Source organism: Aminobacter sp. GW821-FHT11F06 (assembly GCF_058808215.1).
The window spans coordinates 599,490-657,160 of the sequence record NZ_JBXARL010000002.1; the positions used below are offsets into that span (position 1 = coordinate 599,490).

45 protein-coding genes (1 of these 45 only partly in view) are annotated in these 57,671 nt (G+C 63.5%); 27 read left to right on the plus strand and 18 right to left on the minus strand.

Annotation, left to right across the window (positions count from 1 at the left end):
* Positions 1–74 precede the first annotated feature (74 nt).
* Positions 75–749: a hypothetical protein gene (locus AC1RTB_RS07435; RefSeq protein WP_492876136.1), complete on the minus strand. Its 675-nt coding sequence runs from the start codon at positions 747–749 to the stop codon at positions 75–77.
* A gap of 308 nt (positions 750–1,057) precedes the next feature.
* Here AC1RTB_RS07435 and AC1RTB_RS07440 point away from each other — a divergent pair, with 308 nt between their 5' ends.
* Both AC1RTB_RS07440 and AC1RTB_RS07445 read left to right on the plus strand, forming a co-directional pair.
* Positions 1,058–1,186: a hypothetical protein gene (locus AC1RTB_RS07440; RefSeq protein ID WP_492876137.1), complete on the plus strand. Its 129-nt coding sequence runs from the start codon at positions 1,058–1,060 to the stop codon at positions 1,184–1,186.
* Positions 1,187–1,375: 189 nt separating this feature from the next.
* Positions 1,376–1,765 (plus strand): SRPBCC domain-containing protein, encoded by a 390-nt coding sequence (locus AC1RTB_RS07445; RefSeq protein ID WP_492876139.1) that lies wholly within the window; start codon positions 1,376–1,378, stop codon positions 1,763–1,765.
* 6 nt (positions 1,766–1,771) lie between these two features.
* Here AC1RTB_RS07445 and AC1RTB_RS07450 read toward each other — a convergent pair whose 3' ends face one another.
* Complete coding sequence (locus AC1RTB_RS07450; RefSeq protein ID WP_492876141.1) at positions 1,772–2,566, minus strand: class II glutamine amidotransferase; 795 nt, start codon at positions 2,564–2,566, stop codon at positions 1,772–1,774.
* Positions 2,567–2,791: 225 nt separating this feature from the next.
* Between AC1RTB_RS07450 and dut the strand changes: the two genes are divergently transcribed.
* The 3 genes from dut (at position 2,792) to AC1RTB_RS07465 (ending at position 4,806) form a co-directional block, all read left to right on the plus strand.
* Positions 2,792–3,271 (plus strand): dUTP diphosphatase, encoded by a 480-nt coding sequence (dut, locus tag AC1RTB_RS07455; protein ID WP_492876142.1) that lies wholly within the window; start codon positions 2,792–2,794, stop codon positions 3,269–3,271.
* On the plus strand, positions 3,268–3,924 hold the full coding sequence (locus AC1RTB_RS07460) for an HAD family hydrolase (protein ID WP_492876144.1): 657 nt from the start codon (positions 3,268–3,270) through the stop codon (positions 3,922–3,924). Before dut ends, AC1RTB_RS07460 begins: the two co-directional genes overlap by 4 nt.
* 72 nt (positions 3,925–3,996) lie before the next feature.
* On the plus strand, positions 3,997–4,806 hold the full coding sequence (locus AC1RTB_RS07465; protein ID WP_492876363.1) for an isocitrate lyase/PEP mutase family protein: 810 nt from the start codon (positions 3,997–3,999) through the stop codon (positions 4,804–4,806).
* Here AC1RTB_RS07465 and AC1RTB_RS07470 read toward each other — a convergent pair.
* Positions 4,803–5,525: a sulfate transporter family protein gene (locus tag AC1RTB_RS07470; RefSeq protein WP_492876146.1), complete on the minus strand. Its 723-nt coding sequence runs from the start codon at positions 5,523–5,525 to the stop codon at positions 4,803–4,805. The two genes, AC1RTB_RS07465 and AC1RTB_RS07470, sit on opposite strands and share 4 nt — an antisense overlap.
* A gap of 156 nt (positions 5,526–5,681) precedes the next feature.
* On the opposite strand from AC1RTB_RS07470, the gene AC1RTB_RS07475 reads away from it, so the two are divergent.
* Positions 5,682–6,674, plus strand: coding sequence for an adenosine kinase (locus AC1RTB_RS07475; protein WP_492876148.1), 993 nt, complete (start codon positions 5,682–5,684; stop codon positions 6,672–6,674).
* 730 nt (positions 6,675–7,404) lie between these two features.
* Here AC1RTB_RS07475 and AC1RTB_RS07480 read toward each other — a convergent pair.
* Entirely contained in the window at positions 7,405–9,684 is a 2,280-nt protein-coding gene (locus AC1RTB_RS07480; RefSeq protein ID WP_492876150.1) for a KAP family P-loop NTPase fold protein, read from the minus strand.
* Positions 9,685–10,131: 447 nt separating this feature from the next.
* The gene (locus tag AC1RTB_RS07485; RefSeq protein ID WP_492876152.1) at positions 10,132–12,420 is read right to left on the minus strand and encodes an NADP-dependent malic enzyme; all 2,289 of its coding nucleotides are present in this window, start codon (positions 12,418–12,420) and stop codon (positions 10,132–10,134) included.
* 138 nt (positions 12,421–12,558) lie between these two features.
* Between AC1RTB_RS07485 and mutS the strand changes: the two genes are divergently transcribed.
* The gene (gene mutS / locus AC1RTB_RS07490; protein WP_492876365.1) at positions 12,559–15,246 is read left to right on the plus strand and encodes a DNA mismatch repair protein MutS; all 2,688 of its coding nucleotides are present in this window, start codon (positions 12,559–12,561) and stop codon (positions 15,244–15,246) included.
* A 70-nt stretch (positions 15,247–15,316) separates the two neighbouring features.
* Here mutS and AC1RTB_RS07495 read toward each other — a convergent pair whose 3' ends face one another.
* Complete coding sequence (locus AC1RTB_RS07495; protein WP_492876153.1) at positions 15,317–16,186, minus strand: hypothetical protein; 870 nt, start codon at positions 16,184–16,186, stop codon at positions 15,317–15,319.
* Positions 16,187–16,479: 293 nt separating this feature from the next.
* Between AC1RTB_RS07495 and AC1RTB_RS07500 the strand changes: the two genes are divergently transcribed.
* Complete coding sequence (locus AC1RTB_RS07500; protein WP_492876156.1) at positions 16,480–16,785, plus strand: hypothetical protein; 306 nt, start codon at positions 16,480–16,482, stop codon at positions 16,783–16,785.
* A 15-nt stretch (positions 16,786–16,800) separates the two neighbouring features.
* Here the strand turns inward: AC1RTB_RS07500 and AC1RTB_RS07505 are convergent, their stop codons facing one another.
* From AC1RTB_RS07505 to AC1RTB_RS07520, 4 genes are all read right to left on the minus strand, one after another.
* Positions 16,801–20,373 (minus strand): autotransporter outer membrane beta-barrel domain-containing protein, encoded by a 3,573-nt coding sequence (locus AC1RTB_RS07505; protein WP_492876158.1) that lies wholly within the window; start codon positions 20,371–20,373, stop codon positions 16,801–16,803.
* 225 nt (positions 20,374–20,598) lie between these two features.
* A complete protein-coding gene (locus tag AC1RTB_RS07510; protein ID WP_492876160.1) occupies positions 20,599–21,462 on the minus strand; it encodes an aldo/keto reductase in 864 nt (287 codons plus the stop codon).
* 31 nt (positions 21,463–21,493) lie between these two features.
* A complete protein-coding gene (gene copM, locus AC1RTB_RS07515) occupies positions 21,494–21,880 on the minus strand; it encodes a CopM family metallochaperone (RefSeq protein WP_492876162.1) in 387 nt (128 codons plus the stop codon).
* A gap of 28 nt (positions 21,881–21,908) precedes the next feature.
* Positions 21,909–24,392, minus strand: a complete 2,484-nt coding sequence (locus AC1RTB_RS07520; RefSeq protein WP_492876164.1) for a heavy metal translocating P-type ATPase — start codon at positions 24,390–24,392, stop codon at positions 21,909–21,911.
* 162 nt (positions 24,393–24,554) lie between these two features.
* Between AC1RTB_RS07520 and AC1RTB_RS07525 the strand changes: the two genes are divergently transcribed.
* The 9 genes from AC1RTB_RS07525 (at position 24,555) to AC1RTB_RS07565 (ending at position 35,191) form a co-directional block, all read left to right on the plus strand.
* Positions 24,555–27,356, plus strand: a complete 2,802-nt coding sequence (locus tag AC1RTB_RS07525) for a [protein-PII] uridylyltransferase (protein ID WP_492876166.1) — start codon at positions 24,555–24,557, stop codon at positions 27,354–27,356.
* 46 nt (positions 27,357–27,402) lie between these two features.
* On the plus strand, positions 27,403–29,001 hold the full coding sequence (gene murJ, locus AC1RTB_RS07530) for a murein biosynthesis integral membrane protein MurJ (protein WP_492876168.1): 1,599 nt from the start codon (positions 27,403–27,405) through the stop codon (positions 28,999–29,001).
* Positions 29,002–29,135: 134 nt separating this feature from the next.
* Positions 29,136–30,317 (plus strand): acyltransferase family protein, encoded by a 1,182-nt coding sequence (locus AC1RTB_RS07535; RefSeq protein ID WP_492876170.1) that lies wholly within the window; start codon positions 29,136–29,138, stop codon positions 30,315–30,317.
* Positions 30,318–30,461: 144 nt separating this feature from the next.
* A complete protein-coding gene (locus AC1RTB_RS07540; RefSeq protein ID WP_492876171.1) occupies positions 30,462–31,004 on the plus strand; it encodes a dTDP-4-dehydrorhamnose 3,5-epimerase family protein in 543 nt (180 codons plus the stop codon).
* A complete protein-coding gene (locus tag AC1RTB_RS07545) occupies positions 30,997–31,920 on the plus strand; it encodes a Gfo/Idh/MocA family protein (protein ID WP_492876173.1) in 924 nt (307 codons plus the stop codon). Before AC1RTB_RS07540 ends, AC1RTB_RS07545 begins: the two co-directional genes overlap by 8 nt.
* A 26-nt stretch (positions 31,921–31,946) precedes the next feature.
* Positions 31,947–32,777 (plus strand): glycosyltransferase family 2 protein, encoded by an 831-nt coding sequence (locus AC1RTB_RS07550; RefSeq protein ID WP_492876175.1) that lies wholly within the window; start codon positions 31,947–31,949, stop codon positions 32,775–32,777.
* Positions 32,778–32,858: 81 nt separating this feature from the next.
* Complete coding sequence (gene trpS / locus AC1RTB_RS07555; RefSeq protein WP_492876176.1) at positions 32,859–33,926, plus strand: tryptophan--tRNA ligase; 1,068 nt, start codon at positions 32,859–32,861, stop codon at positions 33,924–33,926.
* An 82-nt stretch (positions 33,927–34,008) separates the two neighbouring features.
* Positions 34,009–34,500, plus strand: a complete 492-nt coding sequence (locus tag AC1RTB_RS07560; RefSeq protein WP_492876178.1) for a universal stress protein — start codon at positions 34,009–34,011, stop codon at positions 34,498–34,500.
* A gap of 118 nt (positions 34,501–34,618) precedes the next feature.
* A complete protein-coding gene (locus AC1RTB_RS07565; protein ID WP_109578126.1) occupies positions 34,619–35,191 on the plus strand; it encodes a NifU family protein in 573 nt (190 codons plus the stop codon).
* Between the two features lie 111 nt (positions 35,192–35,302).
* Here AC1RTB_RS07565 and AC1RTB_RS07570 read toward each other — a convergent pair whose 3' ends face one another.
* On the minus strand, positions 35,303–35,923 hold the full coding sequence (locus AC1RTB_RS07570) for a L,D-transpeptidase (RefSeq protein WP_492876180.1): 621 nt from the start codon (positions 35,921–35,923) through the stop codon (positions 35,303–35,305).
* Positions 35,924–36,194: 271 nt separating this feature from the next.
* Here AC1RTB_RS07570 and AC1RTB_RS07575 point away from each other — a divergent pair, with 271 nt between their 5' ends.
* Entirely contained in the window at positions 36,195–36,695 is a 501-nt protein-coding gene (locus tag AC1RTB_RS07575; RefSeq protein ID WP_492876182.1) for an MmcB family DNA repair protein, read from the plus strand.
* Positions 36,696–36,834: 139 nt separating this feature from the next.
* Here AC1RTB_RS07575 and AC1RTB_RS07580 read toward each other — a convergent pair whose 3' ends face one another.
* The 3 genes from AC1RTB_RS07580 to hrpB all read right to left on the minus strand — a co-directional run bounded on the left by AC1RTB_RS07580 (position 36,835) and on the right by hrpB (position 41,462).
* Positions 36,835–37,395: an ActR/PrrA/RegA family redox response regulator transcription factor gene (locus AC1RTB_RS07580; RefSeq protein ID WP_492876184.1), complete on the minus strand. Its 561-nt coding sequence runs from the start codon at positions 37,393–37,395 to the stop codon at positions 36,835–36,837.
* A 113-nt stretch (positions 37,396–37,508) separates the two neighbouring features.
* Positions 37,509–38,834 carry an ActS/PrrB/RegB family redox-sensitive histidine kinase gene (locus AC1RTB_RS07585; protein ID WP_492876186.1) on the minus strand — a complete coding sequence of 442 codons (1,326 nt, stop codon included), beginning with the start codon at positions 38,832–38,834 and terminating at the stop codon, positions 37,509–37,511.
* Between the two features lie 39 nt (positions 38,835–38,873).
* On the minus strand, positions 38,874–41,462 hold the full coding sequence (gene hrpB, locus AC1RTB_RS07590; RefSeq protein WP_492876187.1) for an ATP-dependent helicase HrpB: 2,589 nt from the start codon (positions 41,460–41,462) through the stop codon (positions 38,874–38,876).
* Positions 41,463–41,692: 230 nt separating this feature from the next.
* On the opposite strand from hrpB, the gene AC1RTB_RS07595 reads away from it, so the two are divergent.
* The gene (locus AC1RTB_RS07595; RefSeq protein ID WP_492876188.1) at positions 41,693–42,406 is read left to right on the plus strand and encodes a hypothetical protein; all 714 of its coding nucleotides are present in this window, start codon (positions 41,693–41,695) and stop codon (positions 42,404–42,406) included.
* A gap of 11 nt (positions 42,407–42,417) precedes the next feature.
* On the opposite strand, the gene AC1RTB_RS07600 is transcribed toward AC1RTB_RS07595, so the two are convergent.
* Entirely contained in the window at positions 42,418–43,080 is a 663-nt protein-coding gene (locus tag AC1RTB_RS07600) for a hypothetical protein (RefSeq protein WP_492876190.1), read from the minus strand.
* A gap of 85 nt (positions 43,081–43,165) precedes the next feature.
* On the minus strand, positions 43,166–44,275 hold the full coding sequence (locus tag AC1RTB_RS07605) for a Gfo/Idh/MocA family protein (protein WP_492876191.1): 1,110 nt from the start codon (positions 44,273–44,275) through the stop codon (positions 43,166–43,168).
* A gap of 160 nt (positions 44,276–44,435) precedes the next feature.
* Between AC1RTB_RS07605 and AC1RTB_RS07610 the strand changes: the two genes are divergently transcribed.
* The 4 genes from AC1RTB_RS07610 (at position 44,436) to AC1RTB_RS07625 (ending at position 50,231) form a co-directional block, all read left to right on the plus strand.
* A complete protein-coding gene (locus AC1RTB_RS07610) occupies positions 44,436–45,293 on the plus strand; it encodes a MurR/RpiR family transcriptional regulator (RefSeq protein WP_492876367.1) in 858 nt (285 codons plus the stop codon).
* A gap of 141 nt (positions 45,294–45,434) precedes the next feature.
* On the plus strand, positions 45,435–47,276 hold the full coding sequence (gene ilvD, locus AC1RTB_RS07615) for a dihydroxy-acid dehydratase (protein ID WP_492876193.1): 1,842 nt from the start codon (positions 45,435–45,437) through the stop codon (positions 47,274–47,276).
* A gap of 403 nt (positions 47,277–47,679) precedes the next feature.
* Complete coding sequence (locus AC1RTB_RS07620; protein WP_492876197.1) at positions 47,680–49,068, plus strand: pyridoxal-phosphate dependent enzyme; 1,389 nt, start codon at positions 47,680–47,682, stop codon at positions 49,066–49,068.
* Positions 49,065–50,231 carry a trans-sulfuration enzyme family protein gene (locus tag AC1RTB_RS07625; protein WP_492876199.1) on the plus strand — a complete coding sequence of 389 codons (1,167 nt, stop codon included), beginning with the start codon at positions 49,065–49,067 and terminating at the stop codon, positions 50,229–50,231. Before AC1RTB_RS07620 ends, AC1RTB_RS07625 begins: the two co-directional genes overlap by 4 nt.
* Before the next feature lie 220 nt (positions 50,232–50,451).
* On the opposite strand, the gene AC1RTB_RS07630 is transcribed toward AC1RTB_RS07625, so the two are convergent.
* Positions 50,452–50,940, minus strand: a complete 489-nt coding sequence (locus tag AC1RTB_RS07630; protein ID WP_492876201.1) for a MarR family winged helix-turn-helix transcriptional regulator — start codon at positions 50,938–50,940, stop codon at positions 50,452–50,454.
* An 89-nt stretch (positions 50,941–51,029) separates the two neighbouring features.
* On the opposite strand from AC1RTB_RS07630, the gene AC1RTB_RS07635 reads away from it, so the two are divergent.
* Complete coding sequence (locus AC1RTB_RS07635; RefSeq protein WP_492876203.1) at positions 51,030–51,911, plus strand: EamA family transporter; 882 nt, start codon at positions 51,030–51,032, stop codon at positions 51,909–51,911.
* Between the two features lie 64 nt (positions 51,912–51,975).
* Here AC1RTB_RS07635 and AC1RTB_RS07640 read toward each other — a convergent pair whose 3' ends face one another.
* Entirely contained in the window at positions 51,976–52,221 is a 246-nt protein-coding gene (locus AC1RTB_RS07640; protein ID WP_492876205.1) for a DUF982 domain-containing protein, read from the minus strand.
* A 262-nt stretch (positions 52,222–52,483) separates the two neighbouring features.
* On the opposite strand from AC1RTB_RS07640, the gene AC1RTB_RS07645 reads away from it, so the two are divergent.
* The 3 genes in view from AC1RTB_RS07645 to AC1RTB_RS07655 are tightly spaced (at most 1 nt apart) and all read left to right on the plus strand, a layout consistent with a single transcriptional unit that may run on beyond the window.
* The gene (locus AC1RTB_RS07645) at positions 52,484–53,608 is read left to right on the plus strand and encodes an efflux RND transporter periplasmic adaptor subunit (protein ID WP_492876207.1); all 1,125 of its coding nucleotides are present in this window, start codon (positions 52,484–52,486) and stop codon (positions 53,606–53,608) included.
* On the plus strand, positions 53,605–54,669 hold the full coding sequence (locus tag AC1RTB_RS07650) for an efflux RND transporter periplasmic adaptor subunit (RefSeq protein WP_492876209.1): 1,065 nt from the start codon (positions 53,605–53,607) through the stop codon (positions 54,667–54,669). Before AC1RTB_RS07645 ends, AC1RTB_RS07650 begins: the two co-directional genes overlap by 4 nt.
* A 1-nt stretch (position 54,670) precedes the next feature.
* Positions 54,671–57,671: the 5' portion of an efflux RND transporter permease subunit gene (locus tag AC1RTB_RS07655; RefSeq protein ID WP_492876211.1), read on the plus strand. It continues 83 nt past the right edge of the window; 3,001 of the gene's 3,084 nt are visible here — the first part of the coding sequence; it begins with the start codon at positions 54,671–54,673; the stop codon falls past the right edge of the window.

The window sequence follows — 57,671 nt, forward strand, 5'->3', positions numbered from 1 at the left end:
ATGCCAGAACGGCATTCGAAGCGGCAGCCAAGGACGCCTGGCTCTTGCGACATATCAAGCAGCGCGAGCCATACCTAGAAACGCATATCGACCAGATGGCGCCGTAGGCGGCGCATTTGCCCCACAAGCAGATCGAACGTCGGCAAGGTCAGCTTTCGGCGCGTGGTCGTGAACTCAAACCCCTTGAGCGCAGCGTCCCAAACCGGCCAATTCTCTGGCCATTCCGCGTCACTGCTCTTTGCTGGCGCGTCGACGGCGAGAATTTCATAGTTGGCGACGCCAAATCGCTTCAGGTGTTCTCGAAGCTCGCGCTCGACCTCCTGGTCCAGTCGCGTGGACGTGAGAAAAAGCGTCTTTACTGGCTCGGCCAGCAGGGCTTTGAATTTCAAGCAAAGGTAGTCGTGCCGGCTTCGGGCTTCCGCATATCGACGACGAAGAACAATCTCATCGGAGTCCATCGGAAATTCATGGGGGTGCCGCGTCCCAGTTTGGGAGTTCCACACGACGCCGTTTGCGATTGCCAAGTCAGCCTCATCCAAGAGACCAACAAAATCTCGACGAAAACATTCCAAAAGTGCGGCTGGTGGAGTGATCTGCCAGTCAAAAAGGCCGCTCGGCGCCTGCGGCGGGTGTATTTGAACGCGATCTGCCCGACTGAAATTGCCCGAGCGCTCCCGGAGAATGCGAATAGCGTTGAGCTTGGTTTCACAATTCGGCCCAATACTCAAAACCCGATTGAAAGTTTTCACCACGCCACCTGCAAGTTCCCCGTAAGGGGAATTGCCAGAAATCGCAGTGTTTCACCAGAGTTTAAATGACCATTTTACTGGTTTACATCACGCTTCTCTCTCGGATTATGGCGGCGATCTGCGCATGTGATGCCACATCGAAGTTCATCTCTTCGCAGCATACAGCCCAAGGGCCGGCATAGACGCACGACCGGCACAAAGCGGGTCCTCCAGCGCCTTCCATCAGGAAGTCCATTTCAAAGGCACGCTGACGGGCGCCTACGTGCCGCTCAACTCCTCCCGCTTTCCAGGCGATGACGGGGGGACAAATGGCACAACACCGGCTGCTCGAGAATATGGGCCCGAAGGCCGAGGAAACGGCCGTGATGCTCGATTCCGAAGGCGGCTGGGGCGGCATTCTCCAAGGCTTCGGCTCGACGCTGGACGCTGCGGGCTGACCCGAAACCGAACCCTCGCGACATGCGGCCCGACATCGTGCTCGGGCTGCATGTTGTCGTTGACTGCTAGATCAGGCGGGCGGAAAATATCGGCGAAAGCGTCGATATGCGATGCACGTCGTGCATGATCCTTTTTCGAAAATCGATTCCGACTTTCCGGGTCATGCGCTAGCGATCCAGGAGGTCGCCATGACCATCCATCAGGAAGTCCATTTCAAAGGCACGCCGAAGGACATCTACGACCTGCTGCTCAACTCCTCCCGTTTCCAGGCAATGACGGGAGGACGGGCGGCCCATATCTCGCCGCATGAGGGCGGCGAGGCGTCGATGTTCGGCGGCGACATCGAAGCCCGCAACGTCGAATTGGTGCCCAACCGCCGCATCGTCCAGACATGGCGCTCACGCGCCTGGCCCGAAGGCATCTTTTCGATCGTCCGCTTCGAATTACAGGCCGACGGCACCGGCACCAGACTTGTCTTCGACCAGAACGGCTATCCCCGGTCGACGCACCACATGCTCGAAGACGGCTGGCAGAAAATGTACTGGGAGCCGATGAACCACGCGCTGACGCATCATTAAGGTGGTCTACTCCGCTGCGCGCAAGCCCGCAGCCGCCGGCTCAAACGGGCGGATCGACATGCCGTCCCGCGACATGGTGACGAAGCTCGACGGCGGAACCGCCTGCCAGCTCTGGCCGTCGCGGTCGAACGGCTCCGAGACGATGCAGCGGCCATCGCGGTGGTCGCTGGTGTAAAGCGTCGGCGCATACGCGTCGGTGGAGTAGCGCACGGCAAACAGGCTTTTCCCGTCGCTGAAGGCGGCGGTCAGCTTCAGCTGCGGATCGATGCCGGCACTGCGCGCCGCCGCAACGACACGGCCGGTGGCGCGTGCGACGGCACCTTGCGGATCGGCATCCAGCCCCTCCTCCAGCATCAGCAGGAAAAACAGTTCGGAATCGGTCGTGCCCTGGCGCTGGTCGTAAAACGTGTCACCAATACTGGCTTCCAGCCGGCGGCGGATCTTTTCGAAGCCAGAAATCTGGCCATTATGCATGAAGCTCCAGCGGCCAGAGGTGAAGGGATGACAATTGGATCGGCTGGTGGCACCGTCTGTCGCAGCCCTGACATGGGCGAGGAACAGGCCGGATTTGATCTGCCGGCACAGGCTCTTGAGGTTGGTATCCGACCACGCCGGCAAGATGTCGCGGTACAGGCCCGGTTCCGGCCGGTCGCCATACCAGGCGAGCCCGAAACCGTCGCCATTGGTCGGCGACTTCGCTTCCTGGGCATGGTGGCTCTGGGCGATCAGCGAATGATAGGGCGCTGTCACGATGTCTTCCAGGAAGACCTCATCACCGAGATAAGCTGCCCATCGGCACATGGCTCATCGACCTCAATCGTCTCAGCACATGATGGGCGGAGATACCCGGCCAGACTCAACCAGCATGGCTAACAAAGCGTAAACGGCGTGCGTTTGTTTAGCTGATCCACGTTGCAGTTGAGTGTCACCGGGCATGGCGAAAACCACACAGTTGTGTCATCGAAAACACCGAGCGCAGATATCGGGATTGACGTTCTGCGAGCACCGTCCCATAGGATCGCCGCCATGAAATCCGCCCTTGAAAACGCTTCCGCCCCCGTCATCGGGATCGTCCGCTTGCCGCATGCCGGCGAGCTTCCCCTGCCGTCCTACGAGACATCGGGTGCCGCCGGCATGGACCTGCGCGCTGCCGTGCCCGACGACCGTCCCTTGCTGATCCTGCCCGGCAAGCGCGCCTTGGTGCCGACAGGCCTGGTGTTTGAAATCCCAGAGGGTTTCGAAGGCCAGATCCGTCCGCGCTCCGGCCTCGCCTTCAAGCACGGCATTACCTGCCTCAACACACCAGGTACCATCGACAGCGACTATCGCGGCGAGGTCAAGGTGCTGCTGATCAACCACGGCGACGAGGACTTCTACGTCGAGCGCGGCATGCGCATCGCCCAGATGGTGATCGCGCCGGTGACCCGCGCTGCGGTCGAGGAACGCAGCCTTGCCGGCGAAACCTCGCGCGGCAATGGCGGCTTCGGCTCGACCGGAACCGCATGAAGGCGCCCAAGCTCGTCATCTTCGACTGCGACGGCGTGCTCGTCGACACCGAGCCGCTGGCCAACAAGCGGCTGTCGTCGTGGCTGACCGAGGCCGGTTATCCCGTGAGCTACGAAGATTGCCGCCGGCAGTTCGTCGGGCGCAGCCTGGTGTCGGTGCAAAAGGAAGTCGAAGCGACGGGCGTAAGCCTCGGGCCGGATTTTGTCGAACGCTGGTATCGCGAGTTGCCTGACCTGTTTGGCAGCGGCGTACAGGCGATCCCGCACATCGAGGCCTTCATCGGCGCTGTCAAAACCGCCGGCATCGGCTATTGCGTGGCGTCCTCGGCGCGTGTCGACAAGATGCACATGACGCTCGGCCAGACCGGGCTGCTTGAGCATTTCCGCGACGTGCTGTTCTCCGCCACCATGGTCGAACGCGGCAAGCCGTTCCCTGACCTCTTCCTGCATGCTGCAGGCAAGATGGGCTTTGAGCCTGCCGACTGCATCGTCATTGAAGACAGCGTCGCGGGCGCACAGGCCGGTGCTGCCGCCGGCATGCGGGTGTTTGCCTATCACGGCGACCCGCACTCCGACCGAAACGGCCTTGCCGCCGCAGGCGGTGTCTTGTTCGACGACATGCGCGCCCTGGCAGGATTGATCCCCATCCACTGAAAAGGGGATTTGTGAGGTCCGGACGTCCGGGCTAATATCCCCTCGATGCGGTTCAGTCTTGAGGGCCAGGCGATGGACAAGGGCGCGGTTTTCCGGAAACTTCACGAGGCGCCCGGCGCCTTCATCATTCCCAATCCATGGGATGTCGGCACGGCCAAGCTTTTGGCCTCCTTCGGCTTCGAAGCGCTGGCAACGACGAGTGCCGGATTTGCCTTTTCGCGCGGCCTGCCCGACGGCGGCGTCGGCTTTGAGACGATGATCCACCATTGCCGCGACATGGCGCATGCCACCGGCCTGCCGGTGTCGGCCGACCTCGAAAAAGGCAAGGGCGACAGCCCCGAAAGTGCCGCCGAGACGATCTTTGCTGCCGAAGCCGCTGGCCTTGCCGGCTGTTCGATCGAGGACCACACCGGCGAGGCCGACAAGCCGATCTACGAATTTTCGCACGCCGTCGAGCGGGTGGCCGCTGCGGCCGAGGCCGCACGGGCGCTGAAGAACGACTTCGTCTTGACCGCGCGCTCAGAAAACTTCCTCTGGGACCGGCCCGATCTCGACGACACGATTAGGCGGCTGCAGGCGTTCGAAAAGGCCGGCGCCGATGTGCTCTACGCGCCGGGCATCACCGATATCGGCATGATCCGCACGCTGTGCGGTTCCCTCAGCAAGCCGGTCAACGTGCTGGCGGTGCCGGGATTTTCGGTCGCCGTGCTTGCCGAGGCAGGCGCCAAGCGCATCTCGCTCGGCTCGAAGCTGACCAGCTATGCCTTCGGCATGATGGAGCGGGCGTCGCGCGAGATGCTGGGCCAGGGCACCTTCGAGTTCTCCCGCGACGGCATGCCCTATGGCAAATTGCAGACGCTGTTTGCCGCCGACGAGCGTTAGGCGCGGACACCTGCTGGCCTCAGCTCCGCCGCCGACACCGCCTTGTGCAGGTGCACCATCATCGCGGCAGCGAAGAGCGGGGTGAGCAAATTGAGGATCGGCACGGCGAGGAAGGCTGCGATGACGAGGCCGGCAATAAACACCGTGCCGCCATTGCGGCGGCGCAAATCCTTGGCCTCCTCTTCCGAACGAAAGCGCATCGCGGCGAATTCGAAGAACTCGCGGCCGAGCAAATAGCCGTTGACCAGGAAGAAGGCGCCGATGTTGACGACGGGGATGAACATCAAAAACAGCGCCAGCAGATTGCCCAAAATGACGATGCCGAAGAACTTGATCGCCAAAATGAGCGAGCGCAGCGCCGGCACCGGGCGGCCCGGCGCATCCCTGGGATAGTCGGTCTTTTCGACGACCTCGGCGACATCGTCGAGGAACAGGCCGGCGACGATCGCCGTCACCGGCGCGATGAGCAAGGCCAAGCCCAGCGCAAGGCCGACGCCAGCGATCACAGCGGCGATCAGCCCGAGCCAGCCGGTCCATGCCGGCAGGCCGGGCAGCATGGCGTCGATCCACGGCCAGGCCAACCAGTCGAAGACCTCGCGGATGCCGAACCACAAGGCGACCAGCGCCAGGATCGTGAGGCCCAGCGTCTTCAGGAACACCTGCCGGAACTCGGCCGAGAAAAGCTGGCTTGCGGCAGCGCGGGCGGCGTCGAGTATCATTCTTTGGTCATCCCCTGTTCGCTGCAAGAGATAAGCAGCCTCGACTGCGGCCTCAAGCAGCGCCGCGACAAATTCGCGGGGTTTGCAAATGGCTCGCGAGCCGTTATTGCGGAGCGGTTTTGTCCACCCCAACGGCACAGTGCCGCGGAGACCCTGATGAGCCAATATGACGTGCTGTGCATCGGCAACGCCATCGTCGACATCATCGCGCAATGCGATGAAGCCTTTTTGGCCGACAACGGCATCATCAAGGGCGCGATGAACCTGATCGACGCCGAGCGCGCCGAGCTGTTGTATTCGCGCATGGGCCCGGCGATCGAGGCCTCGGGCGGCTCGGCCGGCAACACGGCGGCCGGCATCGCCAGCTTCGGCGGCCGTGCCGCCTATTTCGGCAAGGTCAGCCGCGACCATCTCGGCGAGATCTTCACCCACGACATTCATGCCCAGGGCGTCGCCTTCGACACGCAACCGCTTGCCGGCACCCCGCCGACGGCGCGCTCGATGATCTTCGTCACCCCCGACGGCGAACGCTCGATGAACACCTATCTCGGCGCCTGCGTCGAGCTCGGGCCCAACGACGTCGAGGCCGACAAGGCGAGCGGGGCCAAGGTCACCTATTTCGAGGGTTACCTGTGGGACCCGCCGCTGGCCAAGGAAGCGATCCGCATGACCGCAGCGCATGCGCATGCGGCGGGCCGCGAGGTGTCGATGACGCTGTCGGATTCGTTTTGCGTCGACCGCTATCGCGGAGAGTTTTTGGAGCTGATGCGCTCGGGCACCGTCGACATCGTCTTTGCCAATTCCCACGAGATCAAGTCGCTCTACGAAACCTCGTCCTTCGATGAGGCGCTCGCCCAGATCCGCAAGGACTGCAAGATCGCCGCCGTCACCCGCTCGGAGAAGGGGTCTGTGATCGTGCGCGGCGATGAAACTGTTGTCATCAAGGCGACCGAAATCCGCGAGCTTGTCGACACCACGGGTGCCGGCGACCTCTATGCCGCAGGTTTCCTCTATGGCTACACGCAAGGGCGCAGCCTCAAGGATTGCGGCGACCTCGGCTCGCTCGCCGCCGGCCTGGTGATCCAGCAGATCGGCCCGCGCCCCAGGCAAAACTTGAAGCGCGAAGCCGAACAGGCGGGGTTGCTCTGAGTTCTTCCTTCTCCCCGCTCGCGGGGAGAAGGTGCCCGAAGGGCGGATGAGGGGCAGCGCAAGCGTTGCGTCCTTATGCCTTCGGAGCAAGGGCAAGATCGCGTACAGGCATCGCCCTACGTCGCCCCCCTCTGGCCTGCCGGCCATCTCCCCCTCAGGTGGGGAGATCACGCCGTCATCACGACCTTCGCCAATCTTCAAACGTTGCAAGGTGATCGAGACGGGCGACGCTGCCAATCTCCCCACCTGAGGGGGAGATGGCCGGCAGGCCAGAGGGGGGCGCGAAGGAATGCAACTTTCCAACATTTCGCACCTTCCCCCGCCACGCCCCGTTTCCGGTCTGGCCATTGCCTGGAAAAGTTCGGGAAGCGGGGCGCGAGGCCGAGCCTTCCTATTGTAAGTTAGTGGCGCGAACCTCGCGCCCCGCCCGGTGTTCTTGCCCCGCTCAGTCGCCTCAACGCTTTCGCGCCGCCAGCCGCCGCAAGGCCCGGGCTTGGGGGCTCATCACCCAGTGGGAGAACCGACCTCCCACCAGCCCGGCACCGGCGCTTCCCCCCGATGCCCGGTGCGCACCGGGGTCCCGTGGAAGAACGCGAGGAGAATGATACGGCAGGTTTTCAGGGCGTGGAAAAACGGGGGCCGTCTATCCACGCGGATTGCTGACAGATGGTGACAGGAACGACAGCCCTATCAATGCTGCGCGAAACAACAAGCCACCTCCTGCCGATATTTAAGCCTTGACTTCAGACCAGAAGCGGCCGGGATCGCGTTCCGGCGTGGCCTGAAACTGTGTCAAGATAGACAGATGGGGCCGCTTTGTTTCCGTCGCTTTAAGCATAGCTTCAACCCTGCCACGGAAGCGGGTCAAATCCAGCAGCGGGTCAAGCGGCTCCAAATGCACATAAGTCGTTCTCTTAGAAACTCGGTCACCCATCCCACTGAGACCAGCCCCACTGGACCAAATCTCGGCGATGACATCACCGGCAATAGCTGCAACAAATTCGTCTCGCTCAAGTTGGGAATCCGTCCACTTTCGCACCTCTTCAGCTCCGGCGCGCTCACTCCATAGATACAGCAATGCTACTAAGCCTTGCTCGCGTATCAAGGTGTCATCTTCCGCTGCGGCGCGGATGCGATCTAGAGAAAGACCATAGAGCCACTCGGCAGCCTCATCGTCGACTAGCTTCTCGGAACCTTCATCTTCAGACGTTCCCCGCTTTTCCTTTAGCGACTTGCATCGGTCCGAAATGCTCACAAGCCACATGAGCGACGCACTTTCGGCAGCTTTTCTAATGAATTCGGTACGCATTGGGAGATCGAAACGATCCATCAAAAGGTTATTTAGCAACCAGTGCAGCCTCAACTGATTAGAACCAATATCAAATCCGCGTTTCTTGTCGGATTTGATATCTAGCTGATCCGCGACTGCAAAAATATCTTTCAAGAACTGGCCAACGTCAGCGCCCACGATGTCGCCTGCTCGTATATTGAGTTCCTGCAACGCAAGAGAAGCCCGAGTTCCTCCCTTCCGGCGACTTTGCACGAGAAATGCCAACAATGCTGCCGCCGTAGCACCTTCGACGCCGGCCTTGGCGACCAATTCGTCACTTTCAATAGCAGTGATGCCATCGTTGGCGACTCCAAACGCGAAATACGTCCGGAAATGCTCCTCAGCACAAATAAGCCTATCACGTTGCCAATGGTTAGGTTTTCCATGCCATGTGTTGCTCCAGATGGCATCTAATCTAGGAAACAAACGGCGCAGAGCCCGCTTCGCCACCTCACGTTGACGCTGTGGGAGATTGTCCAAGAAAACTGAATTGTACTCCGCCTCCAAGACCTCTCGATTATGGCCATGCTCTCGCTGGCTCCCAGTAAGCATTTCAGGATGAGAGCGAACCGTCTGATGCACAGGCGGCAAGAAAAGGCGAATTGCCTCAATTGCTAGGAAGTCCGCTCGGTCCACATCTTCTGCAACTGCTGGCCAACTTACTTTGATGGCGTTACTCAATCTCACGGTATCGCGCGGAGTTGTGAGAAGGGGCGCGACTGCATCGTAGAAGAGATTCAAGAAACGCTGCATCTTCCTCTCTGACGGAGCGCCCATGATTTCCTCGACAGTCCGCAGAAGCTGATTTTTCAAATCATCCGCATCAGGAATAGGAAGATCGAATGCACCTTGGATGACCTTCTCAAGGTAGCTAGCTCCTTCCGCCGGGAAGCGTTGGGCGACCATCTTTTCGGCCAAATGCCTATCAAACGCCATGAGGTAAACTACGTTTGGCAGCCGACCTACAGACTTCACCAGTTTGAAAACTTGCAGAGCATCATCAGTATTCAAACGGTCAATGTCATCGATCACTATAAGAAATTTCTTGTTTTGACTGTCTAATGCTGCGGCGAGCTTTCGATGTTCCCCTTCGACTGTAGTTTCATATTTCGTAAGTTTCTCCAAAAGAGTCGCGCCACCCGTCACTGCCGTCCCAACCGCTGGCGTAGCAAGCAGCGACACCAGCCCGCCAAGGAGAGGACCTGCAGATGATAAGCGACTGCCGAGGCTTGCCATCGCCTCTCTCGCCTTTTCGTCGAGAGATTTCCCAATTGTTGCGCGCATCTCTTGGAAAAACGAGATTGTGAGCGCTTCGGCTCCAGCAAACCACCAAGGATTGAACGCGATAGGGACTATTCGTCCCGATGCAACCTCTTCCGAAAGGTGATGTAGTACGAGATTGGTTGCGCTGCTTTTTCCGGAGCCCCATGCCCCGTTGATTGCATAAACGAGCCCATCACTCGCATTTGCTAACGAAATACTTTTCGCAATAGCCTTCGCAAATGGATCGATGCCGAAGGCGTCATGCTCGGGTAGGCGGATCGGTGAATCACCCTGCACGCCGTGCGTAGTTGATCTAATGTCTCCCACATCTGGCCTTTCGGCCGCTTCCGAACTTTCAGCGTCTGGAACGCCTTTTTGAGGGGGAGCTTTTCGAAAAGACCCAAGCCAATTTGGCAACGCAATCCTCCCATTTGTCGCAAGAACAATTCTGAATATACTATGCCAATTTCAAGATATATCTTGCTGATTTATCGGTGTATGGTGGCAATTTTCACATTAAGTATCACACTCTACTGATGGCGCATGAGAAGGTGTTTACGGAAGAGCTACCAGCGAAGTTCGCAAATGAGGCCGTCCTCGCCGCCTTACGATACGAGACGCCTCTCCCCACTGGCGTTAGCGGCGAGGAACAGCAGAAACGCCTCATTCCTTCCCACCCCCCCCCCTTCTGCCCTGCCGGGCATCTCCCCCTCAGGTGGGGAGATCAGCAGCTTCGGCGCCTCGCGCAACCATCTACCTGAGGCGAGGAATGGCGGCAGCGCAGCGATCCTTCGCGCCCCCCTCTGTCCTGCCGGACATCTCCCCCACGAGGGGGGAGATCAGCGGTTGGTGCGTCTTCGCTCCTCAAGTCCCAGCGTTATACGCAGCAATCGCCGCCATGTTGACGATGTCGGAGTCCTTGGCGTTGAGGGAGACGATCTGCACGGGCTTGTTGAGGCCGACGAGAAGCGGGCCGATGACGGTGGAGCCGCCGAGTTCCTGCAGCATCTTGGTCGAGATGGCGGCGGAGTGGAACGCCGGCATGACCAGCACGTTGGCGGCGCCCGAGAGGCGGCAGAAGGGGTATTGCTGCTGCATCAGGCGGTGGTTGAGGGCGACGTCGGCGGCCATTTCGCCGTCATATTCGAAATCGACGCGGCGCTTGTCGAGAATCTTGACCGCTTCCTGGACACGCTCGGAACGCTCGCCGGGCGGGTTGCCGAAGGTCGAGTAGGCAAGCAAGGCGACGCGGGGTTCGTAGCCCATGCGGCGGGCGAAGTGCGCGGCTTCCTCGGCGATGTCGGCGATCTGCTCGGCATTGGGCATGTCGTGGACGGCGGTGTCGGCGACGATGACGGTGCGGCCGCGCGCCAGCACGATCGACGCGCCGATGACGCGGTGGCCGGGTTTGGCGTCGATGACGCGGCGGACGTCTTCGAGCACGGTCGAATAGTTGCGGGTGACGCCTGTGACCACGCCGTCGGCATCGCCAAGGGCGACCATGCAGGCGGCGAAGTGGTTGCGGTCGTTGTTGATCAGGCGCTGGCAGTCGCGCAGAAGGTAGCCCTTGCGCTGCATGCGCTCGTAGAGGAAGTCGGCATAGATGGCGTTGCGGCGCGACAGGCGCGCATTGATGATCTCAAGGCCCGGTTTGTTGAGGTCGATGCCGGCGTGGCGGGCGTTTTCCTTGATGACGTCGTCGCGGCCCAGAAGAATGGCGGTGCCGAGCTTCTGGTTCACGTAGGAGACGGCGGCGCGCATGACCTGCTCCTCCTCGCCCTCGGCGAAGACGATGCGCTTGGGCTGGCGCCGGACGCGGTCGTAGATGCGCTGCAAGGTCGAGGCGATGGGGTCGCGGCGGGCGGAGAGCTCGTTGGCGTATTTGTCGAGATCGAGGATCGGCCGGCCGGCGACACCCGATTCCATGGCGGCCTTAGCAACAGCGATCGGGATCGCCGAAATCAGGCGCGGGTCGAACGGCACCGGGATGATGTAGTTGGGGCCGAATTTCGGCCGGTTACCCTGATAGGCGGCGGCAACGTCGTCGGGCACGTCCTGGCGGGCGAGATCGGCGAGCGCGTTGGCGGCGGCGACCTTCATGGCGTCGTTGATGGTTGTGGCACGCACGTCGAGCGCGCCGCGGAAGATGTAGGGGAAGCCGAGCACGTTGTTGACCTGGTTCGGATAGTCCGAACGGCCGGTCGCCATGATGGCGTCGGTGCGTATCTCGGCGACCTCCTCGGGGGTGATCTCCGGATCGGGATTGGCCATGGCGAAGATGATCGGGTTCTTGGCCATGGACTGGATCATGGCGGGCGTGAGCGCGCCCTTGGCGGAGAGGCCGAAGACGATGTCGGCGCCGTCCATGGCGTCGGCAAGCGTCCGCGCCTCGGTCTTGACCGCATGCGCCGACTTCCACTGGTTCATGCCTTCGGTGCGGCCCTGGTAGACCACGCCCTTGGTGTCGCACAAGATGACGTTGTCAGGGGTGAAGCCCATCGACTTGATGAGCTCGATGCAGGCGATGCCGGCGGAGCCAGCGCCATTGCAGACGAGCTTCGACGTCTTCATGTCGCGGCCGGTGATGGCAAGCGCGTTGATGAGGCCGGCGGCAGCGATGATGGCGGTGCCGTGCTGGTCGTCGTGGAAGACGGGGATGTCCATCAGCTCGCGCAGGCGCTGCTCGATGATGAAGCACTCGGGTGCCTTGATGTCTTCGAGGTTGATGCCGCCGAAGGAGGGACCCAAGAACCGCACGCAGTTGATGAACTCCTCGGCGTCTTCGGTGTCGACCTCGAGGTCGATGGAATCGACGTCAGCGAAGCGCTTGAACAGCACCGCCTTGCCTTCCATGACGGGCTTGGAGGCAAGCGCGCCGAGATTGCCGAGACCCAGGATCGCGGTACCGTTGGAGATGACGGCGACCATGTTGCCCCTGGCGGTGTAGTCATAGGCGCGGGAGGGGTCCTCGGCGATGGCGAGCACGGGCACGGCGACGCCGGGCGAATAAGCGAGGCTGAGATCGCGCTGGGTGGCCATCGGCTTGGTCGGCACGATCTCCAGCTTGCCGGGGCGGCCCATGGCGTGGAATTCGAGCGCCTCCTCAGCGGAAACGGAGGGGCCGGAATTGTCGGTTTTCTTGTTCGAGGCCATGGTGCGAAACGATCCTACCCTTGAAATATTCTTTTTGTGGAGCGTTTTGGATTAAGGCTACACATCGGCGCTGTAAACCGCCAAGCAGAGCGGTGGATTTCCTTTTTTGAAAGCTCAGGCGTGAACGATCGACCGACGATGTCAGCGGAAATGCCGGTGCATGCGCCGCCGACGCCGATGATGGAGCAGTATATCGAGATCAAGGCGGCGAATCCGGATTCGCTGCTGTTTTACCGCATGGGCGATTTCTACGAGCTGTTCTTCGACGACGCGGAGAAGGCATCCCGCGCGCTCGGCATCGTCTTGACCAAGCGCGGCAAGCATCAGGGCCAGGACATCCCGATGTGCGGGGTGCCGATCCATGCGGCCGACGACTATCTGCAAAAGCTGATCGGCCAGGGTTTCCGCGTCGCCGTGTGCGAGCAGATCGAGGACCCGGCGGAGGCCAAGAAGCGCGGCTCGAAATCGGTGGTCAAGCGCGATGTGGTGCGCCTGGTGACGCCTGGCACGATCACCGAAGACAAGCTGCTTGCGCCGCAGGAATCGAGTTTCCTGATGGCGCTGGGGCGAGTGAAGGGTGCGGGCGAATCCGCCCTTGCGCTCGCCTGGATCGAAATCTCGACGGGTGTGTTTCGGGTCGCGGAGACGACGCCCGACCGGCTCGCCGCCGACATCTTCCGCATCGACCCGCGCGAGCTGATCGTCGCCGAGCCGGCGTTCCATGACGAAGACCTCAAGCCGACGTTCGACCTGATCGGCCGCATCGTCAACCCGCAGCCGCCTTCCCTGTTCGACTCGACCTCGGCGCCGGGGCGTATCGCGCGCTTCTACGAGGTGGCGACGCCTGACAGTTTCGGTGCGTTTTCGCGCGCGGAGCTTTCGGCGATCTCGGGCGCGATCGCCTATGTCGAAAAGACCCAGAAGGCCGAGCGGCCGCCGCTGTCGCATCCCGAGCGCGAGCAGGAAGGCTCGACGCTGTTCATCGACCCGGCGACGCGCGCCAATCTCGAACTGCTGCGCACGCTGTCGGGCGGCCGCGACGGTTCGCTGTTTCGGGCGGTGGATCGCACGGTGACGGGCGGCGGGGCGCGGCTTTTGGCCGACCGGCTGATGTCGCCGCTGACCGATCCCGACGCGATCAATAGCAGGCTCGACGCTGTGTCGTTCTTCCTGTCCGAAACCAGGCTGACCGAGGCGCTCAGGCTCAGCCTCAAGGGCGTCGCCGACATGCCGCGCGCGCTGTCCAGGCTTGCGCTCAACCGTGGCGGCCCGCGCGATCTCGGCGCGCTGCGCTCGGGCTTTGCCGCCGCACGCACAATTGCCGGGCTGTTTGGGACAGCACCGCTGCCTGAGGAGCTGCAAAGGGCGATGGCAGCCATTGCTGCGCTGCCATTGGACTTTGCCGAGCACATCGACGCGGCACTGGGCGACGAGCTGCCGCTGCTCAAGCGCGACGGCGGGTTCGTGCGGCAGGGCTATCACGGCGAACTCGACGAGATGCGGGCGCTGCGCGACCAGTCACGGCGGGTGATCGCCGGCATGGAGCGCGACCTGATCGAAGAGACCGGCATCCGGTCGCTGAAGATCCGCCACAACAACGTGCTCGGCTACTACATCGAGGTGACGGCCAACAACCAGACGGCACTCAACGGCACGGACGAGGCCAAGGCGCGCTTCATCCACCGCCAGACCATGGCAAGCGCGATGCGCTTCACCACCACCGAGCTTGCCGGGCTGGAAACCAAGATCGCCAACGCCGCCGACCGGGCGCTGACCATCGAACTCGCCGCCTTCGACCAACTTGTGGTGGAGGCCGTCACCAATGCGGACGCAATCCGCGCCGGGGCCAATGCGCTGTCGGTGCTCGACGTTTCGGCCGCGCTTGCCGTGCTTGCCTCCGGCGAAGCCTGGTGCCGGCCGCAGGTCGACCTGAGCCTTGCCTTCGAGGTGACGGGTGGACGCCATCCTGTCGTCGAACAGTCGCTCCGGCGCACGGCTTCAGCACCCTTCGTTGCCAATGACTGCGACCTGTCGCCGGCCGAGAATGGCCGCAACGGCGCGATCTGGCTGCTCACCGGCCCCAACATGGGCGGTAAGTCGACCTTCCTGCGCCAGAACGCGCTGATCGCCATCCTTGCACAGATGGGCTCGTTCGTGCCGGCGGAAAGTGCCCATGTCGGTGTCGTCGACCGGCTGTTTTCGCGTGTCGGCGCCTCCGATGATCTGGCGCGCGGGCGCTCGACCTTCATGGTCGAGATGGTCGAGACCGCCGCCATCCTCAACCAGGCGAGCGAGCGGTCACTTGTCATCCTCGACGAGATCGGGCGCGGTACCGCGACCTTCGACGGCCTGTCGATCGCCTGGGCGGCTGTCGAATATCTGCACGAGAAAAACCGCTGCCGCGCGGTCTTCGCCACCCATTTCCATGAGCTGACCGCACTCTCGGGCAAGCTCGAACGCCTGCACAATGTGACGATGCGGGTGAAGGAATGGGAAGGCGAAGTGGTGTTCCTGCACGAGGTCGGCAAGGGTGCCGCCGACCGCTCCTACGGCGTACAGGTGGCGCGTCTCGCCGGCCTGCCGGACGCTGTGGTGGCGCGCGCCAAGGAGGTGCTGCACCAGCTCGAGGAAAGCGAAACCTCGGGGAAGGCCAACCGGCTTGTCGACGATCTGCCGCTGTTTTCGGTCGCGGTGAAACGCGAGGCGGCCAAGCCCGTCGCCAATGACGCGCTGACCAAGGCGCTCGAAGGGCTCAGCCCCGACGAGATGACACCGCGCGAGGCGCTCGATGCGCTTTACAAGCTCAAGGGGCTTTCGGGCCGCTGAGCGAGCGCGCCAGCCGCACCGTGCGGCTGGCCAAGACCTCGACGCCGACCGCTCGCGATCGGCGGGAAAGTCACTTCTTCAGGAACTTTTCCAGCGAGTAGGAGAAATTGAGGCCGGCGAAAATTCGCCAATCCGGCGCCGGGCCGTTGTGGGCAACGGTGTATTGCGGCTCGATGAAAGCGTTCATCTTGACGTCGTCAGTCAACTGGAAAAGCTTGCCGACGCCGAGGCCGACGGGGATCATCCAGTTGTCATTCTCAAGGTTGAAGGTCCACGCCGCCGTGGACTGAAGGTAGAAGCCGTTGGGCAGATTGTAGAATACGAACGGCTCCAGATCGAGCGACTTCACATCCTTGCGATCTTCGTCCCCGGCAAATGATTGCTGATAGGTCGCAAGACCACCGACAAGCCCCCAATCCTGCGGCACCACGAAGGCAGCGGCCGCACCGGCCGTCCACTTGCCGTTGCCGAAGCGTTTTTCGCTGGCAATCGGAGCGCCAAGGACGGGGCCGATACCGAACGCCCAGCCCTTCTGCTCGAAGACGGCGACGTCGAACACCACAAGGTCGCCCCAGCCCGAAAGCTGCCCTTGTTCAAACGACGGCTCGGTGATCACCGGCAAGGAAAAGCGCATGAGGTTCGGCGTGTCGAACAGCATCATCGGCACGAGCCCGCGCAGCAGAAACACGTTGGCGTCCTCGCCAAGCGGACCGCCGAGATCGGGGATGTAGAAATTATGCAGGTTGAGCGTGATCGCCGGATTGAGGGGATTGTTCGAGTTGTTCATATCCTCGGACGATACGCCCTTCTTTTCCTGTGCCATCGCACCGGACGAGCCGGCCAGAATGCAGGCAAGAAGTGCCGATATCCATTTGGTCGGCGTCGAACCCTGTCCTGAAGGCGCGGATCGGCCCGTTTGTTCGGCGAGGTATGAAATCATGCCTTATCCCCGTTCTGGCAAGGCTGAGTGCAACCCTCAACCGGTTTTGCGCCTCCTTCCGAAGGCTGGCTCCAGAGGTAACAGCCTGAAGCCGGAACATTCAACCTAGACCATGTCGTTATGCCGTGAGTTTTTCCCCGAGCGTCCCTTGTATGTCCGAAAGGCCGCTCTGAATGCTTGAACCTGTGCGTCGGCATGAAGTTGGATTCGCATGCCTGCGCTGCCTTGTTGCAGGCGCCATCATGTTGCGCGAATGTGAAGCCAGTATAACGCAAGCTTTGGGAGCGTTCGAAATGCGAATAACTTTCGCTGGCGCAGCCGTTTTCGCCACAGCCACCTCATTTGCGTGGGCGGCCAGCGCGTCGATCCCGTTGGTCAATGCCACCTGCCCCGGCAAGATCGAAGTTCACGCCGACAAGGGTGGCCCGATCTACATCAATGGCAAGGAAGGCAAGCTGAAGAAATTCAGCGAAAACTACTACGAGGCCAAGGGAAGCGGCGTGACGATCTCGCTCAGCATCAACCCGGATGGCTCTGCTGCCGTATCCTACACCGGCAAGCACGGAGCGAACGGCATCTGCACGGTCAAGAAGAACTGAGCGTTTGTCGTTCCTTCACCACTTGACCTTCAAGCCGGCCTTGCCTTCCCAGGCATGGGCATCGCCGTTGAAGGCGGCCTCGTAATTGACGTTGCCATAAAGTGTGGTGGCGTCGGTGAGCTGCATGGCGGCCCCCAGGCCGAGCTTGCCCCAGGTGCCGCCAAGGTCGGCGGTGAAGGGGATCGGGCCAGTCGCCGACGAGAACTCGGTCGTCGGATCGCCGAGGAACTCGTGCCAGACATCGGCACGGCCCCATAAGGTCAGCTTGCGCGGCGGCGCGCTGCCGTTGCTCGTGGCAGGTTCCTGGCCTCCCAGGTCCCAGCTGTGCGACAGCCGCGCCCCGATCCGCCCGGCCAGTGAATTGGTGTCGGAATAGCTGACATTGGCGGCCCCGTCGTTGAAGCCGGAGACATTGATCAGCTGGTAGACAAGCTGCGCCTGCGGTTCGAGCAGCCAGTTGTTGCCGAGGTCGAAGGGATAACCGCCTTCGAGTGACGCAGCCAGGCCGAAGGCGTCGGTGTTGCCTGCCCGCAGGCCGCGATCGGCACTCATTTCCATATCGTACCAGGTCGCCTGGACAACGCCGTCGAGATAGGCGTTGTTCTCCCAAAACCGCGTCCAGTAGCCGCCGACGCTGAAGGCGGTGAAGTCGTCGCTGCCGCCAGCGAAGCTGCGGCCGAGCAGGCTGTGCTCGACATCGGCGCTGGCGCGGCCAAGCGCAAAATAGACACCGGCATTGTCGCGCTTGCCGTCTGCATATTCCTTGCGGTGCAGGTCGAGCCCGAACTGCAAGGCGCCGTAGGAATAGTCAAAGGCCGGACCTTCGCTGCCATAGATGCCGACCGGATCGCCGTCGCGGTGGCCCCATTGGCCGATCACCCGGCCCCAGGCACCGTCAGGCTGGTTGTCGCGGCCGGGGCTGAGCAGCTGGGCATCGCCGCCCATGCGTTCATGCAAGGTGCTGATGAGCCCACGGCCATAGATCGCGGCGGCAACCGGCATCGCTGCATAAAGCGAGACCTCCTGGCGGTAATGTGGCTCCAGCGGCTGACACGCTGAAGCGGCTGGGGCCAAGGTGCAATCGAGTTCGGAGCGCAGATACCAGTTTTCCGGCCCCGAGCCGTCGACGCTTGCGCGGTAGAGCGTGTATTCGTAAGGGCCGGCGACGGCCGGCCGGCCGAGCGCGAAGGCACCTGATGCGGTGGTTCCGCCATTGACAGTATCGACCACCAGGATGCCATTGGCGACGGTGAGGTCGCCAAGACCGCCGGCATTGGTGATCACCAGCTTGCTTGTGCCGCTCGCGCTGCCACCGTCGATCACCAGCCTGTCGGACGGCGAGCCGTCGGCGTTGAGATGGGTGTTGAGCCCGATCGCGCCACCCTCGCCGACATAGTTGACGACCGTCAGCGTCTTGTAGCTCGCAAGCTGCGCCAGGTCGCCGGTGGGTGTTGAAAACTGGATCAGGCTTGGGTCGTTGACCAGATTGGTCAGATTGGACGATCCCGTCATGTTCCAGGTGCTGTCGACCAGCGTCAGGTTCGAGGTGCTGCCAGGATCGGTCAACGCCGCCCCCGTCAGGGTCGAGTTGGTGGCCACGATGTTGGCGACAGCGGGATCGGTGCCAGCATAAACGGTAGAGGCTCGCGGCGAGATTCCCAGTTCGCCGATCCCATCGGGCGAGCCGAGCACAGGGGTGGCGAGCAGGCCGCGACGTGCGGTGGCGGCGAAGTCATCCGCAGCCCCTACCCGCAGCCAAAGGTTGCCGCCCGAAACGGTGCTGTTGGTGAGGCCGATGTTGGCACCACCGCCGGCCACGGCAATCGTCGGCGCCGCAGTGCTGGTGAGCGCGCTGCCGGCATAGGTGGCCGTGGCCGTGCTGCCTGCTGCCGCCGTAGTGAAAAGCGCGGACGCGTCGGCCGCCCCAGGCGATACGGTTGCGCCACTCGCCACAAGCGTGCCGTCGCCGGTCAACAGCGTTCCATGGGCGCCGCCGCCTGACGTCACGACGCGGACGCCGGTCAGCGAGATGACGCTTCCCGCACCATCGGCCTCCGATCCGTGCGCGGAAAGGCCCTGGGTCGTGATGCTGCCGTTCGACAACGAGACGAGACCGCCGCCAAAGGCATGGGCGCCGACGGCATCGGCACCAGCGGTCGAGACGGTGAGGTTGCTCGCCGTGGTTTGCCCCCCGACGCCACTCGCGCCCAGGCCGAGCGCGCCCGCGCCCAGGGTCGAGACGCTGCCGCCATTGTATTCGATTGTCCCCAGGGCGGCGTAGGCGCCATATCCGCTATCGCCGGTGGTCGTGATCACGACACCGGTGCCGCTCACAAACGAACCTGCGCCGCTGCTGAAGATGCCGAGAGCCACCGCGCCCGACGTGTCGACAGTGACATTGTTGGCGATGATGGCTCCGCCGGTGCCCGTCTGCAGACCGTAGCCGTTGGCACCGCTGGTGGTGACCTTGGTATTGGTCGCTGTCGTCCGTGACCCCGCCGAGCTGGCCCGCACGGCAACGCCGAAGCCACCCTCGGTCACGATCTCGCTGTTGGTGACGGTCAATTGGCCGGTGAGGAACGAGCTCACGCCATAGGCGCCATAGGACGAGCCGCCAACAACGAGAGGCGCCGCTGTTGTGTGGATCCGCACATTGTCGAGACCGATGACGCCACCTTGGTAGGCGTAGGCGCCAAGGCCAACTTGCCCGGACGTGGTGATAGCGCCGTTGCTGAAGGTGATGCTGGTGCCGGTGCCGTTGGCGAGGAGACCATAGGCGCCGCCCACAATCGTTCCGGAAACGCTCGCTCCACCTGTTGTGGTCACGGTCGCGCCAACCGCTGTGATCAGGCTGCCGTTGCCTTCGCTGCGTAGTCCGTTGGCATCCACACCGGCCGTCGTCACCGAGGTTCCCGTCTGAAGGTCGACCTTGCCGCCATTGAGGGCATAGGCGCCGTAGGCGTTGGCGAGACTTGTGGACATCACCGTGCCTTTGACGGTGACCAGCGAGCCTGTGCCGGTCGCCTGCACACCGTAGCCGCCCTGGCCAAGGGTGGTGACGCTGCCGCCGTTGAGGGTGATGAAACCGCCTGCGGAGGCGACCCCGCCAGCACTATTGGGGCCACGCGCAGTGATGTTGCTGCCGGTCAAGGTGACGCTGCTGCCATTCGCGGAGGCGATGCCGTGTGACTGGGAGCCGCGCGTTTCGATGGTGAGATTGGTGCCGGTGATTGTGCCGACATCGGCTGACAGTGCATTGGCGAGAGAGCCAGTGGTCCTCATCAAGGCGATGTTGCTCAGCGACATCGTGCCGCCGCCCTCGACGCGGGCGACGAAAGCACGGTCGCCCGCCGTGGTCAGGCTCGTGAAGCCGCTGGCGGTCAGCAGGCTGGGGGTGCCACCGCTCGATCCTTGCGAGAGCAGGATGTAGCCGTTACCGCCGAAGAAGGTCGTCGAATAGGTCGGCCCGGGATAGGTGCCGTTCGGGACAGTCACCTGGGCGCCACCCGAAGCGGTGATCGGCAACGTTTGCGCAGATGCAGCACCCGTCCCGACCAGGAGCACCGCTGCGCCCGTTGTGGCGAGCAAGGCAAGTGCGGTTGTTTTGGAGAGCCGGTCGGCTGCTCGCCAAGAGGCGGAACATGCAGGCAAAAGATCCAGGCTCACGACTCACCTCTATCGCTTCACCCATTCCCCTAGGTAATGATGGACGCTAAGCTTGGGTTTCCGCAAGGTAATTTCTACCTGGACGGGTGATGGACCTGGCCAAGTGTTGCATTAAACCCGCAATACAGGCGAGCCGGCCTCGTGCTGTCAGATCATTTCCAGCGGGCGCTTGCGGGCCGGCGGCGGGAAGAGACGGTCGAGCTCGGCCAGATCGGCCGCAGTCAGTTCGATGTCGCGCGCGGCGGCGTTCTGCCTGACATGATCGAGCCGCGTTGCCTTGGGGATGGCGATCACGCCCGGCTGCGCCATGACCCAGGCAAGGGCGATCTGCGCGGCAGTGGCATCGTGGCGGGCGGCGATGGCGGCAAGGCCCTTGTTGTCGGCCAGCGCACCCTGCTCCACCGGCGAATAGGCCATGATCGGCATACCACCGGCGCGGCACAAGGGCATGAGGTCGAACTCGATGCCGCGACGCGTCAGATTGTAGAGCACCTGATTGGTCTGGGCGTTGTTGCCCGCAGACAGGCGGCCGATTTCCTCCATGTCGTCGGTGTCGAAATTGCTGACGCCCCAATGGCGGATCTTGCCCGACTGGCGCAGCTCCTCGAACACGGCGATGGTTTCCGACAACGGCACGCCGCCGCGCCAGTGCAGCAAATAGAGGTCGATGCGGTCGGTGCGCAGGCGCTTGAGGCTCGCCTCGCAAGCCCTGACGACGCCATTGCGCGAGGCGTTGGACGGCAGCACCTTGGAAACGAGGAACACCTCGTCGCGGCGCCCGGTGATGGCCTCGCCCACCAGTTTTTCGGCACCGCCGCTGCCATACATCTCGGCGGTGTCGATCAGCGTGACGCCGAGATCGAGCCCGAGCCGGAGGGCAGCGATTTCGTCGGCCGCACGGTTGCGGTCCTCGCCCATCATCCAGGTGCCCTGGCCGAGCACGGGAACGACTTCACCTGAGGCAAGTGTCGTGGTTCTGGACGGTGAAGAGGCTTTGGATGATGAAGGCATGGCGGGCTCCGATCCGGTTTCCGCCCTTATCTCACTTCGCCGGGTTCGCGGCCAGCCAGGCTTCCATCTGCTTGATCTCGGCCTCCTGGGCGGAGACGACCTCTTCGGCGAGCTTGCGCATCTCGGGGTTCTTGCCGTGTTCGAGCAGGACCTTGGCCATGTCGATGGCCGCCTGGTGATGCGGGATCATGCCACGGGCGAAGTCGACATCGGCATCGCCGGAATATTCGACGGCCATCATCGCCGTGTGCATCTTGTCCATCGCCGCCTTGTAGGCCTCGGTGGCAGCGCTGTTGGCGGCAGGTGCCGCCATATGGGCGCTATGGTCCATGGTCTGGGCCGGTGCTGTTTCAAGCAGAACCGCAACCAGCATGCCGGCCGCCATCAGGCCGAGCACGATCTTCTTCATCCAGTTCATCCAAAATTCCTTGTTCTTGTAACGAGGTTCAGAGCTTGAGGGCTCTGAGCCGCAGCGCGTTGGCAATGACCGACACCGACGACAGGCTCATCGCGGCGGCGGCAATCATCGGCGACAAAAGCGTGCCGAGGACCGGATATAGGACACCGGCGGCCACGGGAACACCCAGGACGTTGTAGATGAAGGCGAAGAACAGGTTCTGCTTGATGTTGCCGATGGTCGCCTGGGCCAGCCTGCGGGCGCGAACGATGCCGCCCAAATCGCCCTTGAGCAGCGTGATGCCGGCACTTTCCATCGCCACGTCAGCCCCCGTGCCCATGGCGATGCCGACATCGGCAGCGGCCAAAGCGGGCGCATCGTTGACGCCGTCGCCGGCCATGGCAACGCTCTCGCCCTTGGCACGCAGCTCGTCGACCAGCGCCTTCTTGCTCTCGGGCAACATGTCGGCGCGGACTTCGTCGATGCCAAGCTTCTGGGCCACCGCCTTGGCGGTGCGTCCGTTATCGCCGGTCGCCATGATGATCTTGAGGCCGAGACCGTGCAGGGTGCGGATCGCCTCGGCCGCCGTCGCCTTGATCGGATCGGCGACAGCAACGATACCGGCCGGCTTGCCATCGACGGCGACGAACATGGCGGTCTTGCCATCGCCGCGCAGGGCATCGGCGCTGGCTGCAAGCTCCGCCGTGCCGAGGCCGAGGTCGGCCATCATCGCGGCATTGCCGAGCGCGACCTTGCGGCCGGAGACGGTGCCTGACACACCCTTGCCGGTGATGGATTCAAAGTCCTTCGCGTCGGGCACGGCCACACCGCGCTTGGCCGCACCGTCGACGATGGCTTCGGCGAGCGGGTGTTCGGAGCCCTTTTCGAGGCCGGCGGCGAGCGACAACAGTTCGTCCTCCGCGATGCCCTTGGCGGCGACCACGTCGGTCAATTGCGGCCGGCCCTCGGTCAGCGTGCCGGTCTTGTCGACAATGAGGGTGGTGACCTTGGAGAAACGCTCAAGTGCTTCGGCATCCTTGATCAAAACGCCAGCCTGGGCACCTCGGCCGGTGGCCGTCATCACCGACATCGGCGTGGCGAGGCCGAGCGCGCAAGGACAGGCGATGATCAGCACCGAGACCGCCGAAACGATGGCGAAGACCATGCTCGGCTCGGGGCCGATCAGCGCCCAGACGATGAAGGCGGCGATGGCGATCAGCACCACCGCCGGCACGAAGTAGAACGAGACGCGGTCAGCGAGGCCCTGGATGGGCGCGCGGCTGCGCTGGGCCTTGGCGACCATCTCGACGATCTGCGACAGCACCGTGTCGGCACCGACCTTGTCGGCGCGCATGATCAGCGAGCCGTTCTTGTTGAGCGTGCCGCCGGTCAGCCTTTCGCCCTCGACCTTTTCGACCGGGACCGGCTCGCCTGATATCATCGATTCGTTGACCGAAGAGCGGCCTTCCAGCACGATGCCGTCGACCGGGATGGCATCGCCGGGCCGGATACGCAGGCGGTCGCCGCTGACGACTTGTTCCAGTGGCACTTCGCTTTCCGAACCGTCATCGGCGATACGGCGCGCGGTCTTGGGGGCGAGGTCGAGCAAGGCACGAATGGCCGAGCCGGTGCGCTCGCGGGCCCTGAGCTCCAGCACCTGGCCCAAGAAGACCAGCGCGACGATGACAGCAGCCGCCTCGAAATAGACCGGCACCGAGCCGCCATGGCCACGGAACTGGTGCGGGAACAGATCGGGGAAGAGCGTGGCGACAACGCTGTAGATGTAGGCAGCGCCGACACCGAGCGAGATCAGCGTCCACATGTTGGGGCTGCGGTTGAGGACAGACTCCCAGCCGCGATGGAAAAACGGCAACGCTGCCCACAGCACGACAGGCGTCGCGAGCACAAGCTCGAGCCAGACGGCAGTCCGTTCGCCGATCCACTCGCGCACCGGCAGGCCGACCATCGGCCCCATGGTGATGATCAGAAGCGGGATCGACAGGACCGCGCTGACCCAGAAACGGCGCGTGAAATCGACGAGCTCGGGGCTCGGCCCCTCGTCGCCGGTCGGCATGACAGGTTCCAGCGCCATGCCGCAGATCGGGCAGGAGCCGGGCTTGTCGCGGATGATCTCGGGATGCATCGGGCAGGTGTATTGCGAGCCCTTTGGCGCCGGTGCTGCGGCCGGCTTGTCGCCCAGGTATTTTGCCGGCTCGGCGGTGAACTTGCCCTCGCAGCTTGAGGAGCAGAAATAGTAGCCCGCTCCCTCATGCTTGAGGAAATGCCTGGCGCTGTCGCGGGCGACATCCATGCCGCAGACCGGATCGGTGGCGCTGATGAACTTTTCCGGATCCTTGGCGAATTTGTCGCGGCAAGAAGCACTGCAGAAATGAAACAGGTGGCCCTTATGTTCGAGCGTCGGCTTGCCGGCGGCCGGATCGACAATCATGCCGCAGACGGGGTCGCGAACCACTGTTTCGGGCGCGGCGGGCGTCTTTTCCGGATGATGATGGTGGGCGTGCTTATCATTCATTGGTCAAAATCCACGCTTCTTGAAAGAATCAGACATAGAGGTTCCACTAGGTGGAAGGTCAATGCGAAATGCCCCTGGAGGCGTGGCTGTTCTCACCACCATACCCATGGCAAAAAATTCGCGCTATAGACGCCGCCACAAGGGCAAGGCCAGCCGAGGCAGATGACGAAAATCCCGCTTAAGCTCGAACAGCTGATCGACGCTGACGAACTGCGCCGCCAACTGACGGCGTTGACCAGCGCCACGGGTGGCGACGGCGCCGATCCCGCCTTGCGCGCCAAGGCCTTGCTGCTGTTCAAGGAACAGGTCGCTGCCGGCAAGGCCGTCGCCGAAAAGATGCTGATGGAAGACAGCGGCGGCACCGCCTGCGCGACGCGCATCTCGCACCTGATGGATGAGATCATCCGCGTCCTCTACGATTTCGCCGTCACCCATGTTTACCGGGCCCAAAACCCGTCTTCGGCCGAACGCATGGCGGTGGTGGCGGTCGGCGGCTATGGCCGGGGCACGCTTGCGCCGGGATCCGACATCGACCTTTTGTTCCTGCTTCCCTACAAGCAGACGCCGTGGGGCGAGCAGATTGTCGAATACATGCTCTACATGCTGTGGGACATGGGGCTGAAGGTCGGCCACGCCACCCGCAACATTGATGAATGCCTGAGGCTTGCGCGCGGCGACATCACCATCCGTACGGCGATCCTCGAAGCGCGTTTCGTGTGGGGCGAAGAGGCGCTTTGCGACGAGCTGATCGAGCGCTTCGACAAGGAACTGGTGAAGGACACCGGCGCCGAGTTCGTCCAGGCCAAGCTCGCCGAGCGCGACGCCCGCCACGCCAAGGCTGGCGAAAGCCGCTATCTTGTCGAGCCCAACATCAAGGATGGCAAGGGCGGCCAGCGCGACCTGCAGACGCTGTTTTGGATCGGCAAATATTACTACCGCGTGCGCACCGGCGCCGAGCTGATCGACAAGGGCGTGTTCACCGAAGGCGAATATGGCCAGTTCGTCGAGGCCGAGGATTTCTTGTGGGCGGTGCGCTGCCACATGCATTTCCTGACCGGCAAGCCGGAAGAGCGGCTGCATTTCGACATCCAGCGCGAGATCGCCGAGCGACTGGGCTACACCAATCAGCCAGGGCTGTCGGCCGTCGAGCGCTTCATGAAGGACTACTTCCTCGTCGCCAAGGAAGTCGGCGACCTGACCCGCATCTTCTGTGCTGCGCTCGAAGAAGAGCAGGTCAAGGACGTGCCGGGCTTCAACCGGTTCCTGCAGGGCTTTTCCAGGCGTCGGCGCAAGCTTGCCGGCACCAGCGATTTCATCATCGACAACCACCGTATCACGGTTGCCGACGACAAGGTGTTCGAGCGCGACCCGGTCAACATGGTGCGTTTCTTCTGGTTCGCCGACCGGCACGGGCTGGAGCTGCATCCCAACGCGCTGAAGCTTCTGACCCGCTCGCTCGGGCTTGTCGACCGCAGCCTCAGGCGCAATGCCGAGGCCAACCGGCTGTTCCTCGACGTGCTGACCTCGGACCGCAACCCCGAGCTCAACCTCAGGCGGATGAACGAGGCCGGGCTGCTCGGGCGGCTGATCCCCGATTTCGGCAAGATCGTCGCGATGATGCAGTTTTCGATGTATCACCACTATACGGTGGACGAGCATCTGCTGCGCTGCATCGGCGTGTTGTCGGAGATCGAGCATGGCGACGGCGCCAAGATCCACCCGCTCAGCCACTCGCTGATCGGCGGCATCAAGAAGCAGCGCGAGGCGCTTTATGTCGCCGTGCTTTTGCACGACATCGCCAAGGGCCGGCCGGAAGACCATTCGGAAGCCGGCGCCAGGATCGCGCGGCGGGTCTGCCCGCATATGGGCCTGTCGCCCACCGACACCGAGACGGTCGCCTGGCTGGTCGAGAACCATCTGGTCATGTCGATGACGGCACAGACGCGCGACCTCAACGACCGCAAGACGATCGACGATTTCGCAACCGTCGTGCAGTCGGTCGAGCGGCTGAAGCTGCTGCTGATCCTGACCGTCTGCGACATTCGCGGCGTCGGCCCCGGCGTGTGGAACGGCTGGAAGGGCCAGCTCTTGCGCACGCTCTATTACGAGACCGAGCTTTTGCTGACCGGCGGTTTTTCCGAGCTGTCGCGGGCCGAGCGGACGGCTGCGGCGCGCGAGACACTGGCGGCAGCCCTTGCCGACTGGCCGGACGAGCTGCGCCAGAAATACGTCAAGCTGCACTATGACGCCTATCTGCTGACCGTCGATTTCGAAGACCAGAAGCGTCACGCCGAATTCATTCGCGCCGCCGACGAGGCCGGCAAGCAGCTGTCGACCATGGTCAGGACGCACGAATTCGAGGCGGTGACCGAGATCACCGTGCTGGCGCAGGACCATCCCCGCCTGCTGTCGGTGATCGCCGGTGCCTGTGCCGCAGCCGGCGGCAACATCGTCGACGCGCAGATCTTCACCACCGTCGACGGGCGCGCGCTCGACATCATCCTGATCAGCCGCGAATTCGACCGCGACGAAGACGAGCGGCGCCGAGCCGAGCGCGTCGGCCAGCTGATCGAGGATGTGCTGTCGGGCCGCGCCTGGCTGCCGGAGATGATCGCCAAGCGCGCCAAGCCCAAGCGCGGCCAAAAGACCTTCCGCATCCAGCCGCGCGCCGAGATCCGCAACGCTTTGTCGAACCGATTTTCGGTGATCGAGGTCGAGGGCCTCGACCGCCCCGGCTTCCTGTCGGAGATCACCGGCGCGCTGTCGGACCTGTCGCTCGACATCGCTTCCGCGCACATCACCACCTTTGGCGAGAAGGTGATCGACACGTTCTACGTCACCGACCTGACCGGCCAGAAGATCGACAACCCGACAAGGCTCGAAAACATTCGCAAAAGGCTGATCGCCACGCTCGATGGTCCCGCCACCGAGCGTATCAAGGCCAAGGCGGCAGCAGCCGAATGATGACTGCCATTGTCCCGCCCAAATCCGCAAGGCATCGTCGCACCCCATGTCACTGATCAAGAAATTCGCGACCGTTGCGTCGGGCACGCTGATGAGCCGCGTGCTGGGTTTTGCGCGCGAGATGCTGATGGCGGCAGCGCTTGGCACCGGGCCGGTGGCCGACGCCTTTTATGCCGCGTTCCAGTTTCCCAACACCTTCCGTAGGCTGTTTGCCGAAGGCGCGTTCAACGCCGCCTTCGTGCCCTTGTTCGCCAAAGAGATCGAGGCCAACGGCGTCGAGGGCGCCAAGCGCTTTTCGGAGGAAGTGTTCGGCGTCCTGTTTTCGGCACTTCTGGTGCTGACCATTGCCATGGAACTGGCGATGCCGCTGATCGTGCGCTTCATCGTGGCCCCCGGTTTCATCGACAACCCGGAGAAATACGACCTGACGGTGGCGCTGGCGACCATCATGTTCCCCTATCTCATCTGCATGTCGCTGGCGGCAATGATGAGCGGCATGCTGAATTCGCTGCGCCGCTATTTCGCGGCGGCGATCGCGCCGGTTTTCCTCAACATCATCCTCGTCGGCGTACTGGCCAATGCCTGGTATCGCGGCCATGACGGGCTGGCGGTGGGCTATGCACTCGCCTGGGGCGTGCTGGCGGCAGGGCTCGTGCAGCTCGTCATCGTCTGGATCGCGGTGCGCCATGCCGGCATATCGATCGGTTTCCGCCGGCCCAAGCTGACGCCGAACGTCAAGCGCCTTTTATGGCTCGCGCTGCCGGCGGCGATCACCGGTGGCATCACCCAGATCAACACGCTGATCGGCACGGCCATTGCCTCGGGGCAGGAAAGTGCCGTGTCCTCGCTCAACCTCGCCGACCGGGTCTATCAGCTGCCGCTCGGCGTTGTCGGTGTCGCTGTCGCCATCGTCTTGTTGCCGGAACTGTCGCGGGCGCTGAAGTCGGGCAATCTCATCGAGGCCGCCAATCTGCAGAACCGCTCGGTCGAGTTCACCTTGTTCCTGACCTTGCCGGCGGCAGCGGCGCTGCTGGTCATCTCCGAGCCGATCGTGCGCGTGCTCTACGAACGCGGCGCGTTCGCCGCCTCCAACAGCACGCCCGTGGTGTCGGCGATCCTTGCCATATTCGGCCTTGGCCTGCCGGCCTTCGTGCTGATCAAGGCATTCACGCCGGGCTTCTTCGCCCGCGAGGACACGCGCACGCCGATGTACTTCGCCGCCATATCCGTGGCGGTCAACATTTCGGTGGCGCTGACGCTGTTTCCCTCCTGGGGTGCGCCCGGCATTGCCGCCGCATCAGCGATCGCCGGCTGGGTCAACGCGGCGATGCTGCTGGGAACCTTGATCTGGCGCGGACAGTGGGACCGCGATGCCGCCCTTTTGAAGCGCATCCCGCGCCTCGTCATCGCCGCCGCCGTCATGGCAGCAGGCCTGTGGTTCGCCGCCCGCGAGGCCGAGCAGTGGCTCGGTTCGGCGGCACCGTTTTACACCCAGGCCGCAGCGCTTGCCGTTCTGGTGACCGGTGCGATGATCGTCTATTTCGCCATCGCCTTCGGCATCGGCGGCGCGGACACCGGCATGATCAGGCGCAACATCAAGCGCAACCGTGCGAACGCCGCAGCCACGGCTGTCGAACCCGATTGAATTGCCCCGCCTTGCTTTGGCTGATTTCTTAAGATTTCACAGTCAATAAGTTCGACGGGTGCAATATTGGCCTATGATCAGCTTCAGTTGAGCATAGTGCAGGGGAACGGGGTGCGGACCCGGTGCAGCAGAACATGAGGCTTCACTACATCGACTGGCTGCGGGTCTCAGCCTTTGCCATCCTGATCGTCTATCACTCTTCGGTCGCCTTCTTTCCCGACCTGTCCTGGCTGATCAGCAGCCCGGAACGCAGCCCAGAGCTCTCGCTGGTGATGATGTTTCCACGCGCCTGGCGGCTGGCGCTTTTGTTTTTCGTCTCCGGCATGGGCACCTGGTTCGCCTTCCGCTCGGAAACCGGGCTCGCCTTCCTGCGCGGGCGTTTTATCAGGCTGTTCCTGCCGCTGATCTTCGCCATGTGCGTGATCATCGTGCCGCAGGTCTGGTACGAGCGCCTGCTTGAGGGCCGCTTCGACGGCTCGCTGATGGAATTCTGGGTGTTCAACTACTTCACCGAGGGCCGCTACCCCACCGGCAATTTCTCCTGGGCGCATATGTGGTTCGTCGCCTACCTGCTGGTCATGACGGCGGTATGCTACCCGGTCTTCCTGGCGATGATCGACCCCAGGATGCGCGCGGTGACGGACTGGTTCGAGCGCACGGCGCGTTCGCCCGCCATCTATCTGCTCGTTTTATTGCCGCTTGTGCTGCATCTCGCGCTGTCGCCGATTTTCCCGCGCCAGACCAACGTGCTCTACAATGACGGCGCCTGGTTTGCCGCTTATGCCAGCTGGTTCGGCCTCGGCTTCCTCATCGCCAAGCACCATCAGGCGGTGATCGGCGGGATCATTGGCCGGCGCTGGTGGAGTGCTGTGGCAGCTGCCGTTCTCACGGCCGGTCTCTACCGCTATGCCTGGGTCGACGAGGTCAACGGCATCGGCGGCGAGCATGGCGGCATGTCGATGACGCTCTACAAGACGCTGTCGTTTACACTCGCCTGGTGCGTGATCCTGACCGCTGTGGGCTTTGCAGCCCGCTACGCCAATCGCCCGAGCAAGGCGCTTACCTGGCTCAACGCCAAGATCTTCCCGCTCTACATCGCCCACCAGACGTTCGTCGTGATGGCGCTGTATTACGTGCTGCCTCTGTCCCTGCCCCTGATGGCCAAGTTCGCACTGGTCGTCGCCGTCACGACTTTCTGGTCGCTGGTCTTCGCCGTCCTCGCCGACATGCTGCCCGCGCCTTACCGGACGCTGGTGGGCCTGCCGGACAGGAAGAAACTACGGGCTGCAAGCCAGCAGGCAGCGGCACAGGTCTAGAACCTTGCTCGACCTGACGCCCAAGCAAGCGTTGCCTACTTTAGCGTTGCCTTCGGCATCGACTAGACAGATACAGGGCCAACGTTGCGAGGCGCGGCGGGGAATGGGATTGCGCCCAGGCGCAATTGGGGAAGGACATACACGATGAGACTACCGCTGGGATGCGTCATTCGCGACCTGACGACGCATAGCGACCAACGCGGCGATCTGACGGAAATCTTCCGGCAGAATTGGGATGCAGGCATCGAACCGGTGCAGTGGAACTTCGTGCGCAGTCAAGCCAACGTGATGCGCGGCGTGCATGTCCATGTCGTCCATTCCGATTACCTTGTCTGCCTGGATGGTACCTTGGTGCTTGCCCTTGCGGATATCCGGCCGGAATCGCCAACGCATGGCATGGCAACGACGGTGACGCTCAAAGGATCGAAGATGCAGGCGGCGCTCATCCCGCCAGGCGTTGCGCATGGCTTCCATTTCCCGGAGGCTTCCAGCCTGTGCTATTCGGTCTCGCACTACTGGAACACGCTAGACGAGATTGGTTGCCGCTGGGACGACCCCTCGCTAGGCCTTGATTGGCAGGTTTGCGATCCAGCACTTTCACCTCGCGATACGACCGCGGGCAGTGCCGCAGAGATGACGCGGCAATACCTTGCGGCGCGCGAGCAGCTGAGGGCTGGCCGTGACTGACACGCCGCATGTCGGACTGATCGGCTGTGGTGGCTGGGGCAAGCTGATCCTGCGCGACCTGAAGGCGCTGGGCGCACGGGTTACATGCGTGGCACCGGGCGAAAAATCGCGGACCAACGCCAAGGCAAACGGCGCCGACGCGATCGTCTCGACGCTGGCCGAACTTCCCGAGGTCGAGGGCGCCGTCGTCGCCACGTCAAGCGACAGCCATGGCGAGGTTTTGCTTGGCCTTTTGCCGCGCAACATTCCGCTGTTCGTCGAAAAGCCGCTGACCTCCGATCTTGCAACCGCCGAGCTGCTTGCCAAGACGGCTCCCAGTCGTATCTTTGTGATGGACAAATGGCGCTATCACGGCGGCATCGAGCGCATCGCGCAATACGCGAAGAGCGGCGAAATCGGCGATGTTCTGGGATTGAGACTCTACAGGCTCGGCTGGTCGATGACCCATAACGAGATCGACCCGATCTGGAACCTGTTGCCGCATGACCTGTCGATCTGCCTGCACATTTTAGGCGATGTGCCGCCGGTCGAAACGGCATTCGCCGACAGTCTCGGCCCGGCCTCGAGCGGTCTCGTGGCCTTGCTCGGTCGTCCTGGCGGACCGCGTGTGGTCATCGAAACCTCGGCTCATCATCCCGTCAATCGCCGGTCGGTGATCCTGGCCTGCAGCGGCGGCACGGTGACGCTGAACGCGAGCCTCGACGAGCACCTGATCCTTCGGCAAGGCAGTCCGGACAATCTCGATGCTCCCGAGATCAAGGTGCCGTTCGAAAACGACATGCCGCTGAAGGCCGAACTTGCGGTGTTCCTGCGCCATCTGCGCGGCGGGCCAGCGCCGATGAGCTCGGTTGCCGAAGGCGCCCTGATCGTCGAGCGGATCTGCGAAATCCGGCGCAAGGCGGGGCTGCCGGCGTGAGGTGGAAGCCATCTGCGACCATCCTGATGCCGACGCACGATCATGCGCATCTGATCGGCTATTCGCTGCGTTGCGTCCAGGAGCAGACATATACCAATTTCGAACTGTTCGTGATCGGCGACGGTGCGTCGGCGGAAACGCGGGATATCGTCGAGGCCGTTGCGCGAAAAGACCGGCGTATCCGCTATTTCGATTTCCCGAAGGGACAACGCCACGGCGAGGCGCACAGGCATCTCGCTTTGCAGCAAGCGCGCGGCGAGATCGTCGCTTATTGCGGCGACGACGATCTTTGGTTGCGCAATCACCTCGCGAGGCTGGCCAAGCTGCTCAAGGAATGTGATTTCGGGCACATGGTGCAGATCAATGTGCATGACCGAAACGAGTTTGTCGTTTATGGCGGAAGCTTCGCCGAACCCGACTGCTGGCGCAAGGTGCGGGACGGCGAGACCGGCTTTTTCGGACTGACGGTCGGTGGCCACCGGATGAGTGCGTATCGCGCACTGCCCACAGGCTGGAGTCCGGCGCCGCCGGATATTCCCACCGACCAGTTCATGTGGCGGAAGTTCCTGCGCCAGCCCGGTTTGCGTTTCGGCACCGGCCTGGAGGCCACGTCAATCCACATCGCATCGCCATTGCGGACGAACTGGACGGCCGAGCAGCGGGTCGCCGAGCTGCGCGACCTGTTCGAACGCCGCGACACCCCAGAGCTGCGCACAGAACTCGAAGACGCCATCGGCAAGGCACACGAAGGATGGACGGCGCCCGCCGCCGAACCCGCGCTGCGACGCCTCGCCGGCGCAATGATGCAGCGGAGCATGAAGATCGCGAGAGGGGTGCGGTACTGGCGACCCTCTTGATCGGGCCCACGCCATCGTTCATAAGCGCCACTCGAATTTCGCCGCGCGCGAAACGGCCCTCCACAAGCCACGGGATCAATCATGACCGCCTTCAAACCGCTTATCTTCTCCGGCGTCCAGCCAACCGGAAATCTCCATCTCGGCAACTATCTCGGCGCCATCCGCAAGTTCGTCGCCCTGCAGGAAACCAACGAGTGCATCTATTGCGTCGTCGACCTGCACTCGCTGACCGCCCAGCTCGTCCATGACGATCTTCAGGGACAGACGCGCTCGATCACCGCGGCCTTCCTGGCCGCCGGCATCGACCCGACCAAGCACATTGTCTTCAACCAGGCGCGCGTGCTGCAGCATGCCGAGCTTGCCTGGATCTTCAATTGCGTGGCGCGCATCGGTTGGATGAACCGGATGACGCAATTCAAGGACAAGGCCGGCAAGGACCGTGAGAACGCTTCGCTCGGCCTGCTCGCCTATCCGAGCCTGATGGCGGCCGACATCCTTGTCTACCGCGCCACCCATGTGCCTGTCGGCGACGACCAGAAGCAGCACCTGGAACTGACGCGCGACATTGCCCAGAAGTTCAACAACGACTTTTCCGCCCGTATCGCCGATCTCGGCATCGGCGTGGAGATGCAGGTGGGCGAAGAGACGGTCAACGGCTACTTCCCGATCACCGAGCCGATCATCGGCGGGCCTGCGGCGCGCATCATGTCGCTGCGCGACGGCTCGAAGAAGATGTCGAAGTCGGACCCCTCCGACCTGTCGCGCATCAACCTGACCGACGATGCCGACACGATCTCGAAGAAGATCCGCAAGGCCAAGACCGACCCTGCGCCGCTGCCGAGCGAGCTCGACGGCCTCAAGGAGCGTCCCGAGGCGGAAAACCTCGTCGGCATCTATGCCGGCCTTGCCGACATCTCCAAGGAAGAGGTGCTGCGCCAGTTTGCCGGCCAGCAATTCTCGGTGTTCAAGCCCGCGCTTGCCGACCTCGCTGTCGACAAGCTCGCGCCGATCGCCGGCGAGATGCGCCGCCTGATGGCCGATCCCGGCCATATCGACGCCGTGCTCCGCGACGGTGGCGACCGTGCGCGCGTCCTTGCCGAAGGCACCATGAAGGACGTACGCAACATCATCGGCCTGCTCGGCGACTGAAAAACATCGGCGCCAGGCTGCTTGCGGGCAGCCGGCGCCGGTGGCAGATTGAAGATCAAAACGTCGCGCAGCAGGGTAGGAAATGGTCTCCAAACGCCTCAGCAAGGAAGCCGGCCATCGGCGCAAATTCCTGGCGATCATCGACGATACGCCGGAATGCGAACGGGCCGTCGCCTACGCTTCCAAGCGCGCCAGGAGCACAAGCGGCGTTCTGGTGCTGCTCTACGTCATCGAGCCCGACGACTTCCAGCATTGGCTGGGCGTCGAAAAGATCATGCGCGAGGAAGCGACCGCCACCGCCAATGCCGCACTCGACACGCATGCGTCCAAGGTGCGCGAGACACTGGGCATCGAGCCCGAACTGGTGGTGCGCGAAGGCCGCCCGGCCGACGAAATCCACAAGCTGATTGAAGACGACCAGGATATCGCTATCCTGGTGCTGGCCGCAGGTGCCGGCAAGGAAGGCCCTGGGCCGCTGGTCGCCTCGATCGCCGGCAAGGGTGCCGCCTTCCCGATCCCGGTGACGGTGGTGCCGCAGAACCTGTCCGACGAAGAAATCGACAGCCTGGCCTGACGCGCAGGCGCAACATATTGGCGCGGAGGCGCGCCAGCGGCTTGAATGTCGGCCGTGTAAAGCCTAATTAGAACTATTCCAAACTGACAACCCGCGCGCGCGGGCACGGAGACACGTCATGTTCATCCAGACCGAAGCGACCCCCAATCCGGCGACGCTGAAGTTCCTGCCGGGCAAGGAGGTTTTGCTCGAAGGCACGGCCGATTTCCGCGATGCCGACAGCGCGCGTGCGGCGTCGCCGCTTGCCGGGCGGCTGTTCGACATTCCGGGCGTCACCGGCGTGTTCTTCGGCTACGACTTCATCACCGTTTCCAAGGACGGCCCGGACTGGCAGCACCTGAAGCCGGCGATCCTCGGCTCGATCATGGAACACTTCATGTCGGGCGCGCCTGTCATGGCCGGCCAGGCTGCCGGTGGTGGCGGCCATCATGACGACCAGAACGAATTCTTCGACCAGGCCGACGCAGAGATCGTGGTTACGATCAAGGAACTGCTCGACACCCGCGTGCGCCCGGCTGTTGCCCAGGACGGCGGCGACATCACGTTCCGTGGCTACGAAAACGGCACCGTGTTCCTGCACATGAAGGGCGCTTGCGCCGGCTGCCCGTCGTCGACGGCAACCCTCAAGCACGGCATCCAGAACCTCCTGCGTCACTTCGTGCCAGAGGTGCAGCAGGTCGAACAGGTCTGAGACCTATTCGACAATTCCATTCCGCTGGCCAACGCCAGACAACAAAAAACCGGGCCAAAGTGCCCGGTTTTTCGTTTGCGACGTCCGTGTTGTTGCCTGGACGGTTCGCGCTTATTTCACAATGACCTTGGCGCCGACTTCGACGCGGTTGTAGAGGTCGATGATGTCCTGGTTCATCAGGCGGATGCAGCCCGACGACATCGCCTTGCCGATGGAGTTCCACTCCGGCGTGCCATGCAGCCGGTAGCCGGAATCGCCACCCTTGTTGAAGAGATAAAGCGCACGCGCGCCGAGCGGGTTCTTGAGGCCCGGCTCCATGCCCGAGGCATATTTGGTGAGCTCAGGCTGGCGCTGGATCATCTCGCGCGGCGGCGTCCAGGTCGGCCATTCGCGCTTGAGCGCGATGCGGGCGGTGCCCTGCCACTCGAAACCCTCGCGGCCGACGCCGATGCCGTAGCGCATCGCCTTGCCGTCCGGCTCGACGAGATAGAGGAACTTCTCGCCGGTATCGATGACGATCGTGCCCGGCTTCTGGTCGGTCTCGTAGCGCACCAGCTGACGATGGTATTTGCTCGGGACCTTGTTGATCGGAATTGTCGGCAACTGGTAGCCGGCATCGACGCGCCCGCCGTAGTCGTTGGAGAACATGCGCGAAACGCCGTCCGTCGAGCAGCCCGCGAGCGCTGTGGTGAGCGCCAGGGCGGCGACAATGGCAAACGACTTCAATCGCATATGCTGTTCCCAAGCCAGAGCGGTGGGCCGATTCGGCCTCATTTTCGCCACCTTCCTTAATGCCCCAGCGTTTTGCTTGCCAAGGGGATGGTGGGCACAAAACCACCCCTGCACCAACGTAGGTGCCTCGATATGGCATTTCGGCAACACGCATCGCGGGAAAGGCCAGGAAATTCAACGCGGAGCGGTAACGGATCCGTGAGCGGTAATGCGCCTGGAATAATCCAGCTGGCGGGTTCAAAACGTGAACAAATGATGCGATGATTGGTCCATGCCGATCATTTCACCACTTGCTTCAAATCCGCTCATCGATGGCCGCCAGTCCGAACGCGCCATGCTGGTGCGCCGCGGCGTGCAGCGCCTGCTCATGCAGATGGGCGCTCACGTGCTGCCCGAACTGTCGCTGGCCACCGGGCGGCGCGCCGACCTTGTGGCGCTGACGCGCCAGGGCGACATCTGGATCATCGAGATCAAATCATCGATCGAGGATTTCCGCGTCGACCGAAAGTGGCCTGATTACCGGCTGCATTCCGACCGCTTCTTCTTTGCCACCCATCCCGACGTGCCGGCCGAGATTTTTCCCGAGGAGTGCGGCTTCATCCTGTCGGACGGTTATGGCGCGGAGATCATGCGCGACGCACCCGAGCACCGCATGGTGGCGGCGACGCGCAAGGCGCTGATGCTGCGCATCGCGCGTGCGGGTGCCGCCCGCCTGCTTGCCGCCGAACTCGCCGGCGTTTCGGTGCCGGCGCTGGATGGGGAGAGTGAGTGAGGGAAGGGAGTAGGGAGTAGGGAGTAGGGAGTAGGGAGTAGGGAGTAGGGAGTAGGGAAAATTGGAAATGGCGCCTGCAGTTCAAGCGCCGCCCCACTACTCTCTACTCACTATTCGCTATTCGCTATTCGCTATTGCCCTACCTCGGCGCCCGCTTGGCGAGAATGCGCTGCAGGGTGCGGCGGTGCATGTTGAGACGGCGCGCGGTCTCCGACACGTTGCGCTCGCACATTTCGTAGACGCGCTGGATATGCTCCCAGCGGACGCGATCGGCCGACATCGGGTTTTCCGGCGGCGCGGCGCGCTCGCCCGCGGCATTGGTGAGCGCGGCATAGACGTCGTCGGCATCCGCAGGCTTGGACAGATAGTCGATGGCACCGAGCTTCACGGCGGTGACGGCGGTGGCGATGTTGCCATAGCCGGTCAGGATGACGGTGCGGGTGTCTTCGCGGCGCTCGCGGATGGCCGACACGACATCGAGGCCGTTGCCGTCGCCAAGCCGCATGTCGACCACGGCGTAAGCGGGCGGGTTGGCGCGCACCTTGGCGACGGCTTCCTCGACGCTCTCGGCGGTGTCGACGACAAAGCCGCGGCTTTCCATGGCGCGTGCCAGGCGTGTTACGAATGGCTTGTCGTCATCGACAAGCAACAATGAATGGTCTTCGCCCGGCAACCCGGCCGCAATGTCCTGGGTGGTCATCGCCTTTTATCCTTTTTGTCGTCGATCCCAGTCGTTCTTATGGTTTTACAAGCAGATATAGGTGCAAAGCCGCGATGTCCAATGGCAGACGCGTCGAACAGGCCGTTCAAGGCTCAGGCGGAGTCGAACATCGTCGACCCGGCCGGCAACGGACTGAGGAAGGCGGCGCGCGGCCACGAGATTTCGACCACGGCCCCCTCGCCCGGCCCGCTCGAATTGGTGAAGCTGATCTCGGCGCCCGAACGCTCGAGCAAGGTCTTGGCGATGAACAGGCCAAGACCCAAGCCGCCGCCGGGCTCGGCACCCTGGCGGGTCGACATGTAGGGCTCGCCGATGCGGTCGATGATGTCGGGCGGGAAGCCAGGGCCGTCGTCCATGATGGCGAAGCTGACGTCTTCGTCATCCCAGCTCCACCGGATCGTGACGTGGCTGCGGGCAAAGTCGACGGCGTTTTCGACAAGATTGCCGAGGCCGTAGATGACGCCCGGGTTGCGATGGCCGACAGGCTCGGGGCCGATGCGCTCGCCGGGGTCGAGCTTGATGGTGATGCCGAAGTCGCGGTGCGGGGCGATGACTTCCTCGACCAGCGAGGTCAGCGGCAGGCGGGCGAGATGCTGTTCGCCCTCCGACGACAGGCTGGTGAGGCGCTTCAGGATTTCGCGGCAGCGTTCGCTCTGGCTGCGCAGCAAGGTGACGTCCTCGCCATATTTCGGATCATTGCCGAGCGCGCGTTCCATCTCCTTGGCAACCAGCGTGATAGTGGCAAGCGGCGTACCCAATTCGTGGGCGGCGGCGGCGGCGAGACCATCGAGCGCCGACAGGTGCTGCTCGCGCTGGAGTACCAGTTCGGTGGCGGCCAGCGCATTTGCAAGCAAGCGTGCCTCGTCGGCGACGCGAAAGGCATACATGGCCGTGAAGGCGATGGAGCAGCACACCGCGATCCAGATGCCTGACGTGTAGATGAAGGGCATGGCAAGCTCGATGCCGTCATACCAGGGCAAAGGCAGGTGGAAGAAGGCCAGCAGGGTTACGATGACGATGACCAGGCCAGCAAGGATGGTGGTGAGGCGCAGCGGCAGCGATGTCGCCGAGATGACGACCGGCACCGTCATCAAAAGCGAAAACGGATTGGTCAACCCACCCGTCATGTAGAGCAGGCCGGCGAGCTGCAGGCTGTCGAAGGCCAGGATGCCCAGGGCAGCGAAGGGATTGAGCCGATGCGTGGCCGGATAGCGGAAGGCCAAAAACAGGTTGAGCCAGGCGGAACTGGCGATGAGGGCAAAACACAGGCTGACTGGCAGCGGGAATTCGAGCCAGTAGGCAACGAAGATGACAGTGATGCTCTGGCCGACGATCGCCAGCCAGCGCAGGCGGATCAGCGTGTTGAGGCGGAGCCTGTGGCTGTGCTGGAGATCGGGTGTGCGGGTCAGCGAATTCATCTGCGCTATATGCGCCGCAAGGCGCATCCGCGCCAAGGGCTAAGTTCCGCGCGGTTTGGCGCGGGCGGTTGCCTGGGCTTCCAGCGGATTGTCGGGCCAGACGTGGCGGGGGTAACGGCCGCGCATGTCGGAACGCACGTCGGCCCATGAACCGCGCCAGAAACCGGGCAGGTCGCGCGTCGTTTGGATCGGACGGTGCGCCGGCGACAAAAGTTCGAGCGTGAGCGGAACCGTGCCGCCGGCAATCGAGGGGTGCCTGTCCATGCCGAACAGCTCCTGCACGCGCACAGCCAGCACCGGCCACTCGCCATCGTAGCGGATCGGCACATGACTGCCCGACGGCGCTGTGAAATGGGTGGGGGCGAGCGTGCCGATCTTGCGCTGCAAATCGTGCGGGACGAGCGACATCAGGCCATCGTGAAGGGTGCCAGCGCCGATGCGGGCGAACGAGGCCTCGCCGCGCAGGAATGGCAGCAGCCAGTCTTCGAGGCGGTCGAGCAGGGCCTGGTTGGACATATCGGGCCACGGATCGCCGAGGCCGCGACGCAGCCACGACAGGCGCTGGCGCAAGGTCTCGGCCTCCTTGCCCCAGTCGAGCAGGTCGAGACCGTGGGCGCGCAACGCATCGAGGATGGCACGGTCGGCTTCCTCGCCCTTGGGTGCCGGCAGCATGCGTTCCGACAGAGTGACGGCGCCGATGCGGACGGTTTCGCGCACCCGCACCGAGCGCTTTTCCCTATCGAAGCTCGACTCGGTTTTCCGCTCCAGATGCGAAGCAAGGACGGTGCGGATGTCGGCCTCAGATACCGCAACAGCTGACGAAATGCGGGCGTTCTGCGCCTTGCCCTGAAGGTCGGCGACGACGAGATAGGGCTCGCCGGCCAGCGGATCGGCGGCGTCGACGGCGGCACCGCTGCCATTGGCCAGAACGAAGCGGCCGCGCTCGCCCCGCGCCTTGGCGACACGGTCGGGCCAGGCGAGGAGAAGAAGCGCGCCGGGTGTTGGCGAGTCATCTGCTACAGTTTCGCGGGCAGGCTTGTGCCGCCCCTCATCCCCTGCCGGACCTTCTCCCCGTAAGGACGGGGAGAAGGAGGCCGGCCGCGACGTAGACGCCCCCCTCTCCCCGTCCTTCACGGGGAGAGGGTGAGGGGCAGCTCTATCAGCCGCTCGCGCTAGCCTTTCCGCAAGCTGCCGCGCTGCGTTGGCGCGTGGCGAGCGCTCGTTGCGGAAGCGCTGCAGGCGGCGCTCCAAATCGGCGCTGTCGCCGCCAAGGCCGCGCTCGCTCATCAGCATGGCAAGCTGTGCCGCCTCAAGGGCCGCACCCTGACGGGCGGCTTCGGCGACCATGTGGGCGAGACGTACCGGCAGAGCGAGTTTTCTCATGGCCTGGCCGGAGGCCGTCAGGCGGCCGTCGGCGTCGATGGCGTCGAGCTCGACAAGCAGTGCTTTCGCCTCGGCCAATGCTGGTGCTGGCGGCGGGTCGAGGAAGGCGAGCGTGGTCGGGTCGGCGACACCGAAGGCGGCACAGTCGAGCAGGAAGCCAGACAGGTCGGCCTCAAGGATCTCGGGCGGCGAGAAGGCAGGCAGTGCCGCGGTCTGCTCGGCACGCCACAGGCGCACGGCAACGCCCGGGCTGGTACGGCCGGCGCGGCCGGCGCGCTGGTCGGCGGCGGCGCGCGAGGCACGCACGGTTTCAAGCCGGGTCAGACCGCTCGCCGGCTCGTATTTCGGCAGGCGCGACAGGCCGGAATCTACGACGACGCGGACACCGTCGATGGTGATCGAGGTCTCGGCGATGGAGGTGGCGAGCACGACCTTGCGGCGGCCGGCGGGCGCCGGCTTGATCGCGGCATCCTGGGCCTTGCCGTCGAGCATGCCGTAGAGAGGCACGATGTCGACATCAGTGCCGACGCGGCCGGCGAGGCGCTCAGCCGTGCGTTCGATCTCGCGCTGGCCGGGCAGGAAAGCGAGCACGCTGCCCGGCTCGTCGGCGAGGGCTGTGCGGATGGCCTTGGCCATGGCGTCCTCGATGGCAACGCCAGCCGGGCGTTCGTCATAACGGATGTCGACGGGAAAGCTGCGGCCCTGGCTTTCGACGACCTCGGCACCGTCGAGCAATCTTGAAACGCGCGCGCCGTCGAGGGTCGCCGACATCACCACCAGCCGGAGGTCAGGCCGCAACGCGCCTTGCACGTCAAGCGCCAATGCGAGGCCAAAATCGCCATCGAGCGAACGCTCATGGAACTCGTCGAACAGCACCGCGGCTGTGCCGGGCAGTTCGGGATCGTCGAGGATCATGCGGGCGAGAACGCCCTCGGTGACGACGAGGATTTTCGTCCGCGCGCTGACCTTGTTTTCCATGCGCATGGCGTAGCCGACGATACCGCCGGGTTCCTCGCCCAGCAGCGAGGCCATGCGGCGCGCGGCAGCGCGGGCGGCAAGCCGGCGCGGTTCGAGCAGGATGATCCTGCCGTCGCCGCGCCAGGGCGCGTCGAGCAGCGCCAAGGGAACGAGCGTCGTCTTGCCGGCACCGGGCGGGGCGACAAGCACAGCGCTGTTGCCGGACGCAAGGGCGTCGGCAAGTTGCGGCAGGACCGCCGTCACCGGCAGGTCGGGAAGCTTGGTCATGAAATCGTTCCGGCCCAGTCTCGCCGCGCGAACGGCATGGCCGGCAATATCAGGCGCGGCATGGACGAGGCAACAACCCTCAATACCAGGGAAGGCAGCCTTGGCGTGTCGGCGCCATTTCTTACGGTCCGTTGCCAGGATTGATCGATCCAGTGGCCGGCGGCCCTTTCCTTGCCCGAAACGGGCAATATGTGACGGCTCCCTGACAGTTTTGCGACAGGAGAGGGTCCATGGCGCAGATGGTGCATCCTTTGGTTGGTGACGTACCGGTGAGGTCTCGGCGGGGCGAACAGTTCCGGTTCCTTGCCTGTGCCCTGGCGCTGGTCGGGGCGGTCACCGTCGCCTCGGCACTGGCGGCAATCATTGCGCCCGGCATCCGCTCGCTGCTGTTGCGCGAGGACGGCATCGTCGAGACTGGAACTGTGGTTTTCCTGGCCGTCGCCGTGATGGGAGCGAGTGTCGCATCAGCGCTTCGCGGGGTGCGCGTGCCGCTGGTGCTGGCGGGCCTGATCGGGCTTGCCGAGCTTCTGGACGAAACCAGCTTCGGCTCGCGGTTGTTCGGGTTCCAGCCGCTGCCGCTTTATGGCGGCGGACAGCTCGACGGCTTCCACGATTTGCTGATCCTGGCCTATCGGCTGCTGCAAAGCGTCAGCCAAAACCTCGCCTGGCTGCTGGTTGGCCTGATGCTTGCCATGTCAGCGGGGCTGGTGCTGTTCGCCCTGCGCCAGATCGCGCGCAACATAAGCGGGGCAACGACATGGCTATCGGGCCATGCGCTGCTTTTCCTGCATGTCGGCTTCATCGGCCTGGCGCAGGTGATCGACATCGCCGCATCATCGCGCGCGTTCGCCGCCGTCGAGGAAGTGCTCGAACTCAACGCCGCGATCTTGCTGGCGTTTTATGTGATGCAGCAGGGCTGGGCGGCGGTTGGCCAGAGACGATAGAGAGGCGACACTCAACTCTTCAGGCGACAGTCAATATCTCCGAAGATGCAGGCCCCGCCCACACTGTTGGCTGAGCAATTTTGCAGGATTCCGTAGCTGTGGTTCTTGATGTCCATCAGATATGGCACGCAGCTTTTGAACGTCTCAGAACCGACAGCGTGCCAGAATGGTTGAAGCTGTCGTTTCAACACCTCTTCGCTATCAAGGCATTCCTTCATTTTTGTCACGCGGACTGTCTCGCCCAGACCATCTGGCAGGCCGGCCGAGCAATAGCCCGTGCTATTCAGAGAAGGAAAGGTTTTCAACTGCTCGACTGATATGGCTGGAAACCGGCATTCAAGCCGACCGTCCATGCAGGCTAAGCCAACTCCCTGCGCTGTGTAATGCCCTGTAGTGACATAAGTCTGATGACGTTCCTCTTTATAGAGCTGGGCAATGAGATATTGCTGCGACTCTGGTAAAGCCAAATGCCATAGAGGCTTGAGCTTGCGCTTGAGGGTAGCCTCGTCGAGGAGGCATTTTTCCTTCTCAGCCTGCTGTTCGGCCTTGTCGAGCATCTTCGACACGAGGTTTCGGCAGTACACCTCGGTATTTAGTTCCGGGAATGGAACGTCAGCTTTTGCGGCTGCGCACTGAACGTAGAGCAGCGTCAATACAACCAGAAGCGCGCGCATGAATCCCCCCAGCGACGCTGCAGCAGATCATTGCACGTGCGAGATGTCGAGAGAGACTGAACGACAGGCTGTAGCTCAATGAGCGCTACCTCACCCTCACCCACTTCTGTTCGTCAAACGACTGCGCCATGGCGTGCACGGTGCGTTCGATCTCCAGCCCCTCGTCGAAATCGATGACATGAGCCGGTTGGCCTGCGACGCTGGACAACAGTTCGCGGCACTCGATGGTCTTCAAATCGTTGAAGCCGAGACCGTGGCCTGGGGCGGGGATGAACTTGTCGTAGGGCGCATGCACGGGCGCGGCGAGGATGGTGCGAAAACCCTGCTCGGTGGCGCGGTCGGAGGTGACGTACAGCTGGATCTCGTTGAAGCGTTCCTGGTCGAAGACGATGGAACCCTTGGAGCCGAAGATCTGAATCTGGATGCGGCCCTTGCGGCCCCAGGCGGAGCGGTTGACCAGAAGCGTGCCGGAGACGCCGTTTTCGAGGTGGATCAGGCTCGAGGCGATGTCGTAGGTCTCGACCGCGCGGCGCCCGCCACCTGTGACCTGACGATCCGGATAGGGTTTGGCCATGTCGCACATGACGCGTTCCACGCGGCCGAACAGGGCTGCAATCAGCGACAGCGGGTGGACGGCGAAATCGTCGAGCGCGCCGTAGCCTGACGTCGCCTCATGCTTCCAGAAGAATGGCGCGTCGGGGTCGGCCATGAAGTCCTCGTCCATCTCGACACGGAGATGGTTGACCTCGCCGATGAGCTTTTCGTCGAGCAGCTTGCGGATGTGGCGGATGGCCGGGCTCTGGATATAGTTGTAGCCAAGCACGGCCACCTTGCCCGATTTGCGCGCGGCAGCCGCCATCGCCTCGGCCTCGGCGAGCGTCGGCGCCATCGGCTTTTCGCACCACAGATGCTTGCCGGCTTCGAGGATGGCGATGGCCATTTCGGGGTGGAACTGGTTGGGCGTGGTCAGCGAGACGACGTCGACCTCGGGATCGGCGATGACAGCGCGCCAGTCGCCGGAGGATTTTGCGAAACCGAGCTCGGTGGCGCGGCTCGCCGCGAGGTCGGCATTGGCTTCGCCGAGATGGACAAGCCGGACGCGCGGCACGTCGCCGAACACTGTGCTGACGGCGTTCCAGGCGAGCGCGTGGCACTTGCCCATGAAGCCGGTTCCGATAAGTCCTACACCTGTCACTTCACGCTCTCCCGGTTTATAGAAGTGGCATCGCCATCGACGGACTGAATAGTCGGATTTTGTCGAAAATGGAACATACAGTTCATTTTATTTGGACAGGCGGGCGTGGCAGCGATATGTTGCAATGGGCGGAGGCGGAATGGACCAGATGAACGAGACGATGTCGGAGGCGCTGCCGCGCGATTTCGAGGCCCTGCGGTCGTTGATCCTCGATCGCCGCCAGTCGCTGCCCAAGCGCATCGCGCAAGTGGCTGCCTATGCGCTCGACAATCCCGACGAGATCGCCTTCGGCACCGCCGCCAGCATCGCCACCTCGGCCGGCGTGCAGCCCTCGACGCTGATCCGCTTCGCCCAGCATCTCGGTTATGACGGCTTCACCTCCCTGCAGCAGGTTTTTCGCGAGCGCCTCAGGGAACGCACGACGTCTTACGAAGAGCGGCTGACCGTGGTGCGCGGCGACGCCGACGAAGGCACCTCCAACCGCCGCATCGTCGACGGTTTCCTGGCGGCAGCCAGCAAGTCGCTCGATGTGATGTCGCGCAACCTCGACGACGAGACCCTTGACCGCGCCATCGACATCCTCAACGGCGCCGAGACAATCTACATCCTCGCACGCCGCCGCTCCTATCCTGTCGCGAGCTACATCGCCTATGCGCTGGGCAAGCTCGGCGTGCGCAGCCAGCTGATCGAATCCGCTTCCGGCTTGAGCCCCGAGATCATCTCGTTTGCCTCCTCCAAAGACGCGGTGATCGCCATCAGCTTCTCGCCCTATGCCTCGGCGACTGTCGAGGAGGCGCGGACGCTCTCGGCCAACAACGTGCCTGTGATCGCCATCACCGACAGCGCGTTTTCGCCCTTGGCGCAGTTCGCCAAGGTGTGGTTCGAGGTCGCCGAAGCCGATTTCGGCGGCTTCCGCTCACTGGCCGCGACAATGGCGCTGGCGATGGGGCTGACGGTCGGTGTCGCTGAACTGAGGCGCGGCCGCAAGGGCAGGAAATCGGTCAGCTCCAAGGGCTGAACCATCATTTGAACTGCGCCCAGTGCATGGCAGCTGCCCGCTGTTGTCATGCCAGAATGGCCCTCAGGCGAAAAATAGTTGACGCAAGGGCGATAGTGGCTCAATTCCACTGTTAGCCATCTATTGTATGAGAGAGCCTCCATGCCTGTTTATCGTTCGCGCACCACCACACACGGCCGCAACATGGCGGGTGCCCGTGGCCTTTGGCGCGCCACCGGCATGAAAGACACTGATTTCGGCAAGCCGATTATCGCGGTGGTAAACTCCTTCACCCAGTTCGTGCCAGGACACGTCCACCTCAAGGATCTCGGCCAGCTGGTCGCCCGCGAGATCGAGGCCGCCGGCGGCGTGGCCAAAGAATTCAACACCATCGCCGTCGACGACGGCATCGCCATGGGCCATGACGGCATGCTGTATTCGCTGCCGAGCCGCGAGATCATCGCCGACAGCGTCGAATACATGGTCAACGCGCATTGCGCCGACGCCATGGTCTGCATCTCCAATTGCGACAAGATCACGCCCGGCATGCTGATGGCAGCCATGCGCCTCAACATCCCCGCCGTGTTCGTCTCAGGCGGCCCGATGGAAGCCGGCAAGGTGGTGCTCGGCGGCAAGAACGTGGCGCTCGATCTTGTCGACGCCATGGTGGCGGCCGCCGACGACAAGGTGTCGGACGAAGACGTCAAGATCATCGAACGCTCGGCCTGCCCAACCTGCGGCTCGTGCTCGGGCATGTTCACCGCCAATTCGATGAACTGCCTGACCGAGGCGCTCGGCCTGTCGCTGCCCGGCAACGGCTCGACGCTGGCGACGCATGCCGACCGCAAGCGCCTGTTTGTGGAGGCAGGTCACCTGATCGTCGACCTCGCCCAGCGCTACTACGAGCAGGACGACGAAAGCGTTTTGCCGCGCAACATTGCCTCCAAGGGCGCATTCGAAAACGCCATGGCGCTCGACATCGCCATGGGCGGGTCGACCAACACCGTGCTGCACATCCTGGCCACGGCGCATGAAGGCGAGATCGACTTCGACCAGGACGACATCGACGCCCTGTCGCGCAAGGTGCCGGTGCTGTGCAAGGTGGCGCCGGCCAAGGCCGACGTGCACATGGAAGACGTCCACCGCGCCGGCGGCATTTTCGCTATCCTTGGCCAGCTCGACAAGGCCGGACTGCTCAACCGTGACCTGCCGACCGTGCACACGGCGTCGATCGGCGAAGCCATCGATCATTGGGACACCTCGCGGACCAAAAGCCAGGCGGTGCGCGACTTCTACCTCGCCGCGCCCGGTGGCGTGCCGACGCAGACAGCTTTCAGCCAGGACCGGCGCTGGGACGAGCTCGACCTCGACCGCGAAAAGGGCGTCATCCGCTCGGCCGAGCATGCCTTCTCCAAGGATGGCGGCCTGGCCATTCTCAAGGGCAACATCGCGCCCGACGGCTGCGTGGTGAAGACCGCCGGCGTCGACGAGTCGATCCTGAAATTCTCCGGCCCCGCTCGCGTGTTCGAGAGCCAGGATGCCTCGGTGAAGGCCATCTTGAGCAACGAGATCAAGGCCGGCGACGTGGTGGTGATCCGCTACGAGGGCCCGAAGGGCGGCCCCGGCATGCAGGAGATGCTCTATCCGACCAGCTACCTGAAATCGAAGGGCCTGGGCAAAGCCTGCGCGCTGCTCACCGACGGCCGTTTCTCGGGCGGCACGTCCGGCCTGTCGATCGGCCACGTCTCGCCTGAGGCGGCAAATGGCGGCACGATCGGGCTGGTGCGCGAGGGCGACATCATCGACATCGACATCCCCAACCGCACCATCAGCCTGCACGTTGACGAAGCCGAACTGGCAAGCCGCCGTGCCGAGCAGGACGCCAAGGGCTGGAAGCCGGTCGAACTGCGCAAGCGCAAGGTGACCAAGGCGCTGAAGGCCTATGCCGCCTTCGCAACGTCCGCAGATCGCGGCGCGGTGCGCGATCTCGGCGATTTCGAATAGGATCAAGCAATCTTGAAATGACCAAGGGCCCGCACATGTGGGCCCTTATACATTGCGAGGCCGGTGCATTTTCTTTGCGGGATCAGAGAAGTTCCGCCATCCAGCGCCATGGTGTGGATCTTGTCGCCCATGATGGCCCTTGTAGGTGCTCCACCAAGTTGAGGGTCAACAACCCGCTCGCGCGAAATGGATTGCCCGGTTCGCCGAACTTTTGCAGCGGCTTGAGATTTTCCTTCTCAAGATGGCCGCCGAATTGAAATGCCCTACCTTTGTTAGAGCCAGCCCTCGCCGGTAAATGCGGCGACGCTGGCCAGATGCGGCCGAGGATCAACCGGACGGCAGGTGCCCGCCCGCCTGACTTGGGATATGCTTGATGACCTTGCCTGCCGTGGGAGACGCTGCCATGAGCCGTTTGAACCCGCCTTTCCGCTCCGTGCTCGATTTGATCGGCGAAACGCCTGTCGTCGAGCTGACGCAGTTCGACACCGGGCCGTGCCGGCTGTTCATCAAGCTCGAAAGCCAGAACCCCGGCGGCTCGATCAAGGACCGCATCGCGCTGTCGATGATCGCCGCGGCCGAGCGCGAGGGCAAGCTCAAGCGCGGCGGCACCATCGTCGAGGCGACCGCCGGCAATACCGGGCTGGGCCTCGCCCAGGTCGGCATCCCCAAGGGCTACCGCATCATCCTTGTCGTGCCCGACAAGATGAGCCGCGAAAAGATCCAGCACCTGCGCGCACTCGGCGCCGATGTCAGGCTGACGCGCTCGGATGTCGGCAAGGGCCATGCCGAATACTACCAGGACATGGCCGAGCGGATCGCAGCCGAAATCCCCGGCTCGTTCTACGTCAACCAGTTCGCCAACCCGGCCAACCCCGAGGCGCACGAGACCACGACCGGACCGGAGATATGGCAGCAGCTCGACGGCAATGTCGATGCAGTCGTTGTCGGTGTCGGCTCCGGCGGCACGTTGACCGGGCTCGGGCGCTTCTTCGCCAAGGTTTCTCCTAAGACGGAAATGGTGCTGGCCGATCCTGTCGGTTCGGTGCTGGCGCCGCTGATCAAGACCGGCAAGATGGAAGAAGCGGGAAGCTGGACGGTGGAAGGCATCGGCGAGGATTTCGTGCCGCCGAACGCCGATCTTTCGCTGGTCAAGAAGGCCTATTCGGTGACCGACAAGGCGAGCATGCTGGCGGTGCGCGACCTGCTGGCCAAGGAAGGCATCCTCGCCGGCTCGTCATCGGGCACGCTTTTGGCCGCGGCCTTGCGCTATTGCCGCGAGCAGAAGACGCCGAAGCGGGTGGTGACCTTCGTCTGCGACAGCGGCAACAAATACCTGTCCAAGGTGTTCGACGATTTCTGGCTGGCCGAGCAAGGCCTCGACGAGCGCGAGCAACATGGCGATCTGAGCGACCTCGTTGCGCGTTCGCATCGCGAGGGCGGCACGGTGTTCGTCGGCCCCGGCGACAGCCTGCTCACCGCCTATGGCCGGATGCGGCGCGGCGACGTTTCGCAGCTACCGGTGCTCGACGAGGGCAAGCTTGTCGGCATCGTCGACGAAAGCGATATCCTTGCCGTTGTCGAAGGACCCTATGACAGCCGCTGGAACCGCTTCAACGCACCGGTCGCAACCGCGATGAGCAAGGACCTGCACACGCTGCAGGCCAACCAGACACTCGATGCGCTGCTGCCGATCTTCGACCGCAACGAAGTGGCGATCATCTTCGACGGCGAAGATTTCATCGGGCTGATCACCCGCGTCGACCTCATCAACCATCTCAGGCGGGCAAAATGACAACTGCGAAGAACCGTTTGGCCTTTTCGACACGCACCATCCATGGCGGCCAGAGCCATGATCCGACGACCGGTGCCGTGATGGTGCCGATCTATGCGACCTCGACCTATGGCCAGCAGAGCCCCGGCGTGCACAAGGGTTTCGAATATGCCCGCAGCCAGAACCCGACACGCTTTGCCTTCGAACGCGCCATCGCCGATCTCGAAAGCGGTAGCGCCGGCTTCGCCTTCGCCTCGGGGCTGGCGGCCATCGCCACCGTCTTCGAGTTGCTCGACAGCGGCGCGCACATCGTTGCCACAGACGACATCTATGGCGGCACGTTCCGGCTACTGGAACGGGTGCGCAAGCGCTCGGCCGGACTTCAGGTGAGCTTCGTCGACTTCACCGACCTTGCCGCGGTCGAGGCGGCGATCCGGCCGGAAACCAGGATGCTGTGGGTCGAAACACCCACCAATCCGCTGCTGCGTGTCGTCGATCTCGAAGGGGTGGCGGCACTGGCCAAGCGCAAGGGCGTGCTGTCGGTCGCCGACAACACCTTCTGCAGCCCCTATCTGCAGCGGCCGCTGGAGCTCGGCATCGACATCGTCGTGCATTCGACGACGAAATATCTCAACGGCCATTCCGACATGGTCGGCGGCTGCGTTGTCGTCGGCGACAACAAGGATCTGCGCGACCAGTTGAAATTCCTGCAGAACGCGATTGGCGCGATCTCCGGGCCGTTCGACAGTTTTCTGGCGCTGCGCGGCATCAAGACACTTGCGCTCAGGATGGAGCGGCATTCGCAGAACGGGGCGAAGATCGCGCGCTGGCTGGAGGCCCGCAAGGACGTGCGCCGGGTCATCTATCCCGGTCTCGAAAGCCATCCGCAGCATGCGATTGCCAAGGCGCAGATGTTTGCCTTCGGCGGCATGATCACGGCGGTTCTGGACCGCGACCTCGCAGGCACCAAACGCTTCCTCGAGCGGACGCAGCTGTTCACACTGGCCGAAAGCCTCGGCGGGGTCGAAAGCCTGATCGAGCATCCGGCGCTGATGACGCATGGCTCGATCCCGGCGGAGAAGCGCACTGAGATCGGCATCTCGGATTCGCTGGTGCGCCTGTCGGCCGGCATCGAGGATGGCGACGATCTGATCGCCGACCTGGAGCAGGCGCTGGCTGGGTGATACGCCAAGACGCTTGGTCAGCCCAGTACCCCCACCCCTAACCCCTCCCCACAAGGGGGAGGGGGATGAGGTTGCCACCGTCCCGAGAAATCATCGAAGTCGGCGCTCGGCGACTGCCGCAAAGTCCCCCTCCCCCTTGTGGGGAGGGGTTAGGGGTGGGGGTACCTTGCTACGGGAGAAAGTTCGGCTGGGAGCGTTGCCGAACCAGAACCGGTCGACCTCAGGCGCTTTCAAACCCGACCAGGAACTTGCTGAGCAGCGCGTCGAGCGCTGCACGCTCCTGCGTGGACAGCATTTCGACGATGCGCGTTTGCGTCGCGACATGGTCGGTGACGGCGGCGTCGATGGTGGCGAAACCCTTGTCGGTCAGCGAGACGATGAAGCTGCGGCGATCGCCCGGATTGAGCGCTCGCGCGACAAGGCCAGCCTTTTCGAGCTGGTCGACACGGTTGGTCATGGTGCCCGAGGTGATCATCATCGTGGCGGAGAGGTCGCCGGGGGACAGCGCATAAGGCGGTCCCGAGCGGCGCAGCGTCGCCAGCACATCGAAGCTGCCATAGTTCAGGCCGTGTGCGGCGAAGGTCTTTTCCATTTCGCGGCCGAGATGCTGGGCAAGCCGCGTCAGCCGCCCAATCAGACCCATCGGCGCGACGTCGAGGTCGGGCCGTTCCCGGTGCCACTGCTCTAAGATATCATCAACGCGATCCATGTCGCACTCATCCCCAAAAAATATCTTGACGTCAAGAGAATGCGGATTATCTTGAACTCAAGATATTTGATGCAAAGAGAGATGCGGCCATGACGACGCGCAACACCGACCTGCTCCTGACGGCCATCGCCCCGGCCATCTGGGGCAGCACCTATCTGGTGACGACCGAGTTGCTGCCCGCCGGCTATCCGCTGACGGTCGCCATGCTGCGCGCCCTGCCCGCCGGCCTGTTGCTGCTGCTTGTGGTCAGGCAATTGCCGCATGGCATCTGGTGGGGCCGGGTACTGGTCCTCGGCGCGCTCAATTTTTCGATCTTCTGGTGGTTGCTGTTTGTCGCTGCCTATCGGCTGCCCGGCGGGGTGGCCGCGACCGTCGGCGCGATCCAGCCGCTGCTTGTTATCCTGCTTGCCCGCGCTGTGCTCGGATCGCCGGTACGCGCCATGTCGATCGCCGCCGCACTGGCCGGCATGGGCGGCGTGGCGCTGCTGATCCTGACGCCGAACGCAGCGCTTGATCCGATAGGCATCGCTGCCGGTCTGGCCGGTGCCGTGTCGATGGCCGCAGGCACCGTGCTCAGCCGGCGCTGGCAGCCACCGGTCTCGCCTCTGACCTTCACGGCCTGGCAATTGACCGCAGGTGGCGCGCTGCTGCTGCCGGCCGCCCTGTGGCTGGAACCGTCGCTACCCGCACTCACCACAGCCAATGTGCTCGGCTTTGCCTATCTCGGCCTGATCGGCGCCGCACTGACCTACATCTTTTGGTTCCGCGGGATTTCCAAGCTCGGACCCTCGGTGGTTGCCCCGCTCGGATTCCTGAGCCCGATGACCGCCGTCATCCTTGGCTGGTCGGTGCTCGGCCAGTCGCTCAGCCCGGCCCAGATCGCCGGCATGGCGGTGGTGCTTGGCAGCGTCTGGCTTGGCCAGCGCGCCCAGCAGGCGAAGCCGGCAGCGCCCAACCTTGCAACCACCTGACGCCTACGGGGCGGAGCTGGCGTCTGTGCCTTTGCGAACAAGGCACAAGGCATGTCGCCACAGATCAGGTCAGGATGCCGATTTCTTCAGCCGCCGCCACAAAGGCCCGCTTCGCCGCCTCTCGCGTGCGGGTGCCGGCAAGGGCGGCGGACACGGTGGCCACCGCCTCGCGGTAGAGCGGACCGCTACGCTTGGCGTGCGGCCAGTCGACAAGCGCCTCATAGGCGCCCTTGACGGTCGTGACCTCGCGCTGGGTGCTTTCCGGCCCGATGCGAACCGAGACGGGATGGTCAAAAAGCATACGATCCATAATGGTCTCCGACGTCTTGCCGTTCGAGCATCCGATCTCCCCAAACCGGCTCCCCACTTCGGGTCCGATGCTCTGGAATCGCCCTTTCAACGCACCGAAGTTGCTCAGGTTCCCTGACGCGCGCGGTCAAAAATCACACCGGTGTTACCCCTCCTTAAACCGTGATCCCAGGCATGCGTCCGCGGCTGACAAGAAAGGCAACTAGGCGTTGCCGGATGGCTTTCGGCATCGTAGCGTGGGCCGAAGCGATTTGGGGGTGTACATGCGGCCCATGAACCCGATCCCGTCAGGCTTGCCTGGCAGAACGCCGGCATACGCCGTATCGCCCCCCTTCCTCAGCGTGCTTGCCCTTTGCCTGACACTGCCCCTCGCCGCCTGCCAGAAGCAGGAGGCAGCACAGCGGCAGCCGATCATGGTGCGCTCCGTCGAGGTCAAGCTGTCCGAGTTCGCGCCATCGACGTCGCTGACCGGCGTGATTGCCGCGCGCACCCTCAACAACCTGTCGTTCCAGGTCGGTGGCCGGGTTTCCGAACGCAATGTCGACATCGGCCAGCGCGTAACCAAGGGCGAGGTGCTGGCCCGGCTCGACCCGCAGGAGCAGCAGTCGGACGTGAGGGCCGCGCAAGCGAGCCTTTATGCGGCCCAGGCGCAGCTCAGGCAGGCGTCCGCCGCCTTCGACCGCCAAAAGACCCTGCTCGCCCAAGGTTTTACGACACGGCGCGACTACGACCTCGCCGACCAGGCGCAGCGCGTCGCCCAGGGCGGCGTGCAAGCGGCACAAAGCCAGCTCGCCAACGCCCAGGACCGGCTGACCTACACCGATCTGAAAGCCAGCGCCGACGGCGTGGTGACGGCGCGAACGATCGAGGTCGGCCAGGTGGTGCAGGCCGCACAGACGGTCTTCACCGTGGCCGAGGATGGCGACCGCGACGCCGTATTCAACGTCGCCGAAGCGCTGGTGGCGGGCAACCCCGTGGCGCCGGCGGTGCAGATCTCGCTCATATCCGATCCCAGGATCGAGGCTGCAGGCCAGGTGCGCGAGGTCTCTCCGGCAGTCGACCCGGCCTCGGGCTCGATCCGCGTCAAGGTGGCGGTACCCAACACGCCAGCCGGGATGCCGCTGGGTGCGGCGATATCAGGCACGATCGTGTCGAAGCCAGAGCCGGCGATCGTGCTGCCATGGCAGTCGCTCATGTCGGACAGCGGCAGGCCGGCAGTCTGGACCGTCGATCCCGCGACCAAGGTGGTGACGATGGTGCCCATCGAGGTCCAGTCTTTCGCGTCCGGTGTCGTGGTGGTCTCCAAGGGGCTGGAAATCGGACAAACCGTCGTCGCCCAAGGGGGCCAGCTGCTGAGCCCCGGCCAGGTCGTGGAGGTCGCGCCATGAAGTCCTTCGCGCCTCTCGGCATGGCGGCGGCGCTGGCACTGGCCGGTTGCAGCCAGAAGCAAGCGCCGGCCAAGGAAGTCATCCGGCCGGTGCTGTCGCAGGTGGTCGAACCGCAAGCGCGGACCGCGCAAGGTTTCGCCGGCACCATCCAGCCCGAGTTTTCCGCGGATCTGGCCTTCCGCTTGCTTGGACGGCTGGTGGCACGCGATGTCGGCGTCGGCGATCAGGTGACCAAGGGAACGACCCTTGCGGCGATCGACCCGCTGGCGCTGGAGCTTGCATCGCAAGCCGCGCGCGCCGACCTGTCGACCGCCGAAGCGCAATTCGCCAACGCCGCCGCCAGCGAAGAGCGCCAGCGCGCGCTGCTCGGGGCGGCCAACACATCGCAAGCCGTCTATGATTCCGCCAAGCAGGCGCTTGATTCCGCCTCGGCCAATGTCGAGCGCGCGCGCGCCGCCCTGGCCAAGACAGACGAACAGCTCGGATATGCCAGGCTGTTTTCGGACTTCGACGGCATCGTGACGGCCACCGGCGCCGAGGTCGGCCAGACCGTTTCGCCGGGCCAGATGGTGTTGACCGTGGCGCGCTCGGACGCACGCGAGGCTGTCGTCGACATACCCGACCAACTGGCCGGCACACTCAAGAACGGCGACGAATTCGAGGTCGCATTGCAGACACTGCCGTCGCTGCGCACCACAGGGCACATCCGCGAGATCGCGCCACAGGCAGATGCCGCGACACGCACGCGACGGGTACGGCTGGCGCTCGCCGAACCACCGACGGCCTTCCGGCTTGGCTCGACGGTTACGGCAACAAGGGTATCGCGGGTGGACGAGCGGATCGACCTGCCGCTGTCGGCACTGCTTGAAAAAGACGGCAAAAGCTTCGTCTGGGTTGTCGATCCCACGGCATCGACAGTCAGCCTGCATGGCGTGGACGTGAAGACGAAGGATGCGGCCAGCTTCACTGTGGGCGGCATCGAGGCGGGGACCCGGGTCGTGACCGCAGGCGTGAACAGCCTTGCTGAAGGCCAGAAGGTCAGAATTCCGGAAGGGGCATAGCGTGAAGGGTTTCAATCTTTCCGACTGGGCGCTGAACCACCGTTCGCTGGTCTGGTACTTCATGCTGATCTTCACCATCGCGGGCATTTTCGCCTATCTGCATCTCGGCCGCGAGGAAGACCCCAGCTTCACCATCAAGACGATGCTGATCCAGGCCAACTGGCCCGGCGCCTCGGTCGAAGAAACCACCAAGCAGGTCACCGACAGGATCGAAAAGAAGCTCGAGGAGCTTGAAAGCCTCGACTACAGCCGCAGCGTGACGACCGCCGGCCAGACGCTCATCTTCGTCAATCTCAAGCCGACCACCAAGGCGCGCGACGTGGCGCCGACCTGGGTGGAAGTGCGCAACATGATCAACGACCTCCGGCCGGAATTCCCGCAAGGGGTGCAGGGTCCGTTCTTCAACGACCGCTTCGGCGACGTGTTCGGCAACATCTATGCCTTCACCGCCGACGGGCTGTCGATGCGTCAGCTGCGCGACTATGTCGAGACGGTGCGCACACGCATCCTGAACATTCCCAATGCCGGCAAGGTCGAACTTGTCGGCGCCCAGGACGAGGTCATCTATCTCGAATTCTCCACCCGCCAGATCGCGGCGCTGGGCCTTGACCAGCAGGCCGTCATCGCCAGCCTGCAGGCGCAGAACGCGGTGTCGCCGTCGGGCGTGATCCAGGCCGGGCCTGAGCGCATCGCGGTGCGTGTCAGCGGCCAGTTCACCTCGGAAGAGAGCCTGAGGGCGATCAACCTCAGGGTCAATGACCGCTTCTTCCGGCTGAGCGACGTGGCCACCATCAGCCGCGGTTATGTCGATCCGCCGACCGCGCTGTTTCGCGTCAATGGCGAGCCGGCGATCGCACTTGCCATCGGCATGAAGCCCAACGCCAATCTGCTGGAATTCGGCGATGCGCTGAAGAAGCTGATGGATGAGGTGATCGGCGATCTGCCGGTCGGGGTCGGCGTGCATCTCGTCGCCGACCAGCCGGTGATTGTCGAGCATGCCGTATCGGGCTTCACCCGGGCGCTGTTTGAGGCGGTGGCGATCGTGCTCGCCGTCTCCTTCATCAGCCTTGGCATGCGTGCCGGTTTTGTCGTCGCTCTGTCGATCCCGCTGGTGCTGGCGATCACCTTCCTGGTGATGGCCTATATGGGCATTTCGCTGCAGCGTATCTCGCTCGGCGCCCTGATCATCTCGCTTGGGCTTTTGGTCGACGATGCGATGATCGCGGTCGAAATGATGGTGGCGCGGCTGGAGGTGGGGGACTCGCTGAGAAGCGCTGCGACCTATGTCTACACCTCGACAGCCTTCCCGATGCTGACCGGCACGCTGGTCACTGTGGCGGGTTTCATCCCCATCGGGCTGAACAGCAGCCAGGCCGGCGAATACACCTACACGCTGTTCGTCGTCATCGCCGTGTCGCTGCTGCTGTCATGGATCGTTGCGGTGCTGTTTGCGCCGCTGCTTGGCGTGACGCTGTTGCCGGCGACGATGAAAAAGCACGACGAGCGTCCAGGCCGCGTCGCCGCCGGCTTCTCGCGCCTGCTGCATCTGGCTGTCCGCCGGCATTGGATCACCATCTTCGCCACCATCGCGCTGTTTGCCGCATCGGTGTTCGGACTGACCTTCGTGCAGCAGCAGTTCTTCCCGCCATCGGATCGTCCCGAGCTGATCGTCGACTGGAACCTGCCGCAGAACAGCTCGATCGCCGAGACACGCACCCAGATGGAGCGCTTCGAACAGATGGCGCTCAAGGGCAATGCCGATGTCGACCACTGGAGCTCCTATGTCGGCCAGGGTGCCGTGCGTTTCGTGCTGGCCTACGACGTGCAGCCGGCCAACCCCTATTTCGGCCAGACCGTCATCGTCACCAAGGATCTCGAGGCGCGGCACCGGGTGCAGCCTGCGATCGAAAAGATCCTGCGCGAGCAATTCGTTGGCACCGACGCCTTCGTCAAGACGCTGGAACTCGGCCCGCCCGTCGGGCGGCCGGTGCAGTATCGCGTCAGCGGCCCTGACATCCAGACGGTACGCACGCTGTCGCAGCAACTCGCCAAGCAAATCTCGGACAATCCGAAGCTGCAAGCGCCGAGCTTCGACTGGAACGAGCCTTCGCGCGTGCTCAAGGTCGATGTGCTGCAGGACAAGGCGCGTCAGCTCGGCATCACCTCGCAGGACATCGCGAGTGCGATGAACAGCGTGGTCGGGGGCGTTGCCATCACCCAGGTGCGCGACGCCACCTATCTGATCAATGTGGTTGTGCGTGCCGGCGAGGCCGAGCGCGGCTCGATCGAGACGTTGCGCAACCTGCAGATCCCCACCGGAAACGGCGAGGCGATCCCGCTCGCCACCGTCGCCGACATCCGCTACGAGATCGAACAGCCAACTGTCTGGCGACGCAGCCGCATGCCGACGATCACGGTCAAGGCCGGGCTTGTCGGCAACACGCTACCTGCCACCGTCGTTGCCGAACTGAAGCCCACCGTCGACGCGTTTATTGCCAAGCTGCCGGCAGGCTACGCGGTCGCAACAGGCGGCACGGTCGAAGAAAGCGGCAACAGCCAGGGTCCGATCATCGCGGTGGTGCCCATCATGCTGTTTGTCATGGCAACCGTGCTGATGATCCAGCTGCAAAGCTTCCAGCGGCTGTTCCTGGTCGTGGCCGTTGCACCGCTGGGCCTGATCGGCGTGGTGGCGGCACTGGTACCAACAGGGCAACCCCTGGGTTTCGTGGCCGTGCTGGGCGTGCTGGCACTTGTCGGCATCCTGATCCGCAATTCAGTGATCCTGATCGTGCAGATCGAAGAGCTGATCGCGACGGGCACCGACCGCTGGCGCGCGGTGATCGAGGCTTCGGAGCACCGCATGCGCCCGATCGCGCTGACGGCCGCAGCAGCCAGCCTGGCGCTGATCCCGATCGCGCGCGAGGTGTTCTGGGCGCCGATGGCCTATGCGATGATGGGCGGCATCCTGGCGGGCACGGCGATCACGCTGCTGTTCTTGCCGG

Bases quoted from the DNA above. Each gene is read 5' to 3' on its own strand.
- AC1RTB_RS07595 (WP_492876188.1), top strand. From the start codon at position 41,693: ATGGCGCAGATGGTGCATCCTTTGGTTGGTGACGTACCGGTGAGGTCT.
- AC1RTB_RS07645 (WP_492876207.1), top strand. From the start codon at position 52,484: ATGCGGCCCATGAACCCGATCCCGTCAGGCTTGCCTGGCAGAACGCCG.
- AC1RTB_RS07460 (WP_492876144.1), top strand. From the start codon at position 3,268: ATGAAGGCGCCCAAGCTCGTCATCTTCGACTGCGACGGCGTGCTCGTC.
- AC1RTB_RS07625 (WP_492876199.1), top strand. From the start codon at position 49,065: ATGACAACTGCGAAGAACCGTTTGGCCTTTTCGACACGCACCATCCAT.
- AC1RTB_RS07500 (WP_492876156.1), top strand. From the start codon at position 16,480: ATGCGAATAACTTTCGCTGGCGCAGCCGTTTTCGCCACAGCCACCTCA.
- AC1RTB_RS07445 (WP_492876139.1), top strand. From the start codon at position 1,376: ATGACCATCCATCAGGAAGTCCATTTCAAAGGCACGCCGAAGGACATC.
- AC1RTB_RS07510 (WP_492876160.1), bottom strand. From the start codon at position 21,462: ATGCCTTCATCATCCAAAGCCTCTTCACCGTCCAGAACCACGACACTT.
- copM (WP_492876162.1), bottom strand. From the start codon at position 21,880: ATGAACTGGATGAAGAAGATCGTGCTCGGCCTGATGGCGGCCGGCATG.
- AC1RTB_RS07465 (WP_492876363.1), top strand. From the start codon at position 3,997: ATGGACAAGGGCGCGGTTTTCCGGAAACTTCACGAGGCGCCCGGCGCC.
- AC1RTB_RS07495 (WP_492876153.1), bottom strand. From the start codon at position 16,186: ATGATTTCATACCTCGCCGAACAAACGGGCCGATCCGCGCCTTCAGGA.
- AC1RTB_RS07580 (WP_492876184.1), bottom strand. From the start codon at position 37,395: ATGACCACCCAGGACATTGCGGCCGGGTTGCCGGGCGAAGACCATTCA.
- AC1RTB_RS07535 (WP_492876170.1), top strand. From the start codon at position 29,136: ATGAGGCTTCACTACATCGACTGGCTGCGGGTCTCAGCCTTTGCCATC.
- AC1RTB_RS07525 (WP_492876166.1), top strand. From the start codon at position 24,555: ATGACGAAAATCCCGCTTAAGCTCGAACAGCTGATCGACGCTGACGAA.
- AC1RTB_RS07620 (WP_492876197.1), top strand. From the start codon at position 47,680: ATGAGCCGTTTGAACCCGCCTTTCCGCTCCGTGCTCGATTTGATCGGC.
- AC1RTB_RS07475 (WP_492876148.1), top strand. From the start codon at position 5,682: ATGAGCCAATATGACGTGCTGTGCATCGGCAACGCCATCGTCGACATC.
- trpS (WP_492876176.1), top strand. From the start codon at position 32,859: ATGACCGCCTTCAAACCGCTTATCTTCTCCGGCGTCCAGCCAACCGGA.
- AC1RTB_RS07635 (WP_492876203.1), top strand. From the start codon at position 51,030: ATGACGACGCGCAACACCGACCTGCTCCTGACGGCCATCGCCCCGGCC.
- AC1RTB_RS07560 (WP_492876178.1), top strand. From the start codon at position 34,009: ATGGTCTCCAAACGCCTCAGCAAGGAAGCCGGCCATCGGCGCAAATTC.
- dut (WP_492876142.1), top strand. From the start codon at position 2,792: ATGAAATCCGCCCTTGAAAACGCTTCCGCCCCCGTCATCGGGATCGTC.
- AC1RTB_RS07585 (WP_492876186.1), bottom strand. From the start codon at position 38,834: ATGAATTCGCTGACCCGCACACCCGATCTCCAGCACAGCCACAGGCTC.
- AC1RTB_RS07440 (WP_492876137.1), top strand. From the start codon at position 1,058: ATGGCACAACACCGGCTGCTCGAGAATATGGGCCCGAAGGCCGAGGAA.
- AC1RTB_RS07630 (WP_492876201.1), bottom strand. From the start codon at position 50,940: ATGGATCGCGTTGATGATATCTTAGAGCAGTGGCACCGGGAACGGCCC.
- murJ (WP_492876168.1), top strand. From the start codon at position 27,403: ATGTCACTGATCAAGAAATTCGCGACCGTTGCGTCGGGCACGCTGATG.
- AC1RTB_RS07540 (WP_492876171.1), top strand. From the start codon at position 30,462: ATGAGACTACCGCTGGGATGCGTCATTCGCGACCTGACGACGCATAGC.
- AC1RTB_RS07450 (WP_492876141.1), bottom strand. From the start codon at position 2,566: ATGTGCCGATGGGCAGCTTATCTCGGTGATGAGGTCTTCCTGGAAGAC.
- AC1RTB_RS07640 (WP_492876205.1), bottom strand. From the start codon at position 52,221: ATGGATCGTATGCTTTTTGACCATCCCGTCTCGGTTCGCATCGGGCCG.
- hrpB (WP_492876187.1), bottom strand. From the start codon at position 41,462: ATGACCAAGCTTCCCGACCTGCCGGTGACGGCGGTCCTGCCGCAACTT.
- AC1RTB_RS07470 (WP_492876146.1), bottom strand. From the start codon at position 5,525: ATGATACTCGACGCCGCCCGCGCTGCCGCAAGCCAGCTTTTCTCGGCC.
- AC1RTB_RS07550 (WP_492876175.1), top strand. From the start codon at position 31,947: ATGCCGACGCACGATCATGCGCATCTGATCGGCTATTCGCTGCGTTGC.
- AC1RTB_RS07600 (WP_492876190.1), bottom strand. From the start codon at position 43,080: ATGCGCGCGCTTCTGGTTGTATTGACGCTGCTCTACGTTCAGTGCGCA.
- ilvD (WP_492876193.1), top strand. From the start codon at position 45,435: ATGCCTGTTTATCGTTCGCGCACCACCACACACGGCCGCAACATGGCG.
- AC1RTB_RS07565 (WP_109578126.1), top strand. From the start codon at position 34,619: ATGTTCATCCAGACCGAAGCGACCCCCAATCCGGCGACGCTGAAGTTC.
- AC1RTB_RS07485 (WP_492876152.1), bottom strand. From the start codon at position 12,420: ATGGCCTCGAACAAGAAAACCGACAATTCCGGCCCCTCCGTTTCCGCT.
- AC1RTB_RS07610 (WP_492876367.1), top strand. From the start codon at position 44,436: ATGTCGGAGGCGCTGCCGCGCGATTTCGAGGCCCTGCGGTCGTTGATC.
- AC1RTB_RS07520 (WP_492876164.1), bottom strand. From the start codon at position 24,392: ATGAATGATAAGCACGCCCACCATCATCATCCGGAAAAGACGCCCGCC.
- mutS (WP_492876365.1), top strand. From the start codon at position 12,559: ATGTCAGCGGAAATGCCGGTGCATGCGCCGCCGACGCCGATGATGGAG.
- AC1RTB_RS07570 (WP_492876180.1), bottom strand. From the start codon at position 35,923: ATGCGATTGAAGTCGTTTGCCATTGTCGCCGCCCTGGCGCTCACCACA.
- AC1RTB_RS07650 (WP_492876209.1), top strand. From the start codon at position 53,605: ATGAAGTCCTTCGCGCCTCTCGGCATGGCGGCGGCGCTGGCACTGGCC.
- AC1RTB_RS07575 (WP_492876182.1), top strand. From the start codon at position 36,195: ATGCCGATCATTTCACCACTTGCTTCAAATCCGCTCATCGATGGCCGC.